We start from the raw sequence: 57,671 nt of genomic DNA, 5'->3' as shown, positions 1-57,671 counted from the left end.
CGAGCGGGTGCGGGTGATCGAGTACACCCTCGGCCCGCGGGGTGGTGACGGCACCGTCTACCGGCTGATCACCACCCTCCTCGACGCCCAGCAGGCACCGGCCCAGGAGCTTGCCGCCCTCTATGCCCAGCGGTGGGAGATCGAGAACACCCTGGACGAGATCAGGAATCACCAGGGTGTCCCAGGCATGGTGCTGCGTTCCAGGCACCCATCGGGTGTCGAACAGGAGATCTTCGCGTTCTTGCTGGTCCACCACGCGCTGCGGGACCTGATGCACCAGGCCGCCCTCCACGCCGGGCACGATCCCGACCGGATCTCCTTCACACGCACCCTTCGCATCGTGCGCCGCCATGTCACCGGGCAGGCGGCGCTTTCCCCCCTCGCCGCTGGCCCGGTCCATCGCCCGGAGTCTGCGTGAGATCACCGAACGGCTACTGCCCGCACGGCGGTTGCGTTCCAACCCGCGTGTGATCAAACGCAAGATGTCCAACTGGGCCCTCAAACGATCCGAGCACCACAGCCCACCACGGCCACACACCCCGCCGATCCGCCTGGTCGGACCAACCAGAGCCACCCCGACAAGCCGGAAAACAACCTAAATCACCAGTATTGACCCTAGCCGGGGTCTCCGGCCACGCGCGCGTGCAGGTGCTGGTCGTGCCAGCCGTCGGCGTGCAGCAGGGCGCTGCGCTGGGTGCCCTCGTAGCCGAAGCCGGCCTTCTCGGCGACCCGGCAGGACGCCGGATTGGCGACGGAGTGGCACAGGACCAGGCGGTGCAGCCCGAGGTCGTCCAGGGCCCACCGGCTCAGCCGGCGCGCCGCCCGGACGGCGAGGCCCGTTCCGCGCGCCGGGGGCAGCACCCAGTAGAGGACTTCGGCGGTGCCGGCGGCGAGGTCGACGGCGTTGAGCCCGGCGAGGCCCACGGCCGCGCCGCCGTGGGGGGCGATGGCCCAGATGGCCCCTGTCTCGGCCCGTCGGCGCGCGTGCAGGCGCTCGATCCGCGCCCTGGCCTCCGCGCGGTCGGCGACGGAGAAGAGGTTCCACCTGCTGATGTCCGGGTCCTGCCCCGCGGTGAGCAGGGCGTCCGCGTCGGCGTCGGTCAGCTGCCAGGGCCGTAGTTCCAGGCCATCGGCCAACGGCAGGACGGGCTGGTCGGGCTCGGCGAGGCGGCCCGGGGGCACGACGGCGGGTATGCCGGAGCTGGAGATCACCGGCGCATCCTGCCACAGCTGGGGAGCGTCGGCTGGGGCTGACCGGCGCACCGCCCCGGCTACCGTCGCGGCAGCCGGTGCAGGGTCACCTCGGTGAGGGCTCCGTCGGCGACCGTGGCCGTGAGGTACGTGCAGTGGGGCTGGCGCCGGCGGTCCGTCGGGGAGCCGGGGTTGAGCAGGCGCAGGCCGCCGGGGGCGGTGGTGTCCCAGGGGATGTGGCTGTGCCCGAAGACCAGGACGTCCAGGTCGGGGAAGCGGGCGGCACAGCGGGCCTCGCGGCCCTGGGCGGGGCCGGTCTCGTGGACGACCCCGAAGCGCAGGCCGCCCAGGTCGGCGTGGGCCACTTCGGGGAGCCGGGCGCGCAGCTCGGGGCCGTCGTTGTTGCCGTACACGCCGACCAGCCGGCGGCTGCGGCTCTCCAGCAGGTCGAGGGTGGCGGTGTCGACCCAGTCCCCGGCGTGGAACACCACGTCCGCGCGCGGGAGTTCGGCGAGCAGCTGCTCCGGGAGCGCCTTGGCGCGCTTGGGCAGGTGCGTGTCGGACATGAGCAGCAGGCGCACCTCGTCGGCCTATGCGGAGGAGGAGGTCAGGCGGCGGATGCCGCGTACGGTGCCGAGCAGCGCGGCGCCCGCGCCGAGGGCGGTGGCGGCGGGGTGCCGGAGCAGGGTCTCCTGCCAGGAGCGGGCGTGGGCGGTGTCGTCGAAGGAGCCGTGGGCGCCCTGGTCGTCGGCGGGCCCGCGGTCGACCGGTTCGAAGAGGTTGTCCAGGCCGGCGGGCGGGATGCGGTCGGTCTGCTGGGAGTCGTAGCCGGTGCGGGCCAGGTAGCGGTCCAGCAGCGCGGGGACGAACCGGTTGGCCCAGACGGTGGCGACGGTGGACGCGCCGACGTAGTACTGCTTGCGGCCCGGATGGTCGGCGGCGTACAGCACGCCCCGCGCGGCCACCTCGGGCTGGTAGATCGGCGGGACCGGCATGGGGTGCTTGGCGAGGCGGGAGCGGACCCATTCGAACTGGGGGGTGTTGACGGCGGGCATCTGGGCGACGGTGACGCGGACGTTGCTGCCGCGGTGCAGCAGTTCCGTGCGCAGGGAGGAGGTGAAGCCGTTGATGGCGTGCTTGGCTCCGCAGTACGCCGACTGGAGCGGGATCGACCGTTCCCCGAGCGCTGAGCCGACCTGCACGATCGTGCCCTGGTCGCGGGGGAGCATGCGCTTGAGGGCGGAGCGGGTGCCGTTGACGAAGCCGAGGTAGGTCACCTCGGTGATCCGCCGGTACTCCTCGGGGGTGATCTCCTCGAACGGCGCGAAGACGCTGGCGAAGGCGCAGTTGATCCAGGTGTCGATGGGCCCGAACTCCTTCTCCGCGGCCTCGGCGACGGCCTCCGTCTGGGCCGGGTCGGCCACGTCGGCGGGCCGTACCAGGGGCCGTCCGCCGAGCGCCGCGACCTCGTCGGCCGCGGCCTCCAGGCCGCCCTCGCCGCGCGCGACCAGGACGACGTCGGCGCCGCGCCGGGCGTACAGGCGGGCGGTGGCACGGCCGATGCCGGCGCTGGCGCCGGTGATGACGACGGTGGGGGGCATGTTCCTCTCCTCCTGCGTACGCGGTGTGTGCACGGCCTCGGCGGCCGGCGGGTCCGTGGTCACCTCCTCAGTTGCCGCAGTCCGGCCACGGCGCCCAGGGAGAGGGCGGCCAGGGAGGCGGTGGTCGCCCAGCGGGCCGCGCGGGACGGTTCGGCGGGACGGTCGGCGAGCCGCTCCGGGTGGTCGCTGGGCAGGTTGCCGTCGAGGGCGAGCGCGAGGACCTCGGCGAGGTGCAGGGCGCGGCGGCCGGTGCCGCCCTGTTCGATCTGGGTGCGGCAGCTGAAGCCGTCGGCGAGGACGAGGCTGTCCGGGGCGGCCCCGCGCACGGCGGGCAGGACGCCCAGTTCCGCGACGGCCATGGACACCTCGTGGTGGCCGCGTTCGAAGCCGAAGTTGCCGGCGAGGCCGCAGCAGCCCTCGTCGAGCACCTCGGCATCGAGGTGGGCGCGGCGCATCAGTTCGCGGTCGGCGTCGAACTTCATGATGGCGTGCTGGTGGCAGTGGGTCTGCACGGTGGCCTGCCGGGCGAGCCGCGGGGGCCGCCAGCCGTCGGGGGCGTGGTGGACGAGCTGTTCGGCGAAGGTGCGGGTCTGGGCGGCGAGCCGTTCCACGTCCTGGTCGCCGGGCATCAGCTCGGGGGCGTCGGCGCGGAAGACGGCCGTGCAGGAGGGTTCCAGGCCGATCACCGGGGTGCCGGCGTCCAGATAGGGGCGCAGCACGTCGAGGGTGTGGCGCAGCACCCGCTTGGCGGTGGGCAGTTGGCCGGTGGAGATCCAGGTGAGGCCACAGCACACGGGCTTGGACGGGACGGCGATCCGGAAGCCGGCGTCCTCCAGGACCCGTACGGCCGAGATCGCGATGGAGGGGTGGAAGTAGGTGCTGAAGGTGTCGGGCCACAGCACGACGGTGCGCGGGTCGGCCGGGTCGGGCTCCTCCCGGTCGCCGGCCCGCCACCACTGGAGGAAGGACCGCGCGGCGAACACCGGTGCCGGGCGGGCCTCGTCGATCCCGGCGAGCCGTTTGCCCAGGGACGCGAGACCGGGCGCGTGCAGCGCGGAGTTGACCAGGGACGGAGCGGTCCGGGAGAGCCGGGCCCAGAGGGGCAGCCAGCCCATGGAGTAGTGCGCCATGGGGCGCGGCCGTCCCGCGTAGTGGTGGGACATGAACTCGGCCTTGAGGGTGGCCATGTCGACGCCGGTCGGGCAGTCGGACTTGCAGCCCTTGCAGGCCAGGCAGAGGTCGAGGGCATCGCGTACGGCGGTGGAGCGCCAGCCGTCCTTGACGGCGGAGTCGGCGTGCCCGTCGAGCATCTCGAACAGCAGCCGGGCTCGGCCGCGGGTGGAGTGCTCCTCCTCCATGGTGGCCCGGTAGGAGGGGCACATGACGCCGCCGGAGTGGCCGCGGCAGTTGCCGATGCCGACGCAGCGCATCACGGCGCGGTTGAAGGAGTGGTCGTCCTCGGGGTAGCCGAAGTGGGTCTCCGGGGTGGCGGGCCGCCAGGTGGGGCCGAGCCGCAGCTGTCCGTCGACGGGGTTGGGGTGCACGACCTTGCCGGGGTTCATCCGGTTGCCGGGGTCGAAGAGGGCCTTCAGTTCGCCGAACGCGGTGACCAGCCGTTCCCCGAACATCCGGGTGAGCAGTTCGCCCCGGGACTGGCCGTCGCCGTGCTCGCCGGAGAGCGAGCCGCCGTAGGAGGCGACGAGGTCGGCGGCCCGCTCCACGAACCGCCGGAAGCCGGCGACGCCCTCCGCGGTCTTCAGCCCGAAGGGGATGCGGGTGTGCACGCAGCCCTGCCCGAAGTGCCCGTACAGGGACGGGTGGTCGTAGCCGAACTCGGCGAACAGGTCCTTCAGGTCGCGCAGGTAGTCGCCGAGCCGTTCGGGGGGTACGGCGGAGTCCTCCCAGCCCTCCCAGGTCTCCCGGTCGTCCGGCGGGCGCGCGGTCACACCGAGGCCGGCCTCGCGGGCCTTGAGCATCTTCTGCTCGCGTTCGGGGTCGTCGGAGAAGGCGACGTTCGCGTCCTTCTCGCCGCGGCCGATGGCCCGCAGCAGCGCGTGCGCCTGGGCGTCGACGTCCTCCTGGCTGTCGCCGCTGTACAGCACCATCAGCCAGCTGTCGCCCTCGGGCAGGTTGTCGAGGGAGTCCAGGTAGGCGCCTTCCTCGCGCATCAGCTGGGCCATGCGCCCGTCCAGGGCCTCCAGTTGGCTGGGCGAGCAGTGCTCCAGCAGGTGGGGGACGTCGTCGGCGGCGGCGCAGATGTCGTCGTAGCCGAGGACGAGCAGCGACTGGTACGGCGGCACGGGCACGAGGTCGAGTTCGGCGCGCAGGACGGTCACCAGCGTGCCCTCGCTGCCGACGAGCGCCTTGGCGACGTCGAAACCGTTCTCGGGCAGCAAGGAGTCCAGGTTGTAGCCGGAGACGCGGCGGGGGATCTTGGGGTAGCCGCGGCGGATGTCGGCCAGGTACTCGGTGGCGATGCGGTCGAGGCCCGCGTAGATCTCGGCGAGCCGGCCGCCGCCGGCCGTGATCCGGGCGCGCTCGTCGGGCGGGGTGGGGCCGACCCAGGCGCGCTGTCCGTCGTAGGTGAGGATCTCCAGGCGCCGGACGTTGTCGACGGTCTTGCCGTAGGCCTGGGCGGAGGCGCCGCAGGAGTTATTGCCGATCATGCCGCCGAGCGCGCAGTGGGTGTGGGTGGACGGTTTGGGGCCGAACTGGAGCTTGTGGCGGGCGAGTTGCCGGTTGAGTTCGTCCAGGACGATGCCGGGCTCCACCACGCAGGTGCGCCGTTCCGGGTCGACGGAGAGCACCCCGGTGCAGTACTTGCTCCAGTCGATCACCACGGCGGTGTTGGTGGACTGTCCGGCCAGGCTGGTGCCGCCGCCCCGGGAGAGGACGGGGGCGCCGAAGCGCGCGCACACCGAGACCGCCCGGGCGCCCGCCTCGACGGTGCGGGGGACGACGACGCCCAGCGGGACCTGCCGGTAGTTCGAACCGTCCGTGGCGTAGGCGCCGCGGCTGCCCGCGTCGAAGCGGACTTCGCCGTCCACCTCGGCGCTCAGGGCCGCCTCCAGGCCGGACCTGTCCGGAGGGGTCATCTGCGCTCCTCGATTCGCTCCGTGGGGGCATCGACCTGTGGGGTCTGCCGCGCTGTCCGAGGTCCGGCGGGTACCCCGGCAAATAGACAGTCAAAACTGAACAGTTCCAACTGGACAGTCCGTGCTGTCGGACCTAGCCTGGCGGCATGGCTGACATCTCCGACTCCGCCGCCCGCGCCGCGCGCGATCTGCGCGTGGTGTTCAGCAGGCTGCGGCGCCGCATCCGCGAGGTGGCGCAGGACGCCGACCTCAGCCCCTCGCAGGAGTCGGCGCTCACCCTGGTCGGCAAGCACGGCGCGGCCACCGCGAGCGCGCTCGCCGCCGCGGAGGGGGTGCGCCCGCAGTCCATGGCCACCACGCTGGCCGCCCTGGAGCAGCACGGCCTGATCCGCCGTGCCCCCGACCCCGACGACGGCCGCCGCCAGCTGGTCACCCTGACCGACGGCGGCCGGGCCCGTGTCGAGGGGAACAGGCGGGTGCGCGAGGAGTGGCTGGCCCGCGCCTTCCAGGACCGCTACACCGAGGAGGAGCGGCAGACCGTCCTCTCGGCGCTGGAGCTGATGGAACGGCTCTCCCGGTCGTGATACCGAGGCTCGCCGCGCGCGCCCGGACCGCCCGCCCCTCCCCCGCCGGATTCGACCGCCGGCTCATCCCGCCGATGGTCCTCGGCTCGGTCCTGAACCCGGTCAATTCCTCGATGATCGCCGTGGCGCTCGTGCCGATCGGCGTGGCGTTCGGCGCCCCGCCCGCCGAGACGGTGTGGCTGGTCTCGGCGCTCTACGTGGCCACCGCCGTCGGCCAGCCCGTCATCGGCCGCCTGGTGGACATGTACGGCCCGCGCAGGCTCTACCTCGCCGGTACGGCCCTGGTCGGCGTCGCCGGTCTGCTCGGCGCGCTCGCCCCCTCGCTCGGCGCGCTGATCGCGGCCCGGGTGCTGCTGGGCCTCGGCACGTCGGCGGCGTACCCGGCGGCGATGCGGCTGACCCGCGCCGAGGCCGAACGCACCGGGCAGGACAGCCCCGCGGGCGTGCTGACCGCCCTCGCCGTCGCCAACCAGACGGTGGCCGTCGTCGGGCCCGCGCTCGGCGGGCTGCTGATCCAACTCGGCGGCTGGCGGGCCGTCTTCACCGTCAACGTGCCGCTGTCGGCGGCCTGTCTGGTGCTCGGCGCGCTGCGGCTGCCCCGGTCCGGGACCCGGCGGCGCGGCCTGGACGCGCCCGGCATGGCGCTGTTCGCCGTCCTGCTGGTCGCGCTGATGCTGTTCCTGATGGAGCCGCGGGCCGGCCGCTGGTACCTGCCGGTGCTGTCCGCCGTGGCCGCCGCGGGCTTCGCGCTGCGGGAGCTGAGGGTGCCGGACCCGTTCATCGACCTGCGCGTCCTCGGCGGCAACGGCCCGCTGCTCGCCACCTACCTGCGCCAGCTGCTCGGTTACACCACCGCCTACGCCTTCATGTACGGCTACACGCAGTGGCTGGAGCAGGGCCGCGGGCTCGGCGCCTCCACGGCCGGGCTCGCGCTGCTGCCGCTGTCGGCGGCGGCGCTCACCGCCTCCGCGCTGACGGGGCGCCGCGAGGCGGTGCGCGCCAAGCTGATCTGCGGTTCCGTCCTCCAGCTCGCGGGCTGCGCGGTGCTGCTCCTGATCGGCGACCGCAGCCCGTTCTGGCTGCTGCTCGGGGTCGGTGTGCTGCTCGGCATCCCGCAGGGGCTGATCGGCCTGGCCACGCAGACCGCGCTGTACCGGCAGGCCGAGCCGGAGCGGATCGCCTCCGCCGCCGGGCTGCTGCGGACCTTCATGTACCTCGGCGCGCTGGGCGCGTCCGCCGCCACCGCGGCGTTCTACCCGCACCGCGCCGACACGACCGGGCTGCACGGCCTGGCCCTGTTCATGCTCGCCGGCTCCGCACTGCTGCTGGCGGCGACCCTGCCCGACCGATCCCTCGGCCGGCTGACCCCCCGAGACACCCGAAAGGCCTGACCGACCCATGTCGCTCACCACGCTCGACCCCCGTACCGCCCTCGTCGCGATCGACCTCCAGAACGGCATCGTGGCCATGCCCACCCAGCCCAGCACGGGGGCCGAGGTCGTCTCCCGCACGGCCGCGCTCGCCGACGCCTTCCGCTCCCACGGGCTGCCCGTGGTCCTGGTCCGGGTCTCCTTCGCGCCGGACGGGGCGGACGCCGTTCCCGGCCGCACCGAACGCCAGCCGCGCGGGCTCGCCTTCCCGGAGGGCTGGGACGTCGTCGTCGACGACCTGTCCGGACACCCCGGCGACATCCGCGTCACCAAGCACAACTGGAGCGCCTTCCACGGCACCGACCTGGACGTCCAGCTGCGCCGCCGGGGCATCACGCAGATCGTGCTGACCGGCATCGCCACCAGCATCGGCGTCGAGTCCACCGCCCGTGATGCCTACGCCCACGGCTACCACGTCACCCTCGCCACGGACGCCATGGCCGACGCCGACGGCGAGGCGCACGCGAACAGCGTCGAGCGCGTCTTCCCACGGCTCGGCGAGACCGGCACGACGGCCGAGGTCCTGGAACTGCTGGCCAAGACCCACGCCTGACCGCCGGCTCAGCGCGCGGTGTGCGGCTTGAGCGGCTCCCACCAGGACCGGTGGGCGCGGTACCAGGCGACCGTCTCGGCGAGGCCCGTGGTGAAGTCACGGCGCGGCCGGTAGCCGAGCTCGTCGCGGGCCTTGCCCCAGTCGAGCGAGTAACGCAGGTCGTGGCCCTTGCGGTCGGGCACGTGCACCACGTGCTCCCAGCCCGCGCCGCACGCCTGAAGCAGCAGGCCGGTCAGTTCCTTGTTGGTCAGCTCCGTGCCGCCGCCGAGGTGGTACACCTCGCCGGGGCGGCCCTGGGTGCGGACCAGGTCGATGCCGTGGCAGTGGTCGTCGACGTGCAGCCAGTCGCGGACGTGGCGCCCGTCGCCGTACAGCGGCACGGGCAGACCGTCGAGCAGGTTGGTCACGAAGAGCGGGATCACCTTCTCGGGGAACTGGCGCGGGCCGTAGTTGTTGGAGCAGCGGGTGATCCGGACGTCCAGGCCGTGGGTGCGGTGGTGGGCGAGGGCGATGAGGTCGGCGGCGGCCTTCGACGCGGCGTACGGCGAATTGGGCGCGAGCGGATGCGTCTCGGACCAGGAGCCGGCCCGGATGGAGCCGTAGACCTCGTCGGTGGAGACGTGCACGAACGGGCCGGTGCCGTGCCGCAGGGCCGCGTCCAGCAGGGTCTGGGTGCCCAGCACGTTGGTGCGGACGAACTCCCCGGCCCCCTCGATCGACCGGTCGACGTGCGACTCGGCCGCGAAGTGCACCACCTGGTCGGCGTCCGCCATCAGTTCGTCGACCAGGCCGGCGTCACAGATGTCCCCGTGTACGAAGTCCAGCCGGGGGTGGCCGACGGGGAGGTTGGCGAGCGTGCCGGCGTAGGTGAGTTTGTCCAGCACGGTCACGTGGGGTGCGTCCGGCGCGTCGTCGGCGAGGAGCCCGCGGACGTAGTGGGAGCCGATGAAGCCGGCGGCGCCGGTGACGAGCAGGTTCATGACCGGAGTATGACCGCGGAGCGTGACGACGTCCGGCCCCGCCCCTGCGTTCAGTCCTCGCCGCGCACGATGTTGTCCTCAAGGTCCGGGCCCTGCCGCTGCGCGCAGGCGCGGTCCAGGACGGCGGGCACGCAGGTGCGCACTCCCCGGTTCCGCCGACGGCGGGCCTGGGCCCAGCCCGTCTCCGCGTGGGGTACGGCCGGTTTCTCGCTGGCATGCGCGGTCACGTCGCTCATCTTCCTTCTGCGTCCCGCTCACCGCGGGCGTCGTTCGCCAGGCCACTGGACCCGGGGTGTGCTGTGTGCCCGACCGGGTCCCCGGGCCGGGCGGCCCGCAAACGCGGCGGTGCCGCACCGGGTCAGGTGCGACCGCCGCCACCGCCGCCGAAGGACCCGCTCGACCCGGGCGACCAGCGGGGGCGGCGCTGGTCGTCGGCGCGCTTGGTGCCGACGTTGCCGAGCTGGTGGGGGGTGAGGCGCTCGCTCTCGTCGGTGGCCCGGGGCACCTCGTCGGGCTCACGGACCTCACGGGTCTCGTGGACCGGCCCCGACGGCGGCATCTTCGGCTGTTCGTCGGGCCGCGGCGGCGCCGGTTCCCGCTCGCGCACCTTGAAGCCCAGTCGGAAGGCCCAGATGAGTCCCGCGACGCAGGCCACACCGGCGATCAGGATCAGGGCGTAGCCGAAGACCTGGGCGCCCGTGGCCGCTTCGTACATGGCAGTGTCCATGACCGCCGGGTACCCGGCGCGGCGCGACGGATGCGCGGCCCCGCACGAACCGGCAGGCCGGCGGCCCGGCGGCCCCCTCGATCGGGCCCTGCGAGGCCCGGCCGCGGGCCCTGGTGAGGCGCGGGCGTGGATCTTGGCGAGTCCGGCCGTGGATCTTGGCCGGGTGCGGCCGGGGGTCGTGGCCAGTCCGGCCGCGGATCTCGGTGAATCCGCCGTGGATCTTGGCGTGTCCGGCCGGGGGTCATGGCCAAGCCCGCCAGGGACCACGACCAGGCCCGCCGGGGGTCACGACCGGGCCCGCCCGTGGGTCAGTCCGTCTCCTCCGCCGCCGCGCGTTCCACCTCGGCCTCGACCTCGGCCCGTGGCCGGCCGGTCTGCCGGGCGTACTCGCTCACCGCCGTCTGCACATCGCGGGCGAGGTCCCGCCAGGCGCGCAGGGCGGTCTCGTAGGTGCCCGACTGGGCGCCGGTCATCCGCCGCTCGGCCGGCGGGCCGTAGGCGTCCCGCAGTTCCTGCACCTGGGCGTGGGCGGCGGCGGCCGCGCGCTGCTTGGCGACCAGTTCTTCGAAGGTGTGCGACACGCCAACCGACCCTAGGCAGGTCCGGGACGCGGGCCCGCCGCGACCTGCCGGGATCGCCGCCACCCGCACCCGAGTGGCGGGTCAGCGGTCGGGTACGAGGTCCGCCCAGACCTGTTTGCCGCCGCTGACCGGGACCGTGCCCCAGGCCGCCGACACCGCCTCCACCAGCAGGATGCCCCGCCCGCCGGTGGCCTCCCAGCCGATGCTGGTGGGTTTGACGGGGCTGCGCGGGGAGGAGTCGGCGACGGCGAGCCGCAGCCGGTGGTTGACCAGGCTGAGGTCGAGCCGGACCTGGCCGCCGGTGTGCACCAGGGCGTTGGTGACGAGCTCGGAGACGACCAGCAGGGCCACGTCGATCGTGTCCGGGGACAGTCCCCAGGCGCGCAGCGTGCGCCGGGTGAAGCGGCGGGCGTGCCGGGCCGCCTCCGGCACCCGCCACACCGTCCAGCTCTCCCGGTGCGGGCGTACGGCCAGTCCGTCGTAGCGCATCAGCAGCAGCGCCACGTCGTCGCCGCGGTGCGCGCCGGTGAGCAGGGCGTCGGCGACCTGGCCGAGGTGGGCGGGGTCGGCGGCGGACAGTTCGCGGGCCAGCCGGTCCATGCCGGCGTCGAGGTCGGTGTCCGGGGACTCCACCAGGCCGTCGGTGGTCAGCGCGATCACGGTACCGGGCTGGAGCCGCAGCGGGGTCATCGGGAACTCGCCCTGGACGAGGACCCCGAGCGGTGGGCCGCCTTCCGCCCGCACGATCTCGGCGGTGCCGTCCGGGTGGCGCAGCACCGGTTGCACATGCCCGGCGCGGACGCACCAGGCGGTGCCCTGCTCCACGTCGACGTCGACGTAGGCGCAGGTGGCGAAGAGGTCGGTCTCCATGTCCAGCAGGAGCCGGTTGGCGTGTGCCACGACCACGTCCGGGGCGTGGCCCTCGGCCGCGTAGGCGCGCAGCGCGGTGCGCATCTGGCCCATCAGGGTGGCGGCGCCCGCGTTGTGACCCTGGACGTCGCCGATCACCAGGGCGACGTGGTTGTCGGCCAGCGGGATCACGTCGTACCAGTCGCCGCCGACCTCCAGGCCGGCCGTGGTGGGCAGGTAGCGGGCGACGGCGACCGCGCCGGGCAGCCGGGGCAGCCGGCGGGGCAGCAGGGTGCGCTGGAGCATGCCGACGAGTTCGTGCTCGGCGTCGAAGGCGTGGGCGCGCAACAGGGCCTGGCCGGTCAGGCCGGCGCAGGCGGTGAGCAGGGCGCGTTCGTCGGGGGCGAAGTCGTGCGGGCGGTCCCAGCCGACCAGGCAGGCGCCGGCCATGCGGCTGCCGGCGGGCAGCGGCAGCACGGCGAGGCCGCCCGGGCCGACCTCGGCGAGGGCGGGCTCCAGCGCCGAGCCGGCCGGCCAGATCCTGGCGCGGCCCTCGCGCAGCGCGGCGGCCAGGGTGGGCATGGCGCGCACCGGCGCGTCGGGCCATTCGGTGCGCCACTCGCTGCGCCACAGCTCGGGCCAGGCCTCGGGCTCGGGCGGGTCGAGGACGGTGACGACCAGCCGGTCGTTCTCCAGTTCGGCCAGGGCGATCCGGTCGGCCCGCAGCGGCTTGCGCAGGGCGGCCACGACGGCCTGTCCCACGTCCTTGACGGTGCCGGCGGTGGCGAGGGCGGCGGCCAGGCGCTGCACGCGGGCGACGTCGGTGACGTCGGAGCGCAGGCTGGAGGCGTCGGCGACGGTGCCGACGAGCCGGGCGGAGCGGCCCTCGCCGCCGGGCAGCAGCCGGCCGCGCAGCCGCAGCCACGTGGGCGCGCCGGCGGGCTGAAGGATGCGGAAGTCCAGCTCGCGGTCGCCGATGGACATGTGGTCGGCCTCGACCACCGACATCAGCGCGGGCACATCCTCCGGCACCGCGCGGCCGAGCAGGGTCTCCACGCGACCGTCGAAGCTCTCCCGGTCGATCCCGAACAGCCGCAGGATCGCCTCGCCGACCTCCACCCGGCCGGTGTCCATGGTCAGGTTGAAGGCGTCCTCGGGCAGCTCGCCGGTGTCCCCGGCGACGACCGGGGCGGGTACGGCCACGGCGCGGGCGATCAGCTCCAGGCTGGTCCGGTCGTCGGTACCGAAGCCGCCCGGGTGCTCGCCCACGGCCAGCAGACAGCCGCCGCCCGCCGGGCCGAGCGGCAGGACGGCCACGGAGAAGTCAGGGGACGGGGTACGGCGGGAGTCCGGGCCGGCGGCCAGTTCGGCGGGGCCGAGCCAGCGCGGGCGTCCGGTGCGGTGCGCCTCGGCGACCGGGGAGGCGCCGGCGGCCGGATAGCAGTCCCTAAGGCCGTACAGGGTGCGGGGCAGACCGGCCGACTCGGCGAGGCAGAGCTGCGTGGCGTCGTGGCCGGGCGTGTACACCCCGGCGAAGGACGCACCGGCGAACACGAGCGCCTGTTCGAGCACCCGGCGGAGCCGGTCGGGGGTGGCCGGGGACGCCATCAGCGACGCGAGGGCGGCTTCGGCACGCTCCGGCGCCGTTCTCGTCCCGCTGATCGCAGCGCCCTCACTCACCACGTCGCCATTACAGCGCGTATCAGCCGCCTGCGCAGCCCCTGTGAAGCGCGCTGAACGGACGCCGTCCGGATGCCCTGGCCGAGGGTGCCCACCGGCGGGCGGAGCTGAGCGGGATCGGCGACGGGCGGGTGAGGCGGGCGTCGCGAGGGACGGGGCGGGGCGGACACGACGACGGGTGGGACGGGCGACGCGAGGGGCGAGGCGGACACCGCGACGCGCCGGGCCGGACACCCGCGACGGACGCGCCGGACACCACGACGGGCGGGGCCACCCGCGGCCGGCTTGCCGGGGGACACCGTCGGCCCCCGGCCGAACCCGCCGAACAGGCACCGGCTGCGACGTGCCCAGCGGGAACGCCCCCGCCGGGCCCGCCGGACAGGGTGTCGGCTACGGCGGGCGGCCGGGCGGGGCCGCCTATCGCCGCCGGTCCTGTTGAACGGACGTCGGCTGAGGTGGAAAGCCGCGCGGGGCCGCCTCCCGGACGCGGTTCGTCGGAAGCGGCGTCGGCCGTGTCAGGTGGCCCCGGGGATCACACGGGATCCTCGACGGCCGGCGCCGCGCCCGCGCCCTCGGTGTCCGCCGGTTCCCCGGGCTTTCCGGGGTTCCCGGGCTCCCCGGGCTTGCCGGTGGAGACGACCACCAGCTTGGTCACCGAGCCGTCGTCCGCGACGACGTCCCGGACGTGGCGGAAGCCCAGGCGGCGGCACATGGTCAGGCTGGCGGTGTTGTCGGCGCCGACCATGCCGTACGCCTCGGTGAGTCCGAGATTGTCGGCGGCGTGGCGGAGGAGGCCGCGCACCGCCTCGCCGCCCAGTCCGCGCCCCCAGTGTCCGGGGGCGAGCGCGGTGACGAGTTCGTGGCCGTCGACGTTGCCGGTCGGCTTCACCTCCGCGTGACCGACGTAGACGCCCTCGTGCCACAGGCCCCACACGTCGAAGCGGCGCTGGGGATAGACGTCGGTGAGGATGGCGCGGAACAACTCGCGGATCTGCGGTTCGGGCACGCGTTCCTGGCCCATCCAGCGGCACACCTCCTCGTCGCGCAGCAGGGCGACGAAGGCGTCCTCGTGTTCGGGACGGTAGGGGAGGAACTCCAGGCGCTCGGTGCGCAGGACGGGGGTCATGACGGACGTCAAGGCGGACTCCTCGGGAGTGATGCGGTGCGGCGGGTGCCGGGTGACCGGCGACGCGTGGGGGGGAGGAGTGGGGGGAGGCGCCGGGCCGGCCCGGTACGGGCGGCCCGGCGTGTCGGTCGTGGTGGACGCGCGGGGCGTCAGGCGCCTGCGTTCTCCATGCGCTCGCGGAGGCTCTTGGGCCGCATGTCGGTCCAGACCTCGTCGACGTACGCGGAGCACTCGGCCTCGGTGCCCTCCTTGCCGACGGGCTGCCAGCCGGCGGGCACCTCGATGTCGACGGGCCAGAGGGAGTACTGCTCCTCGTCGTTGCGCAGCACCTGGTAGCGGGTGTTCTCGTCCATGGCGGTCTTCTCCTCGGGGGTTCGGTTCGGGTGAGCTGGGGTGGGGCGGGGGCGGGCGGTCGGGGCGCGGGGTGCGCGCGGCCCGTACCGGGTGGCACGCCGGCACGGGGCCTCGCGGGGCCGGGGGTTCGTCACCGGCCTCCCCTGGCGTGTCGGGCCAGGTGGCGCAGGGCCTCGGCGAACTCCTCGGCCACCCGGCGGACGGTCGCGGTGTCGTGGACGCCGGGCCGGTGGTGCCAGGTGAAGGCGAGCCGGCCCCGCTGCACCGCGCCCACCACCTCCAGCAGGTGCGAGCCGGGGTCCCGGGGGTCGTGGTCCTGTCCGAGGGAGCCGTGTTCGGCCCGGACCAGGCCGCCCGACACGGTCTCGGGGCGGGCGTCCCACTGGCCGAGGTAGTTGAACACCACCTGACTGTGCGCGCTGCCGCCGAGGCGTTCACGGACCTCGGACGGGCCGAAGGTGCGCAGCGCGCCGAAGCCGATGCCGTTGCCGGGTACGGCGCGCAGCTGGCGGCGCACCGACTTCACCAGGGACCGCCAGTCGCGGTCGGGGCCGAGGTCGCCGGGTTCGGGCACCTGGACGGCGACCGGGTAGACGGTGGTGAACCAGCCGACGGTGCGGGACAGGTCGACACCGTCGAGCAGGTCCTCGCGGCCGTGGCCCTCCAGGTCCAGGCGGACCCGGTCGTGTCCGGTCCAGCGGGCCAGCGCCAGGGTGAGGGCGGCGAGCAGCACGTCGTTGACCCGGGTGCGGTAGGCGGTGGGTGCCGAGCGCAGCAGGGCCGTGGTGTCCTCCTCGCCGAGCTCCACGCTCACCGTGGCGGCCGGTCCGGCGGCGGTGGGCGCGGGTGGCGCGGGTTCGGTGTCCACCGCCTTTTCCCAGTACGGCAGTTCGTGATCGAGGCCGCCCTCGGCGACGTACCCGGCGAGTCCCCGCGACCACGCGCGGAAGCTGGTGCCGCGCTCCCCCAGCGTGACCGGTCGGCCCTCAAGGGCCTGCTGGTAGGCGGTTTCCAGGTCGTCGCGCAGGATGCGCCAGGAGACGGCGTCCACGACCAGGTGGTGGGCGACGAGGAGGAGGAACGCGGGCCGCTCCGGCTCCCCGGTGAACAGGGCCGCGCGCAGTTGCGGGCCCCGGGCCAGGTCGAAGCTCGCGTGCAGTTCGTCGGCGGCCTTCCCCATGGCCGCGTCGGCCTCCTCGGCGGACAGCGCGGTCAGGTCGTGCCGGACGAGGATGTCGGGGCCGGCGGCGGGCGGCGGGTTGAACTGGTGCCAGCCGTCCGCCTCCCGGGTGAACCGCATGCGCAGCGCGTCGTGGTGTTCCAGCAGCGCGTCCAGGGCGGCGCGCAGCGCCCGCGGGTCGGGGGTGCCGTCGAGTTCCAGCAGCGCCGACTGGTTGAAGTGGTGGTGGGCGGCGCGCGGGGTGGTCAGGAACCAGTCCTGGATCGGGGTGAGCGGCACGTCGCCGGTGACCGGGCCGTCCCCGGACCGCCGGGGCGCGGCGCGGACCGCGGTGGCGAGTTCGGCGACGGTCTGGTGCGTGAACAGGTCGCGCGTGGCCAGGTGCAGGCCGTCGCGGCGCAGCCGGGAGACGACCTGCATGCTCAGGATGGAGTCGCCGCCGAGCGCGAAGAAGTTGTCGTCGGCGCCGACCTCCTCGATGCCCAGCACATCGGCCCAGATCCGGGCGATCCGGCGTTCGGTGTCGGTGCGCGGCGCGGTCTTCGGGCCGTCCGCGTACTGCGCGGGCCCGGGTGCGGGCAGGGCCCGCCGGTCCGTCTTGCCGTTCGGGGTGAGCGGCAGCCGGTCGAGCGGTACGAAGACGGACGGCACCATGTGCGGGGGCAGCAGCCCGGCCAGGTGCAGCCGCAACTCCCCGGCGGGCAGCCGCACCTCACCACCGGCCCGCCCGGCGGTGGAAGGATCGGCGGCTGACCGACCGGCAACGGACGCATCGGCGGCGGACCGATCGGCTGCCGACGAATCGGCGGCGGACGGATCAGCGGCCGACGCGTCCACAGCGGGCTGCCCCTCCGCCGGAACCACGTAGGCGACCAGCCGGGCCGGCGCGTCCGGCGTCTCCCCCGCGCGTACGACGACGACCGCGTCCCGCACCAGCGGGCTGCGCCGCAGCGCGCTCTCGATCTCGCCGGGCTCGATGCGGAAGCCGCGCAGCTTGACCTGGTCGTCGGCGCGTCCGGCGAACCGGAGCCGGCCGTCGGCGGTCCAGCGGACCAGGTCCCCGGTGCGGTACATCCGCTCCCCCGGCGCACCGAACGGGTCGGCCACGAACCGCCGGGCGGTGAGTCCCGGCCGGCCCAGGTAGCCCCGGGCGAGTCCGGGCCCGGCGAGGTACAGCTCCCCGGTCACGCCGGGCGGTACGGGACGCAGGGCGGCGTCGAGCACGCGGACACGGATGCCGCCGGCGGGGCGGCCGATGGACGGGGCGCCGGTGCCGGGGGTGAGCGGGCCGGTCCAGGTGGCGACGACGGTGGCCTCGGTCGGCCCGTAGGAGTTGATCATCCGGCGGCCGGGGGCCCAGGTGTCGACCAGATCGGCCGGGCAGGCCTCGGCGCCCACGATGAGCGTGCGCAGGTGGGGCAGGGCGGCGGCGGTCTCCGGCGGGACGGTGGCCAGCGCGGCCGGGGGGATCAGGGTGTGGCTGACGCGCCGTTCGGCGAGCACCTCCGCCAGCCGCTCGCCGACCAGCGGCCCCTCCTCGCCGGTGACCAGCGCGGCCCCGCCGAGCAGGGAGACGCACAGCTCCAGCACGGAGGCGTCGAAGCTGGGCGAGGCGAACTGGAGGACCCGGTCGCCGGGGCCCGCCGCGTACTGTTCGGTGGCCGCCGCGGCGAAGGAGGCGAGGCCGCGGTGGGTGACCACCACGCCCTTGGGGGTGCCGGTGGAGCCGGAGGTGTAGATGACGTAGGCGGGGTGGGCGGGGGTGAGCGGCGCGGTGCGGTCGGTGTCCGTGGGTGCCGCGTCCGGCCCGTCGGCGGCCCACACCTCGGCCGGGTCGCCGAGGACCAGGTGGGCGCCGGCGTCCCGGATCATGAACTCCCTGCGCTGCGGCGGGTAGTCGGGGTCCACGGGCAGGAAGGCGCCCCCGGCCTTGGTGACGGCGAGCTGGGCCACGACCGTCGCCGCCGAGCGGGGCAGCGCCAGGGCGACCACGCGCTCCGGTCCGACGCCGTCCCGGACGAGCCGGTGGGCCAGCCGGTTGGCCGCCCGGTCCACCTCCGCGTAGGTCAGCTCCCGGTCGCCGTCGACCAGCGCGACCGCGTCCGGGGTACGCGCCGCCTGCCGCTCGAACAGGGCGGGCAGGGTCGTCTCGGGCACCGGGCGGAAGCTGCCGAGGCCCTGGTCCAGCAGCGTCTTCAGCTCGTCGTCGGAGGTGAGCGGCAGGGCGCCGAGCGGACGGTCGGGGTCCTCGGCGACGGCGTGCAGCAGGGTGCCGAGCTGTCCGGCCATCCGGTCGGCGGTGGCCGGGTCGAACAGGTCGGTGTTGTAGGTGAGCAGGCCGTGCAGGGCTCCGTCGTCGGTCTCGGCGAACTCCAGGGTGAGGTCGAACGCGGCCTGTTCGGACTCCGGTTCGACGTCGGTGACGTCCAGGCCGGGCAGGTCGAGACCGGCGGCCGGGGTGTTCTGGAGGACGACCATGACCTGGAAGAGGGGGCTGCGGCTGGTGTCGCGGACCGGGTCCACCTCGTCCACGATCCGTTCGAACGGCACGTCCTGGTGGGCGAAGGCGTCGAGGACGGTCTGCCGTACGGCGGTGAGGAATCCGCTGAAGGGCTCCTCGGCCCCGGCCCGGGAGCGCAGCACGAGGGTGTTGACGAAGAACCCGACGAGTCCTTGCGTCTCGGGCCGGTCGCGACCGGAGGTGACGGTGCCGACGGCGACGTCCTCGGCGCCGGAGAGCCGGGCGAGGTAGGTCTGGGCGGCGGCGACGAGCGTGGTGAACAGGGTGGTGCCGTGGTCGCGGGCGAGCCGGGTCAGCCGCCGGACGGTCCGGGCGGGCACCACCAGCCGGGTGGTGGCGCCGGCGCTGGTCCGCACCGGCGGCCGGGGCCGGTCGGTGGGCAGTTCCAGCGGTGCCGTGTCGGCCAACTGACGCTTCCAGTAGGCGAGGTGCTCGCCGGAGTCGGTGTCCCCGGTGTCGCGCTGCCAGCGCGCGTAGTCGGCGTACTGCACCGGCAGAGGCGGCAACTCCGCTTGTACACAGCCGAGTTCGGCGCGGTAGAGGTGGGCGAGGTCGCCGAGCAGGACGGAGGTGGACCAGCCGTCGGTGACGATGTGGTGCAGGGTGACCGTGAGGACGTGGTCGTTCCCGGCCAGCCGGATCAGGCCGGTGCGCAGCAGCGGGCCCTCACGCAGGTCGAAGGGGCGGGACCGCTCCTCGGCGAGCAGTCCGCGCAGGGCGGCGGCGGGGTCGGCGGTCTGTGACAGGTCGCGCACGGGCAGCGGCACGGCGTGGGGCGGGTGGACGCGCTGGACGCCGTGCCCGTCGACGCTGTCGAAGGTGGTGCGCAGCGACTCGTGCCGGGCCACCAGGGCGGTCAGGGCCGCGCGGAGAGCACCGGTGTCCAGGGTGCCGCGCAGCCGGAGGGCGAGCGCGGTCACGTACTCGGCGCCGCCGGGCGCGAACTCCTCCAGGAACCACAGGCGTTGCTGGGCGTACGACATCGGGGCGGCCCCGTCCCGGCCGGCCGGGGCGATCGCCGACCGGCCGGTGCCCCGCCGGGCGTCGAGCAGCCGGGCCAGTCCCGCCGGGGTGGGGTGGGTGAACACCGCGCGCGGGGTGACGTCGGTGTCGAAAGTCTCGGCGAGGCGGGAGGCGAGCCGGATGCTGAGGATCGAGTCGCCGCCGAGCTGGAAGAAGTCGTCCTCCGCACCGGGCGGTTCGCTGCCCAGCACCTCGCCGAAGACGGCCGTCGTGCGGCGCTCGGCCTCGGTGCGGGGCTCGACGCGGGCGCGCCCCGGCAGGGCTTCCGGCACGGGCAGGGCCGCGCGGTCGACCTTGCCGTTGCGGCTGAGCGGGAGGGCGGTGAGCGGGACGACGGCACCGGGGACGAGGTAGTCGGGCAGGGTGCGGGCGGCGAAGTCCCGCAGCTCCTCGCCGTCCTGTCCGGCCGGTCCGACGACGTAGGCGACGAGCCGTTTGGCGCCGGGCCGGTCCTCGCGGGCCAGCACGGCCACGTCCACGACGCCCGGGTGGCCGGCGAGGGCGGCCTCGACCTCGCCGGGCTCCACCCGGAAGCCCCGGATCTTCACCTGGTCGTCGGCGCGGCCCAGGAACTCGACGGTGCCGTCCGGCCGCCGCCGGGCCAGGTCGCCGGTGCGGTACATCCGGGCGCCGGGCGGGCCGTAGGGGTCGGCGAGGAAGCGGGCCGCGGTGTCGCCGGGGCGGCCCAGATAGCCGCGGGCGACGCCCTCGCCGGCGACGTACAGCTCACCGGGGCAGCCCGGCGGTACGGGGCGCAGCCGGGCGTCGAGGACGTGCACCCGCACGTCGTCGAGCGGGCGGCCGATGGGGACGGTGCCGGGCACGGCCGCCGGGTCGGTCAGGGCGCAGGAGGTCGCGAAGGTGGTGGTCTCGGTGGGGCCGTAACCGTCCACGACGGTCAGGCCGGGGCAGGCGGCCAGCACCCGGCGCACGGCCTGGGCGGGGACGACGTCACCGCCGGTCCACACCTGCTTCAGGCCCCGGAAGCAGTCGGGGGCGTCCTGGGCCAGCAGCCGGAACAGTCCGGCGGTCAGCCACAGCGCCGTCAGCTCGCCGTCGGCGGCCAGCCGGCGCACCAGGGCCGCGTCCACGCCGCCGGCCGGGGCCACGACCACGCAGCCGCCGTTCAGGAGCGGTGCCCACACCTCGAAGGTGGACGCGTCGAACGCCACCGGCGAGTGCAGCAGCACCCGCGCGCACACCCCGTCGGCGAACCGGCTGTCGGTGGCGAGCGCCGCCACGTCCCGGTGCCGTACGGCGACCGCCTTGGGCAGGCCGGTGGAGCCGGAGGTGAACATCACGTACGCCAGCCGGTCGGGGTCGGCGGCCGGTGTGCGCCCGTGCCCGGCGCCTGCGCCGGTGCGGGCGGCGGTCACCTCGGCCGGGGTGAGCCGGACGGTCGCACCCGCCTGGGCGAGCAGGGTGCGGCGGCGCTCCTCGGGCGCCCGGGTGTCGACGGGGACGTAGGCGCCGCCGGCCATGAGCACCGCGAGCTGGGCGACGACGAGTTCGGCGGAGCGGTCCATCAGCAGCGCCACCCGGTCCTCGGCCGCCAGCCCGCCGGTCACCAGCCGAGCCGCCAACGCGTCGGCCCAGTCCGTCAGTTGCCGGTACGTCAGCTCGCGCTCACCGTCGCGGACCGCGATCACGTCCGGGGTGCGGCGGGCCTGCTCGGCGAACAGGTCCACGGGGCTGCGCGGCGCGGCCCGGCGGGCGGTGGTGTTCCAGACGGCCAGCAGGTCGCGGTCGGCCGGGGTGAGCAGGTCCAGGCCGGCCAGGTCGGTGTCGAACCCGTCGGCGAGGGAGGTGAGCAGGGCGGCCAGCCGGTCGGCGGCGCGCTCGGCGGTCGCGGGGTCGAACAGGGCGGGGTCGTAGGCCAGGTCGAAGGCGAGCCGTTCGGCCAGGTGGGCGCGGAGGCACCAGGGGAAGGTGGTGGCGTCGTCGGCGCGCACCTCCTCGACGCGGACGCCGGTGCGGGCCGTGGCCGACTCGTCCACGGGGTAGTTCTCGAACACCACCATGCTGTCGAACAGCGGCTCGCCGGGGGGGACTTCGCCGGCGGCCTGGATGCGGGGCAGGGCGAGGAAGTCGAAACGGCGGGCGTCGCTCTGCCGTTCCTGGAGCCCGCGCAGCCACGGCAGGACCGGTCCGGCCGGGACGCGGACGCGGGTCGGCACGGTGTTGATGAACATGCCGATCATGCCCTCGACGCCGGGCAGTTCGGCCGGACGGCCGGACACCGTGGTGCCGAACACCACGTCGTCCCGTCCGCTGGAGCGGGCCAGCAGCAGTGCCCAGGCGCCCTCCACGACGGTGTTGACGGTGAGCCCGGCGCGGGCGGCGCCCTCCCGCAGCCGGTGCGAGACCCGCGCGTCCAGTTCGTGGTGGACGGCGGCGGCGGAGCGGGCGCGGTGGGCCTCGGCGGGCGTGCGGTCGTACGGCAGCGGGGTGCGGACGGTGAACCCGGCCAGGGCGTCGGCCCAGTACCGTTCGGCGGCCTGCTCGTCCTGCTCGCGCAGCCAGTGCAGGAAGTCCGCGAAGGGCCGCCGTACCGGGGGTGCCGGGTCCGGGCCGCCGGTGAGGGCGGCGTAGCGTTCGCACACCTCGGTGAGCAGCTGCCCGGTGCTCCAGCCGTCGAGGACGATGTGGTGGGTCGACCAGAGCAGCAGCACCTCGTCGCCGGGCAGGGCGGCCAGGGTGAGGCGGGTCAGCGGCGCGGTGGCGAGGTCCATGCCCGCCGCTCGGTCCTCGGCGAGCAGCCGCTCGGTGGCCTGCGCGCGCCGCTGCGGTGTCAGCGCGCGCCAGTCGAGGTGGGTGACCGGCAGCTCGGCGCGCCGGTGGACCACCTGGACCGGGTGGGGCAGCCCCTGCCAGTGCACGCTGCTGCGCAGGGCCGGGGTGCGGTCGGCGACCTGCTGCCAGGCGGCGGCGAACACGTGCGGGTCCGCCACGCCGGACAGGCGTACGGCCGTACGGTCGAAGTAGGCGTGCTCGGTGTCCACCAGGCCGTGGAAGAGCATGCCGGACTGGAGCGGGGAGAGCGGCAGGACGTCCTCGACCTGCCGGCCGGTGCCGACGAGCCGGTCCAGCCGGTCCTGGCGGAGACCGGCGAGCGGGAAGTCGGAGGGGGTACGGCCGCCCGCTCCGGGACGGGCGCAGTGCGCCACGATGTCCCGCAGGGCTCCGAGCGTCTCGTCGGCGAGCCGGCGGACGGTGGCCTCGTCGTAGACCGCCGACGGGTAGGTCCAGCCGAGTTCGAGGCGGCCCCGCTGGACCACTCCGGTGACGTCCAGCAGGTAGGGGCGGGGTTCGTCCGGGTCGGTGTCCCGGCCGGCCGGGGGCAGGGAGCCGCGCAGCAGCCCGTCCGTGCCGTCCGCGTCCCACTGGCCGTGGTAGTTGAAGCCGATGCGCGGGGCGGGGGCGCCGGCGAGGGGGCTGTCGGGCAGGAGGTGGCGCAGGGCGCCGTGGCTCAGGCCGCGCAGCGGCACCGCGCGCAGCTGTTCCTTGACCGAGCGGAGGGTGTCGTGCCAGCCGGCGTCCGGGTCGACGCGCAGGGCGAGCGGGAACTCGGCGGTGAACCAGCCGACGGTCCGCGCCAGGTCGAGGTCCGCGAACAGGTCCTCCCGGCCGTGTCCCTCCACGCCGAGCAGGACGGTGTCGCGCCCGCACCAGCGGGCCAGGGTGCGGCCGAGGGCGCTGAGCAGGACGTCGTTGACCTGGGTGCGGTAGACCTCCGGGACCTGCCGCAGCAGGGCGTCGGTCGTCGCCGCGTCCAGCGTGACGCTGAGGGTGTCCGCGGTGCCGTGGGTGTTGGGTCCGGGCCGTCCGGCGGGCAGCTCGGCCGGGACCTCGCCCGTACGGGTCCAGTACGGCAGGTCCGCGTCCAGGGCGCCGGAGCGGGTGCGCCGGTCGAGCCGGACGGCCCAGGTGCCGTAGGAGGTGCCCGTGGCGGGCAGCTCGACGGGCCGGCCGGCCGCCGCCGCCCCGTGGGCGGTCTCCAGGTCGGCGAGCAGGATGCGCCACGACACACCGTCGATCACCAAGTGGTGGGCGGTGATCACGAGTTGGCCGTCCCGCCGTGGACCCCGGTCGAAGAGGAGGACGCGGACGACCCGGCCCGCGACGGGGTCGAGCGCGCACTGCGCCTCCTCCGTGATCCGCTGGACCTCGCCCTCCAGCGCGGCGTCGTCCAGCCCGGCGACGTCGTGCCGGGTGAAGACGGCGTCCGGGGCCTCGGGCAGCACCTCCTGGCGCCAGCCGTCGGCGGTGCGACGGAAGCGGGTGCGCAGGGCGGCGTGGTGGTGGACGAGGGCGTCGACGGCGGCCCGGAGCGCCGGGCCGTCCGTGCCGGCGGCGATTTCCAGACGCTGGGTCATGGTGAACCGCAGCCGCTGTCCGGGGTCGCGGCCGTCCAGGTACCAGTGCTGGATCGGCGTCAGCGGCGCCTCGCCGGTCTCCTCCGCGGGGGCGGGACTCGGAGCGGACTCCCCTACGCGCAGGGCGAGTTCGGCGACCGTCTGGTGGCGGAAGACGTCCTTGGTGGTGAGGGCGAGTCCGGCCTGCCGGGCGCGGGAGACGATCTGGATGCTCAGGATGGAGTCGCCGCCGAGCGCGAAGAAGTTGTCGCGGGCGCCGACCCGTTCGACGCCGAGCACGTCCGCCCAGATCGCGGCCAGGCGCTCCTCCGTGCCGGGCCGGGGGGTGACGTACGGGGTGGTGCCGTCGGGCCGCGCGGGCGGGGCGGGCAGTGCGCGCCGGTCGGTCTTGCCGCTGGTGGTGCGGGGGATGCGGGCCAGCGGGACGAACGCGGCGGGCACCATGTGGTCGGGCAGGGTACGGCGCAGGGCGAGCCGCAGGCCGTCGGCGGACGGCATCCGGCCGGCGGTCGGCACCACATAGCCGACGAGCATGGGGCGGCCGGCGTGTTCGCGTGCGGCGACCGCGGCGTCGGCGACGTCCGGGTGGTCCAGGAGGGCGGCCTCCACCTCGCCGGGCTCGATGCGGAACCCGCGGATCTTGACCTGTTCGTCCACCCGGCCCAGGAACTCCAGCAGCCCGTCCCGGTCCCAGCGGACCCGGTCCCCGGTGCGGTACATCCGTTCCCCCGGCGCCCCGAACGGGTCGGCGAGGAAGCGGGCGGCGGTGAGGCCGGGCCGGTTCAGATAGCCGCGGGCCACCTGGGCCCCGGCCAGGTACAGCTCGCCGGGCACGCCGGGCGGCACCGGGCGCAGGGCGCCGTCGAGGACGTGGGCGCGGAGGTTGCCGCCGGGGCGGCCGATGACCGGGCGGTCGGGCCGGTCGGCGAAGCGGCCGTAGACGGCGTCGACGGTGCACTCGGTGGGGCCGTACATGTTGTACACGGTCACGCCCGACCGTCGTTCGGCCTGGACGAGTTCGCGCCAGTCGGCCGGGGTGACGGCCTCGCCGCCGACGAGCAGCAGGCGGGGGTGGTGGCGGCCGGGGGCGAGCAGCCCGGCGGCGGTCAGTTCGCGCAGGAAGGACGGGGTGACGTTCACCAGGTCGAGGCGGTGTCCGGCGACCTGGGCGCAGAAGGCCTGCGGGTCCAGGCGTACGTCCTCGTCGACGAGGTGCACCTCGTGGCCGAGGGCGAGGAGCAGCGGCCCTTCCCAGGAGGTGTCGAAGGAGAAGGAGGCGCTGAGCGCGGCCCGCAGCCGCCGCCCGCCGTCGGTGTGCGGGGCGAGCAGGCCCGCCCGGTGGTCGTGGCAGAGGTTGACGAGCTGCCGGTGCTCGACGGCGACGCCCTTGGGGCGGCCGGTGGAGCCGGAGGTGTAGACGATGTACGCGGTGTGCTCGGGCAGCAGGGGCCGGACCCGGTCGGCGTCGGTCGGGTCGTGGGCGGGGAGCCGGTCCCAGGGCACGTCGTCGAGGCCGGTCAGCAGGGTGTGCGGCCGGGCGTCGCAGAGGAGGAGGTCCGTTCGCTCCTCGGGGAGCCCGGGGTCCAGGCAGAGCAGGGTCGCGCCCGCCTTGAGGACCGCGAGCACCGCCACCACCAGGTCGGAGGTGCGCGGGAGCCGTACGGCGACCACGTCCTCGGGGCCTGCGCCCCGGGCGGTGAGGTGGTGGGCCAGCCGGTTGGCGCGCTCGTTCAGCGCGGCGAAGTCCAGGGTGGTGTCGCGGGCCACCAGCGCGGTGTGGTGCGGGGTGCGGGCGGCCCGGTCCTCGAACAGGGCGGGGAAGGTGGTGTCCGGCTCGGGCAGCCGGGCGCCCTGCCCGTACCGCAGCACCTGCCGCCGTTCGCCGTCGGTCATCAGCGGCAGGCGGCCCACGGCCCGCTCCGGGTCCTCGGCGGCGGCCTCCAGCAGGACGCGGAGCCGGGCGGCCAGGCGTTCGGCGGTGCCGGCGTCGAAGAGCCCGGTGTCGTACTCCAGGTAGCCGGTGAGCCCGCCGTCGGTCTCCGTGAAGTCGAAGGCGAGGTCGAAGGTGGCGTTGCGGACCGGCGGGGTCACCGGCTCCACCGCCAGGCCGGGGAGCCGGGGCGGTGCGGCGCCGAGGTTGTGCAGGGCGACCATGACCTGGAACAGCGGGGTGCGGCTGGTGTCCCGCTCGGGCTGGAGGGCGTCCACCACGCGCTCGAAGGGCACCTCCTGGTGGCCGAACGCCTCCAGGACGGTGTCGCGCACCTCGGCCAGCAGGTCCCGGAAGGGCAGTTCGGGGCGGACCCGGGCGCGCAGCACCAGCGTGTTGACGAACATGCCGACCAGGTCGTGCAGTTCGGGCCGTTCCCGGCCCGCGGTGACTGTGCCGACGGTGACGTCCTCCTGGCCGGCCCAGCGGGCGAGCAGGACCTGGCAGGCGGCCACGAGTGTCATGTAGAGGGTGGCGTCGGCCTCCCGGCCCCGCTCGCGCAGCCGCTCGGTCAGCGCGGCGGGCAGGGTGAAGGTCACCAGGGCGCCGTCGCGGGTGCGGACGGCCGGGCGCGGCCGGTCGGTGGGCAGCTCCAGCGGGGTCACCCCGTCCAGCGCGCCGCGCCAGAAGTCCAGTTCGGCTTCGGTCCGCTCGGCGCGGGCGCGCTGCCAGCAGGCGTAGTCGGCGTAACGGACCGGCAGGGCGGGCAGGTCGGGACGGCGGTCCTCCAGGGCCGCCGCGTACAGCTCGCCCAGGTCCCGGGCCAGCACACCGGCGGACCAGCCGTCCGTGACGATGTGGTGCAGGGCGAGGACGAGGACGTGCTCGTCGGCGGCGCACCGGACCAGGCGGACCCGGAACAGCGGGCCGGTGGCCAGGTCGAAGGGTGCGGCGGCCTCGCCCTCCAGGAGGGCTTCCAGGGCGCTTTCGGTACCGGGGCCCACGGCGGCGGTCTCCGCGAGGTCGTCCACCCGCAGGTCCACGGGGCGCGCCGGGCTGACCGACTGCCGGGCCTGGCCGTCCTGTTCGGAGAAGGTGGTGCGCAGGGCGTCGTGCCGGGCGACCAGGCCGTCCAGGGCGGTGCGCAGGGCGGCGGTGTCGAGCCGGCCGCGCAGCCGCAGCACGGACAGGGTCGTGTACTCGGTGCTGCCCGGCTCGAACCGGTCGAGGAACCACAGGCGTTGCTGGGCGTACGACAGAGGCGCCGGGGTGTCCGGGTCGGTGTTCGGGATGCTGTCGGCGGTGCCGCCGTACCGGGGCTCGCCCAGCGCCGCCGCGAGGGCGGACAGCGTGGAGTGGGTGAACAGCAGCCGGGGCGAGACGTCCGTGCCGAAGGCGGCGCGCAGCCGGGAGGTGACGCGGACGGCGAGGATGGAGTCGCCGCCGAGGGCGAAGAAGTCGTCGTCGGCGCCGACCTCCCCGGTGTCCAGGACGTCCGCCCACGCGGCGGCGACCAACCGCTCGGCCGGGGTGCGCGGCGGGGTCCGCGTGCCGTCGGCGGCGAAGCCGTCGGGGCCGGGCGCGGGCAGGGCGCGCCGGTCGAGCTTGCCGTTGACGGTGAGCGGCAGCGCGGCCATCGGCACGTACGCGGCCGGGACCATGTGCGCGGGCAGCACCCCCTCCAGGTACCGGCGGAGTTCGGCGGCGGGCGGCGGCAGGGCGCGGTCGCCGCTGCCGGTGCCGACGACGTGGGCGACGAGCCTGCGGGTCCCGGCGGAGTCCTCGTACACGCCGACGGTGGCGGCGCCCACGCCCGGGTGGCGGTGCAGGGCGGCCTCGATCTCCCCCGGCTCGATGCGGTAGCCGCGGATCTTCACCTGCTGGTCGGCGCGGCCCAGGTACTCCAGGGTGCCGTCGGCCCGCCGGCGGGCCCGGTCGCCGGTGCGGTACATGCGCGTGCCGGGCCGGCCGAACGGGTCGGCGGGGAAACGGGTCGCGGTGAGGCCGGGCCGGCCGAGGTAGCCGCGTGCCAGGCCCTCGCCGGCGACGAACAGCTCGCCGACGGCGCCCGGCGGAACCGGCTGGAGGGTGTCGTCGAGGACGTAGAGCCGCAGGTCGGGGATGCCGGTTCCGATGGGGCTCGCGGTGCCGGCGCGGACCGCCCGGTGGTCCAGCGCGGCGTAGGTGACGTGCACGGTGGTCTCGGTGATGCCGTACATGTTCACCAGGCGGGGCGCGGTGTCCGGGTGGCGGGCGTACCAGTCGCCGAGCCGGGCCACGTCCAGCGCCTCGCCGCCGAAGATCACCGTGCGCAGCGCCAGCCGGGCACTGACGTCGGGCAGTTCGGCGTCGGCGCGGATCACCGGGTAGAAGGCGGAGGGGGTCTGGTTGAGGACGGTGACCTGTTCGTCGGCGAGCAGGCGCAGGAAGTCCTCCGGGGAGCGGGCGGTGTCCTCGGGGACGATGACGAGCCGGCCGCCGTGCAGCAGCGGGCCCCACAGCTCCCACACCGAGAAGTCGAAGGCGTAGGAGTGGAACAGGGTCCACACGTCGTCGGGGCCGAAGCCGAACCAGGGCCGGGTGCGGGTGAACAGCCGGACGACGTTGGCGTGCGGGACGACGACACCCTTGGGCCGGCCGGTGGAGCCGGAGGTGTAGATGGCGTACGCGGGGCTCTCCGGCAGCGCGCGGCGGCCCTGGCGGGCGGCCGGGCGGCGGGCCAGGTCGGCCCGGACGCCGGGGTCGTCCAGCCGCAGGACCGGTACGGGCGTCTCGACGGCGGTCCCCGTGGTGGTCACCAGCGTCACGGGCGCGGCGTCGGCGAGCAGGTCCCGGACGCGTTCGGCGGGCAGCGCGGGGTCGATGGGCAGGTAGGCGGCGCCGGTCCTGAGGACGGCGAGGACGGCCACGACGAGGTCGGTGGAGCGGGGCAGCGCGAGCGCCACGAACGTCTCGGGTCCGGCGCCGAGTTCGGCGAGCCGGTGGGCGAGCCGGCCGGAGCGCTCGTCCAGGGTGGCGTAGTCGAGCCGGTCGGCGCCGCAGGTGACGGCCTCGGCGTGGGGGGTGCGGGCGGCCTGGGCGGCGAAGAGGGCGTCCAGGGTGTCGGCGGGCCGGCCCTCCTCGGTGCCGTTCCAGTCGGCCAGCATCCGGTGCCGCTCCTCGGCGGTCGTCCAGGCGAGCGCGCGCACGGGCCGGCCGGGGTCGTCGGCGAGTTCGGTGAGCAGCAGGCACAGCCGGTCGGCGAGGGCGCGCACGGTCGTGGCGTCGAACAGACCGGGGTCGTAGGCGAGGTCGAAACCGAACCGCTCGCCCTGGTAGGCGCGCAGCACGAGGGCGTAGTTGGTGGCGTCGCGGGCGGAGACGTCCGCCAGGCGTATCCCGGAGGCGGCCGAACGGGCCTGGTCGAAGGGGTAGTTCTCGAAGGCCACCATGCTGTCGAACAGGGGGCTGCCGGCGGGCACGTCGCTCAGCGAGGTCAGCTCGGCGAGGGACACCGCCGCGTACCGCCGTGCCTCGGCCTGCGCCTCCTGGAGTTCCCGGAGCCAGGCGGCGGCGCCGCGGGCGCCGTCCACGCGGACGCGGGTGGGCAGGGTGTTGATGAACATGCCGACCATCGACTCGACGCCGGGCAGGTCGTCGGGGCGTCCGGAGACGGTGGTCCCGAACAGCACGTCCCGCTCGGCGCTGTAGCGGGACAGCAGCAGCGCCCAGGCGCCCTGCACCACCGTGCCGAGGGTGAGTCCGGCCGCGCGGGCGGCGCGCGCCAGCCGGGCCGAGACCTCGTCGGAGAGCCCGGCCGTGTGCACGCCCGCGGAGCGGGTCTCGTGGCCCGGGGGGCGGACGCGGTCGACGGGCAGCGGGGTGGGGGTGGCGAACCCGGCGAGGACGGTCCGCCAGTGCGTGTGCGCGGCCTCGGTGTCCTGGCCGGCCAGCCAGCGCACGTAGTCGGCGAACGGCCGCCGTACCGGGGGCCGGGGCCCGGCGCCGGTGGTGAGCGCCGTGTACTCCTCGAAGACGTCGGTGAGCACCTGGGCCAGGCTCCAGCCGTCCAGGATCAGGTGGTGGGAGGTCCACAGCAACTGGAGCCGGGCCTCGGGCAGCCGGACGAGGGTGAGCCGCATCAGCGGGGCCGTGCCGAGGTCCAGGCCGCGCGCGAGGTCGTCGGCGCGCAGCCGGTCCAGCCGTTCGGCCCGCTCCCCCGCGGCCACGTCCCGCCAGTCCACCTGCTCCACGGGCACGGTGACCTGGCGGTGCACGACCTGGAGCGGCACCGGCACGTCCTCCCACACCACCGAGGTGCGCAGGGCGGGGGTGCGGTCGCTCACGCGCTGCCAGGCCAGGGCGAGGGCGTCGGGGTCGGTCACCCCGTCGAGCAGCAGCGCGGCCTGGTCGACGTACACGTCGTCCGGTCCGCCGACCAGCCGGTGGAAGAGCATGCCCTCCTGGAGCGGGGTGAGCGGCAGCAGGTCCTCCACGTCCCGGCCGTCCCCGGCCAGGCGGTCCACGCCGGCCTGGTCCAGGCGGGCCAGCGGGAAGTCGGAGGGGGTACGGCCGCCCGCGCCGGGCCGGGCGCAGTGCTCGGCTACGGCGGCGAGCGCGCGCACCATGCCGTCGGCCAACCGCCGCACGGTGTCCGCCCGGTGCACCTGCTCGCTGTAGTGCCAGGTGATCTCCAGCTCACCGTCGGCCACCAGGGCGGAGACGTCCAGGAGGTGGTCCAGCGGCGCGCCGGGGTCCATGTCCCGGCCGGGCACGTCGGCGACGGGCGCGAAGTCCCCTCCGGCGGGCGCCTCCCACTGGCCGTGGTAGGTGAAGCACACCTGGGGAAGGGGGAGTTCGCCGAGGGTTCTCGCTTCGGGCCGGGGCGAGCCGAGGTGGCCCAGGGCCTGGTAGCCCAGACCGCGCCGGGGCACGGCGCGCAGCCGCTCCTTGACGGCCTTGAGCGTGGCCCCCCAGTCGCCGGGTCCGGCCGGGGTGAGGGTGACCGGGTACTGGGTGGTGAACCAGCCGACCGTACGGGACAGATCGGCGCCCTCGGCCAGCTCTTCCTCCCGGCCGTGGCCCTCCAGGGCGACCGTCACCCGGTCCTCGCCCGTCCAGTCGGCCAGCACCCGGGCCAGCGCGCTCAGCAGCACGTCGTTGACCTGGGTGCGGTAGACGCCCGGCACCCGCCGCAGCAGTGCCTCGGTGGTGGCCCGGTCCACCCGGGTGCGCACGGTGCGCACGGACCCGGCGAGCGGGGTGCCGGGGAGGTCGACGGGGAGCGGGGTGCGCGGCTGCGCGGTCTCCCGCGTCCAGTGCGGCAGGTCGTCGTCCAGGTCGCCGGCCCGCACCCGCTCGGCCAGCTCGCGTGCCCAGTCGGCGAACGGGGTGTGCTCGGGCTCGGGCCGGGGTTCCTCCCCGGCCGCGGCCTGCCGGTAGGCCTGTGCCAGGTCGGCGAGCAGCACCCGCCAGGAGACGCTGTCGACGGCCAGGTGGTGGGCGGTGAGGAACAGTCGCGGACGTTCCCCGCCGGTGAGCAGGGCCGCGCGCAGCAGGGTTCCGCCGGCCGGGTCCAGGGCGGCGCGGGCGGCGTCGGCGGCCTCGTCGGGCGGGGTGCCGGGGCCGTACCGGGTCATCGGTCCGGTGGCCGGGCCGGTGGCGGGATGCTGCCGCCAGCCCTCCGCGGTGCGGGTGAACCGGGTGCGCAGTGCCGGGTGCCGGTCCACCACGGCGTCCAGGGCCCGTTCCAGTGCCCGCTCGTCGAGGTCCTGGGGCAGGTCGAGCAGCATCGACATGCTGAAGTGCCGCAGCGGGCCGTGCGTGGCGAAGAACCACTCCTGGACCGGGGTGAGCGGGGCGGGCCCGTCCTCGTGCGGGCGCCGGGGCGCGGTCAGGTCGGCGGTGCGGCGGGCCGCGGCGGCGGCCAGGTCGGCGACCGTCTGGTGCCGGAAGACGTCCTGCGAGCCGATCTTGAGACCCGCCGCGCGGGCCCGGGAGACGGCCTGGATGCTCAGGATCGAGTCGCCGCCCAGTTCGAAGAAGTTGTCCGTGACGCCGACCCGGTCCACGCCGAGCACCTCGGCCCAGATGGCGGACAGGGTCTCCTCGTCGGGGGTGCGGGGAGCGACGAACTCCCGCTCGCCGGTGGTGATGTCGGGCGCGGGCAGGGCGCGGCGGTCCAGTTTGCCGCTGGTGGTCAGCGGCAGCGCGTCCAGCGGGGTGAAGGAGGACGGCACCAGCGCGTCGGGCAGCACCCGGCGCAGGGCCGCGCGCAGGTCGGCGGGGGCGGGCCGGGGCGCGCCGGGCGCGGGGACGACGTAGGCGGCGAGGCGGGGGTGGCCGTGCGCGTCGGGTACGGCGACGACCGCGGCGGCGGCGAGGCCGGGCAGCGCGAGCAGGGCGGCCTCGATCTCGCCGGGCTCGATGCGGTGGCCGCGCACCTTGACCTGGTCGTCGGCGCGTCCGAGGTAGTCCAGGCGGCCGTCGGGGGTCCAGCGGGCCAGGTCGCCGGTGCGGTACATGCGGGTGCCGGGCGGCCCGTAGGGATCGGCGAGGAAGCGGGCGGCGGTCAGGCCCGGTCGGCCGGTGTAGCCCCGGGCCAGCTGGGCGCCCGCGAGGTACAGTTCGCCGCCGACACCGGGCGGCACGGGCTGGAGCCGGTCGTCCAGCACATAGGCCCGCACCCCGGGCAGGGGGCGGCCGACCAGCGGGCGGTCGCCGCCGTCGATGCGGCAGGACAGCGCGTCGACCGTGCACTCGGTGGGGCCGTAGAAGTTGTGGGCGGTCACGCCGGGGTGGGCGGCCAGCTCACGCCAGAGCGCGGGCCCGACCGCCTCGCCGCCGAGCATGAGCACCCGGGGGCGGTGCCGGGGGTCGGTGAGCAGCCCGGCGGGCAGCAGCTGGCGCAGGTAGGACGGGGTGACGTCGAGGAAGTCGACGCGGTGTTCGACGACGTACGCGACCAGGGCGGCCGGGTCCATCCGGGTCGTCTCGTCGACCAGGTGCAGCGGGTGGCCGTCGGCCATCAGCAGCACGCCTTCGAGGGAGGTGTCGAAGGAGAAGGACGCGGTGAGCGCGACCCGCAGCGGGCCGCCGCCCGCCTCGGCGACGAACCCGGCCCGGTGCGCGGCCAGCAGGTGCGCCGCCGAGCGGTGCGACACGGCGACGCCCTTGGGGCGGCCGGTGGAGCCGGAGGTGTGGATGACGTACGCGAGGTGACCGGGGTCCAGCGGGGCGCGCCGGTCGCCGTCGGTGGGGTCGGTGTCGGGGAGGCCCGCGGGTACGGCGCGCAGGGCGGTCTCGTCCAGGACCAGGGCCGGGTGGGTGTCGTCCAGCAGGTACCGGACGCGCTCCTCGGGCAGGGCCGGGTCCAGCGGCAGGTAGCCGGCGCCGGACTTCCAGACGGCGAGGATCGCGGTGATCATGTCGGCGGTGCGCGGCAGGCGCAGCGCGACCAGCCGTTCGGGGCCGGCGCCGAGCGCGATGAGGTGGTGGGCGAGCCGGTTGGCGCGGGCGTTGAGGGTGGCGTAGTCCAGCCGTTCGCCGCCCGCGACGAGGGCGAGGGCGTCGGGGGTGCGGGCCGCGCGGCGCTCGAAGAGCTCCGGGTGGGTGAGGTCGTCCACGGGGTGGTGCGGGCCGGCGCTCCAGTCGTGGACGACACGCCGTATCTCGTCCCCGGACATCAGGGGCAGGCTGCCCAGCGGGCGGTCCGGTGCCTCGGCCGCGCCCTCCAGCAGGCGCAGCAGCTGGCCGGCGAGCCGTTCGGCCGTGGCCGGGTCGAACAGGTCGGTGCGGTACTCCAGCAGACCGGTCAGGCCCGCGCCGTCCGGCACGAACTCGATGCTCAGGTCGAAGGTGGCCGCCTGCCGGGGCACGGTGACCGGGGTGGTGGCGAGGCCGTGCGGGGCGGTCGCGGCGGGCGGGTCGGGGTGCAGCAGGACCATCACGTCGAACAGCGGGTTGCGGCCCGCCTCACGGGGTGCGCCGACCGCCTCCACGATCCGCTCGAACGGCGTGTCGCCGTGCGCGAAGGCGTCGTTGACCGTGCCGGCCGTCGTGGCGAGCAGGTCGCGGAAGGAGCCGGACGCGTCCACCGGGGTGCGCAGGACGACGGTGTTCACGAAGAAGCCGACGGTCCGTTCGAGGTCGGTGCGGGACCGGCCGGGGGTGAGGGAGCCGACCGTGATGTCGTCCTGGCCGGACCAGCGGGCCAGCAGGGCCTGGGTGGCGGCGACCAGGGCGGTGTGGAGGGTGCTGTGCTGTTCTCTGCCGAGGTCGCGCAGCCGCGCGGTGAGGGGGGCGGGGACGGTGAACGTGTGGACGGCGCCCGCGCCCGCCTCCTCGCCCCGCCGGGGCCGGTCCAGGGGCAGCTCGGGTGCCGCCGCACCCGCCAACCGCTGCTTCCAGTGGGCGAGATGGCGTTCGAGGCGGGGCCCGGAGAGCTGTTCGCGCTGCCACACCGCGAAGTCCGGGTACTGCGTGGCCACCGGGGGCAGGTCCGGTCGGGCACCCCGCGCGAGGGCGTCGTAGGCGGTGCACAGCTCGTCCAGGACCACGCCCATCGACCAGCCGTCCGTGACGATGTGATGGGCCGTCAGCAGCAGGACGTGCGAGGTCGCCGCCTCGCGCAGCAGCAGGGCGCGCAGCAGCGGCCCGTGCCGCAGGTCGAAGGGGCGGGAGTATTCCGCGAGCAGGTCCGCGTCCAGGTCGCCGGCGTCCTGGACCGGCAGCGGCACCGGCCCCGCCGGACGGACGCGCTGCGCCGGCCGGCCGTCGGTCTCCTCGAACGTGGTGCGCAGGGCCTCGTGCCGGGCGACGACGACGGCGAGCGCCTCGCCGAGCGCCGTGTGGTCCAGCGCGCCGGTGAGCCGGACGGCGACCGCGCTGTTGTAGCGGGCGTCGCCGGGGCGCAGCCGGTCCAGGAACCACAGCCGCTGCTGCGCGGACGACAGCGGCAGCGGGCGGTCCCGGTCGGCGCGCGGGATGCCCTGCCGGGCGGCCGGGGCCGCGCCGCCGGCCCGTCCGGCGAGCCGCCGCCGCAGCGCCTCCCGCAGCTCCTCGGGCAGCGCCTCGGCACGGTCCCGCCTGGAGGGCCGCGCGGAGCCGGAGGGGTTCGAAGGGGTCGAAGACGTCATGGTCGTCGGATCCTCACCGTTCGTGGTCGTGGCCGCCGGCAGCGGCGTCTTCGGCGTCGGCTTCGTAGGAGCGGTTCGCGGGGTCGTCGCCGTACGCGGCGCCCTCCAGCTCACTCAGCACCTGTTCCTCCACGAGGTCCGCCAGGGCGGCGACGGTGCGGGAGACCAGGACGTCGCGGGGCGTGAGCGTGACGCCGAACGTGTCGTTGGCGCGGGAGGCGATGAGCAGGGCGCGCAGGGAGTCGCCGCCGAGCAGGAACCAGTCGTCCTCGGCGCCCACAGTCGTCCCCAGGGTCTCCTCCCAGAGGGCCGCGAGCGCCTCCTCGGTGGGTGTGCGGGGCGCGACGTACTCGGACCGTGCCCGCTCCTCGGCCGGTGCCGGGGCGGGCAGGGCGGCCCGGTCGGTCTTGCCGTTCTCGGTGAGCGGGAAGCGGTCCAGCACCACGAACGCCGAGGGCACCATGTGGGCGGGCAGGGAGCGGGCGGCCAGCTCACGCAGCGCCCCGGCGGTGGGCGGTTCGGCGCCCGGGGCCTTGAGCAGGTGGGCGACCAGCCGGGGCAGGCCCGGTTCGTCCTCGCGTACGGTCACCACGGCGTCCAGTACGCCCGGATGGCGCACCAGGGTCGCCTCGACCTCGCCCGCCTCGATGCGGTGGCCGCGCAGCTTCACTTGGTGGTCGGTGCGGCCCAGGTAGTGCAGTTCGCCCGCGCTGTCACGGCGCACGAGGTCGCCGGTGCGGTACATACGGGTGCCGGGCGGCCCGAACGGGTCGGCGCGGAACCGGTCGGCGGTCAGCCCGGGGCGGCCGAGGTAGCCGCGGGCCAGCCCGGGGCCGGACAGCCAGAGTTCACCGGTGACGCCGTCGGGGACGGGCCGCAGCCGGGCGTCGAGGACGTGGGCGCGGGTGGCGGGCAGCGGGCGGCCGATGGGCGGTGCCGCTCCGTCCGCTTCCAGCGGCGCGGACCAGGTGGCGACGACGGTGGCCTCGGTGGGGCCGTAGGAGTTGACCATGCGGTGGTGCGGGGCCCAGCGGGCGACGAGTTCGGCCCCGCACGCGTCGGCGCCGACGATCAGCGTCTTCAGGTCGGGCAGGGTGCCGGGCGTCTCGGCGGGCAGGGTGGCGAGCGCGGCCGGCGGCAGCAGGGTGTGTGTGACGCGCCCGGCCCGCAGGACGTCGGCCAGCTGGGCGCCGAGCAGCGGCCCGGGCGGGGGTACGACGAGCCGGGCGCCGTGCGGCAGGGACATGCACAGCTCCAGCACGGAGGCGTCGAAGCTGGGCGTGGCGAAGGCCAGGACCCGGTCCCCCGCCGTGACCTGGTAGTGGGCGGCCTCGGCGGCGGAGAACGCGGCGAGCCCGCGGTGGGTGACGACGACGCCCTTGGGGGTGCCGGTGGAACCGGAGGTGTAGATGACGTAGGCCGGGTCGTCCAGGTCGAGCGGGCGGGTCCGGTCGGCGTCGCCGGGCCGGTGTCCGGGCACGTCGTCCGGCGGGGCGGCGAGCAGGTCCTCGACCTCCTTGGCGTCGAGGGTGAGGGCGGGTGCCGCGTCGCGCAGCATCAGGGCGATCCGCTCCTCGGGGTAGGCGGGGTCGACGGGCAGGAACGCGGCGCCCGCCTTGGCCACCGCGAGCTGTGCCAGCACCATGTCCGCCGAGCGGGGCAGCAGCAGCGCGACGAGGTCGCCGGGGCCGGCGCCCCGGGCGATGAGCCGGTGGGCGAGCCGGTTGGCCCGCGCCTCGGCCTCCGCGAACGTCAGGAGCGTGCCCGGCGCGTCGAGCGCGGGCGCGGTGGGCCACCGGTCGACGGCGGCTTCCACGAGCGCGGGCAGGGTGGCGGCGGGCACCGGGGCGAGCGCCGGGCGGGCCGGGCCGCGCAGCAGCCGGTCGCGCTGCTCGGGCGGCAGTACGTCGATGTCGTCCAGGTGGGCGGCGCCGTCCGAGGTGGCCAGGGCGCGCAGGGTGTGCAGCAGCTGTCCGGCCAGGGACTCGGCGGTGGCGGTGTCGAAGTACCGGGGGTCGTAGCCGAGTTCGACGGCGAGCCGGTCGCCGGGCGAGACGACCACGGTGAGCGGGTAGTTGGTGGCCTCCCGGGCGTCCAGGTCCCGCAGGGCGAGCCCGTGCGCGCCGGCGGTCGCGTCGCCGACCGGGTAGTTCTCGAAGACCACCAGGCTGTCGAAGAGCGCGGTCCCGGGCGGCAGTTCGCTGAAGGGGTGCAGCGCGTTCAGGGGCAGGTGGTCGTGGCGGCGGTCCTCGGCCCGCGCCTCCTGCACCGCGCGCAGCCAGCCGGCGCCGTCGGCGGCGCCGTCGACGGCGGTCCGGGCGGGCAGCGTGGTGATGAACAGGCCGGTGATGCCGTCGGCGCCCGGCAGATCGGCGGGCCGTCCGGAGACGGTCGTGCCGAAGCACACCTCCCGTTCCCCGCTCCACCGGGCCAGCAGCAGCGCCCAGGCGCCCTGCACCACGGTGTTGAGGGTGAGCCGCTGCCGGCGGGCGAACTCCTGGAGCAGCCCCGTCCGTTCGGCGTCGAGCCGCCGCGACAGCCAGGTGCCGGAGCGGGCCGTGGTGCCCGGCGCGGGCCTGCGGTCGTAGGGCAGCGGGGTCGGCGTGCCGAAGCCGGCCAGGACGGCGCGCCAGTGGTCCTCCGCCGCCGCGGTGTCGCGGGCGGCCAGCCAGCCGGCGTAGTCCGCGAACGGCCTGCGCTCGGGCAGCCGGGGCGGCTCGCCCCGGGTGAGGGCGGCGTGCGCGTTCATGACGTCGGACAGGACGTGGAAGACGCTCCAGCCGTCCAGCAGGACGTGGTGGAAGGTCCACACCACGCGCACCGCGTCGGGGCCGAGGCGGACCAGGGCGAGCCGCAGCAGCGGGGCCCGGTCCAGGGCGACGCCCCGGGCCCGCTCGTCGGCGAGCAGGCGCTCCAGCTCCGCGTCCCACCGGTCCGCCGGCACTCCGCTCCAGTCGAGTTCGGTGACCGGCGGGTGCGCGCTGCGGTGGACGACCTGGAGCGGCACGGGGACGCCGTGCAGGGCGACGGACGTACGCAGTACGGGGGTGCGGTCGACGACGTGCCGCCAGGCCGCGGCCAGGGTGCCCGGGTCGCGCGCGCCGTCCGCCACGAAGGTGATCTGCTCGACGTACAGGCCGTGTTCGGCGTCGTCGAGGCCGTGCATCACCATCCCGGTCTGGGTGGGCGTGAGCGGATACACGTCCGTGACGTCCGCTCCGCTGCCGACGAGCCGGTCGACGGCCGTCTGGTCCAGCGGTGCGAGCGGGAAGTCGGAGGGGGTACGGCCGCCGGCACCGCCTTCGGCGCAGTGGCGGACGATCGCGCGGAGTTCTTCGGCCAGTTCGGCCGCCAGCCGGGCGACGGTCTCCCGGCGGTGCACCTCGCGGGAGTACGACCAGGTGAACTCCAGCCTGTCGTCGGCGACCCGGCCGAGGACGTCGAGGAGGTACGGCCGGTCCGCCGAGCGGTCCATGCCGCCGGTGAGGCCGCCGTGGGGCGCGTGCAGCAGACCGCCGGGGGCGGGCGTGCCGTCCTGCCGGCCCAGGTAGTTGAAGCAGACCGGCGGCAGGGCGGGCAGCCCGGGGCCGGCCGTGGGGTGGAGGAAGCGCAGGGCGCCGTAGCCGAGTCCGCCGTGCGGTACGGCCCGCAGGTTCTCCTTGACGGTCTTCAGCGCGGTGCCGGTGCCGGCGTCCCGGGGCACGTCCAGGGCGACCGGGTACATCGCGGTGAACCAGCCGACGGTGCGCGCGAGGTCGACGTCCTCGAACAGTTCCTCGCGGCCGTGGCCCTCCAGGGTCACCGCCACCCGGTCCCGGCCGGTCCAGCGGGCCAGGACCCGGCCCAGCGCGCACAGCAGGACGTCGTTGACGCGGGTGCGGTACACGTCCGGCACGTCCTGGAGCAGCCGTCGTGTCTCCTCGGCGTCCAGTCCGGCGGTCACGCTCTCCTCGTCGGCGACGGTGTTCGCGCCGCCGGGGTGGTCGGCGGGCAGCACGGTGCCGGTGTCCAGGCCCTGCCAGTGGGCGAGTTCGGCGTCGAAGCCGCCCGCCTCGGTGTGCGCGGCGAGCCGGCGGGCCCAGTCCCGGAACGAGGTGCTCTTGGCACCGAGAGCGGGCCGCTCGCCGGCCCGCAGGGCGCGGTGGGCGAGGTCCAGGTCCTCCAGGATCAGCCGCCAGGACACGGCGTCCACGACCAGGTGGTGGGCGGCCAGCAGCAGCACCGGCCGGCCGCCGCCGTCCGGCCGGCACAGCGCGGCCCGCAGCAGCGGCCCGCCGGCCAGGTCGAACCCGGCGCCGAGCGCGTCGGCCACCTCGTGCGGCGGGGTCCCCCGGTGCACCTCCAGGTGCGGGGCCTGATCCCCCGGCGCGCTGCCGTACTGCCGCCACCGCCCGTCCCCGCCCGGCTCGAAGCGCAGCCGCAGGGCGTCGTGGTGGGCCAGTACGGCGGCCAGGGCGGCCCGCAGCAGATCCTCGTCCGGGTCCGTGGCCAGCTCGTAGGCGACCGTCTGGCCGAAGTGGGCCGGGTCGCCGGTGAGGGTGTCGAGGAGCCAGTGCTGTACGGGGGTGAGCGGGGCGTCGCCGGTCACCGGGCCCTGCTCGGCGACGGGGGTCGCGGCACCGGGTCCCTCGCCGTGCGGCGACCGCTCGGCGACGGCGGCCAGTTCGGCGAGGGTCTGGTGGCTGAACAGGTGCCGGGGGGTCAGGGCCAGCCCGGCCCGGCGGGCGGCCGAGACGATCCGGATACCGAGGACGGAATCGCCGCCGAGCGTGAAGTAGTTGTCGTCGGCGCCGACTTCGGGCACGCCGAGCACCTCCGACCAGATGCCCGCGAGGACGCGCTCGGCCTCGGTACGCGGCGGCCGGCCCGCCTCACCGGTGGCCGTGGCGGCCCACCGCGGCGCGGGCAACGCCCGCCGGTCGAGCTTCCCGGTGGCCCCGAGCGGCAGCCGTTCCAAGGGGACGACGAGGGCGGGCACCAGGTGGTCGGGGAGGCCGCGGGCGAGGAAGGCGCGCAGCTCGGCGGGGTCCGGCAGGACCGCCTCGCGGGGCACCGCGTAACCGACCAGGCGGCGGTGGCCCGCGTCCTCGACCACCCGGGCCGCTGCCGCCGCCACGGCCGGGTGGCGGGCCAGCGCCGCCTCCACCTCGCCGAGTTCGATGCGGAAGCCGCGCACCTTGACCTGGTCGTCGCCGCGGCCGAGGTAGACGAGGTCGCCGTCGGCCGTCCAGCGGACCAGGTCGCCGGTGCGGTACATACGGCTGCCTGGCGGCCCGAACGGGTCGGGCAGGAAGCGGCTCGCGGTCAGGCCCGGCCGGCGCAAGTATCCGCGGGCGACGCCGGTTCCGGCCAGGAACAGTTCGCCGGGCGCCCCGATGGGCACCGGGCGCATCCGCCCGTCCAGGACGTAGGCGCGGGCGCCGCCGAGCGGCCGGCCGATCGGCGGGTCGCGGTCGGGGTCGGCCGGGTCGCAGGTGAAGGCCGTGGCGTAGACGGTGGCCTCGGTGGGTCCGTAGATGTTGCGCACCCGGCTGCCGGGGACGGCGTCGCGGACCCGGCGTACGGTCCGGGCGGGCAGTCCCTCCCCCGCGAGGACGACGGTGTCCGCGCTGATCCGTACGGCGTCCTCCGCGAGCAGCCGGTCCAGGGCCGACGGCACCGCGCTGAGCAGTCCGGCCCGCCAGGGTCCGGGGCGCTCGGCGAGGGCCAGCAGGTCGCGGACGACCTCCACGCAGCCCCCGGACAGCAGGGGCGAGAAGATCTCGAACACCGACACGTCGAAGTTGAGCGAGGTCGAGGCCACCACGTGCGCCAGGCCCCGGCCGGTGAACTCGGCCGCCGCCCAGTCGGTCAGGGCCAGCACGGACCCGTGGCTGACGAGCACGCCCTTGGGGCGGCCGGTCGAGCCGGAGGTGTGGATGACGTAGGCGGGGTGTCCGGGCAGCAGCGGGCCGCGCCGTTCGCCGTCGGCGACCGGCGTGTCCGGCACGCCGGCGTCCGGGTCCTCGTCCAGCAGGATCCGGGTGAACCGTCCCTCGGGCAGCCGTCCGGCGGTCTGCGTGGCCGTGATCACGGCGTCGGGGCGTACGTCCTCGAAGAGGAACGCGACGCGCTCGGCGGGGTACTGGGGGTCGACCGGGAGGTAGGCCGCGCCGCTCTTCAGTACCGCGAGGAGTGCCACGACCAGGTCGGCGGTGCGGGGCAGGCACAGGGCGACGAAGCGCTCGGGCCCGGCACCGGCGGCGATGAGCAGCCGCGCCAACCGGTTGGAGAGCGCGTCGAGTTCCCGATAGGTCAGGCACGTGTCGCCGTGGCGGACGGCCGGGGCGTCCGGGGTGCGCTCGGCCTGGCGCCGGAACGCCTCGGGCAGCGTGTCGCGCGGTGCCTCGGCGACCCGTCCGCCGAACCGGTCGACCAGCGCCCGCCCCGCGACCGGGTCCAGCAGCGGCAGGTCGGCCAGGCGGCGGTCGGGGTCGGTGGCCATGCCGGTCAGCAGGGTGCGCAGGCTCTCGCCGAGCCCTTCCACCGTCGCGGCGTCGAACACGGCCGGGTCGTAGTCCAGGTGCACGGCCAGGGTGTCCCCGGGCGCGACGACCACGCTGAGCGGGTAGTTGGTCGGCTCCAGGTCCCGCTCCTGCTCCATGGTCAGGCCGTGCCGGGCCAGGGCGCCCTCGTCGAAGGGGTAGTTCTCGAAGACGACGATGGAGTCGAACAGGCCGGTGCCGCCGGGAACCTCGCTCCACGACTGCACCTGGGCCAGCGAGACGGAGTCGTGGCGCCTGGCCTCGGACTGGGCGGCCTGGAGGTCGCGCAGCCAGTCCAGCAGCGGGCGCCGCCCGTCGACGCGGGCCCGGGTGGGCAGGGTGTTGATGAACAGGCCGACCATCGTGGTGACGCCCGGCAGGTCGGCGGGCCGCCCGGAGACGGTCGTACCGAACACCACGTCCTCGCCGCCGCCGTAGCGGGACAGCAGCAGCGCCCAGGCGCCCTGGAGGACCGTGTTGAGGGTCAGCCCGGCCCGCTGGGCGGTGTCCCGCAGGCGTGCCGACACGTCCGGGGCGAGGGTCGTCCGCACCGACCCGGAGGAGGAGGCGCGGTGTGCCTCGGCGGGCCGCCGGTCGCGGGGCAGCTCGGTGGGGGCCTGGAAACCGGCGAGGGCCTCGCGCCAGTACCGTTCGGCCTGGTCGGTGTCGCGTCCGGCCAGCCGGCGCAGGTGGTCGGCGAAGGGCCGGCGCTCGGGCACCCGCGGGCGTCGTCCGGAGGTGAGGGCCGCGTACCGCTCGCACACCTCGTCGAAGACCTGGGCCGCGCTCCAGCCGTCGAGCAGGACGTGGTGGAACGTCCACAGCAGGCGGACCCGGTCCGGTGCCAGCCGGATCAGCGTCAGCCGCATCAGGGGGGCGGTGCCCAGGTCGATGCCGGCCCGCCGGTCCTCGGCGAGCAGCCGGTCCAGCTCGCGCGCCTCGCGGTCGGCGGACCGTCCGGACCAGTCGAGGTGGGTGACGGGCACGGTGGCCCGGTGCCGGACGACCTGGAGCGGTTCCGGGGTCTCCTGCCACACCAGGCGGGTGCGCAGCACCGGGTTGGCGTCCGCGGTGTGCTGCCACGCCTCGGCGAGCGCGTACGGGTCGGTGACGCCGGACAGCACCAGCTGCACCTGGTTGACGTAGGTGCGGCCGGCGGGGTCCAGCAGGCTGTGGAAGAGCATGCCCGCCTGCATCGGCGTCAGCGGGTAGATGTCGGCGACGTCCCGGCCGTCCCCGGCGATCCGGTCCACGGCGGCCTGGTCGAGGCGGGCCAGCGGGAAGTCCGACGGGGTACGGCCGCCCGCGTCCGGGCGGGCGCAGTGGGCGACGATGCCGGTGAGGGCCCGCAGCATGCCCTCGGCGAGCGCGGTGACGGTCTCCTCGCGGTGCCGTCCGGCGCTGTAGTGCCAGGCGATCTCCAGCCGGTCGTCCTCCACCCGGGCCACGACGTCCAGCAGGTGCGGGCGCTCGGTGCCGGGCGCCTCCGCGCCGCCGAGGCCGCCGGGCACGGCCCCGATCAGGGTACCGCCCTCGGCGGACCAGTCGAAGCGGCCCAGGTAGTTGAAGCTGACGCCGGGCGCGGGCGTGCCGGTGAGCGATGCGTCGCGGGCCAGGTGGCGCAGGACGCCGTAGCCGAGTCCCCGGTCGGGTACGGCCCGCAGCTGCTCCTTCACCGACTTCAGGGCGGTGCCCCAGTCCCCGGCGGGGACGGTGAGGGCGACCGGGTGAAGCGAGGTGAACCAGCCGACCGTGCGGGACAGGTCGACGTCCTCGAAGAGCTGGTCCTCGCGGCCGTGCCCCTCCAGGCCGACGGCGACGGTGTCGCGGCCGGTCCAGTCGGCGAGGACCCGGCCCAGCGCGGTGAGCAGGACGTCGTCGACGCGGGTGCGGTAGACGCCGGGGACGCGGCGCAGGAGGCCGTCGGTGCTGTCGCGGTCCAGCCGTACGGTCACCTCCCGGGTGCCGGCCGTGGTGGTGCCTCCGTCGCCGTCCACGGGCAGCGGATCGGCGCAGGCCCGGGCGGCCTTTGCCCAGTGGGCGCGGCCGGCGGCGAACGTGTCGGCGTGGTCGCGCAGCCGGCGGGCCCACTCCCGCGCGGAGGTGGTGCGGGCGGGCAGCCGTACGGGCTGTCCGGACACGGCCTGCCGGTAGGCGGTCTCCAGGTCCTCCAGCAGGATCCGCCAGGAGACCCCGTCGACCACCAGGTGGTGGGCGATCAGCAGCAGCCGGGCGGGCCGGGGGCCGTCGGCGGTGAAGAGGCGGGCGGTGAACAGCGGGCCGGTGTCCAGGCGGAGTCCGGCGTGGGCCGCGGCCGTGACGAGCTCCTCGGCGCGGGCGTCGTGGACCTGGAGCAGGTCGGGGACCGGGCCGTCGGCGGCGGCGACGTCCTGGCGCCAGGCGTCACCGTCGCGGGCGAGCCCGGCGTCGCCGTCGGGGACGAACCGGGCGCGCAGGGCGTCGTGGTGGGTCCACAGCGCGGTCAGGGCGCGGCGCAGGGCGTCCTCGTCCACCGGGCCGGCCGTCTCGATGACGACGGACTGGTTGAAGAAGTCGGGGTGGGCGGGGCGCGGGTCCAGGAACCAGTGCTGGATCGGGGTGAGGTCCACCGGTCCGGCGACCGGTCCGGTGCCGGCGACGGCGGGCCCGGCACCGCCGCCCACGGCGGCCAGTTCGGCCACCGTGGGGTGCCGGAAGAGATCGCGCGGGGTGAGCGTGAGCCCCGCGGCGCGGGCCCGGGAGACCACCTGGATGCTGAGGATGGAGTCGCCGCCCAGCATGAAGAAGTTGTCGTCGACGCCGACCTGTTCCAGGCCGAGCAACTCGGCCCAGATCGCGGCGAGGACGCGCTCGGTCTCGGTGCGCGCGGCGCGGTGGGCCCGCTCGCCGCCAGCCGACCAGTCGGGGGCGGGCAGCCGCCGCCGGTCGACCTTGCCGTTCGCCGTCAGCGGCAGCTCCGCGACGGTGACGAACGCGGCGGGCAGCATGTAGTCGGGCAGCCCGCCCGCGAGGTGGGCGCGCAGTTCGGCGGCGGTCGGCACCTCGGCGCCCTCGGCCGGCACGAGGTGGGCGGCCAGCCGCTTGCGCCCGGCGTCCTCGTACAGGGAGACGACGGCCTCGGCGACGCCGGGGTGGGTGGTGAGCCGGGCCTCGATCTCGGCGGGTTCGACACGGAAGCCGCGGATCTTGATCTGGTCGTCCGCGCGTCCGACGAAGTGCAGCTCGCCGTCGGCGCTCCAGCGGACGATGTCGCCGGTGCGGTACATCCGCGTGCCGGGCGGGCCGAAGGGGTCGGCGACATAGCGGGCGGCGGTCGCGCCGGGCCGGCCCGCGTAGCCCCGCGCCAGGCCGGCCCCCGCGACGTACAACTCGCCGGGTACGCCTGGCGGTTGGGGCTGGAGGGCGGCGTCCAGGACGTACACGCGGGTGTTGTCCAGCGGGCGTCCGATGGGCAGGACGGCGGACAGCGGGTCGCCGGAGCGGAAGGCGCGGCGGGTGGCGAAGGTGGTGGTCTCGGTGGGGCCGTAGCCGTCCACGACGGTCAGTCCGGGGCAGGCGTCCAGCACCCGGCGCACGACCGCGCCCGGCACGGCCTCGCCGCCCGTCCAGACCTCACGGGCGCCGCGCAGGCAGCCGGGGTCCTCCTGGGCCAGCAGCCGGAACAGTCCCGCCGTCAGCCACAGGCAGGTCACGCCCTGCTCCGTGACGGCTCGGCGGACCAGGGCGGTGTCCAGGTCGGCGGGCGGGGCGAGCACGGCCGTACCGCCGCGCAGCAGCGGCACCCACACCTCGTAGGTCGCGGCGTCGAAGGCGTGCGGGGAGTGCACGAGGACCCGGTCGTGCCCGGCGAACGCCCGGTCCAGGGCGAACGCGACGACGTCCCGCTGGCGCACCGCGACCCCCTTGGGGGTGCCGGTGGAGCCCGAGGTGAACATCAGGTACTGGACGTTGTCGGGGTGGACGGCGGGGGCCGCGGGGCCGTCGGTGCCGGATCGGCCGGGGGCCGCGAAACCGTCCGTGCCGGAACGGGCCGGACCCGTGGGAGCGTCCCCGTCGGCGGTGTCGTCCACGCGCACGACATCGTCGCCGGGCAGCACCTCCCGGGCCGTCCGCTCCCACCCGGCGTCGGTGAGCAGCAGGTCGGCCCCGGCCTCGGTGAGTGTCCGGCGCAGCCGCTCGACGGGCGCCCGGCCGTCCAGCGGCACGTACACCCCGCCGCTGCGGACGAGCGCCAGCTGTGTGACGATCAGCTCCACGCAGCGGTCCAAGAGCACCCCGACCGGACGTTCCGGCCGTACCCCGAGCCCCGCCAGCCGCGCCGCCAACCGCTCTGCCCGCGCGTCGAGTTCGCGGTACGTCACGCGCTCGGCACCGGCCTCCAGGGCGACCGCGTCGGGCGTACGGCGCACCTGCGCGGCGAAGAGGTCCGCGACGGTGGTGTCGGGCAGCTCGGTGGCGGTGTCGTTCCAGGCGCGCAGCACCTGTTCGCGGCCCTCGGGGGTGAGCAGCGGCAGCCGGGCGGGCGGGCGCGCGGAGTGGGCGGGCATCCCGGCGAGCAGGACGGTCAGGTACTCGGCCATCCGCTCGGCGGTCCCCGCGTCGAAGAGCTCGGGGTCGTAGCCGAGGCGCAGGGTCAGCCCGGTGCCCGGGTAGGCGGTGAGGCTCAGCGGGTAGTTGGTGGTCTCGATGCCCTCCAGACCGCTCAGGCGCAGTCCGTGGGCGGCGGCGAGGTCGTCGTCCACCGGGTAGTTCTCGAAGACGACGATGCTGTCGAACAGGCCGACCCGCTCGGGGAGTCCGGTGAACGCCCGCATCCGGGTGAGCGGCAGGTGGTCGAAGCGCCGGTCCTCGCTCTGGTCGTACTGGAGCGCGCGCAGCCAGTCGAGCAGGGTGCCGTGGTCCGGGACGGTGACGCGGGTGGGCAGGGTGGTGATGAACAGACCGGTCATGGCCTCGGCGCCGGGCAGCTCGGGCGGCCGTCCGGACACGGTGGTGCCGAACACCACCTCGTTCCGGCCCGCCTGCCGGGCCAGCAGCAGCGCCCAGGCGCCCTGCACCAGGGTGTTCAGGGTCAGGCCGGAGGTCCGGGCCAGTTCCTCCAGCGCCCGGCCGGCGGCCGGGGACAGCGTCGCCCGGACGGCGTGCGTGGACTCGGCGCGGTGGGCCTCGCGCGGCTCACGGTCGTACGGCAGCGGGGTCGGCTCGGTCAGGCCGGACAGGCGGCGCTGCCAGTGCCGTTCGGCGGCGTCCGGGTCGCGCCGGCGCAGCCAGTCGACGTAGTCGCGGTGGGGCGGGCGGTCCGGGAGGCTGCCGGGGTCGCCGCCGGCGTGGTCGGCGAAGACGTCCGAGAGCACCTGGAACAGGCTCCAGCCGTCCAGGAGCAGATGGTGGAAGGACCACACCACGCGCACCTCGGTGGCGGAGAGGCGGGCGAGGAGCAGCCGCTGGAGCGGGGCGCGGCCGAGGTCGATGCCGTCCGCGCGGTCGCGGGCCAGTACGTCGTCCAGCCGGGCGCGGCGCTCGCCGTCGGTCAGGTCGCGCCAGTCCAGGTGGGTGACCGGTACGGTCGCGTGGCGCCGCACCACCAGCAGCGGCTCGGGCACGTCCTGCCAGACGACCCCGGCCCGCAGCACCTCGGTGCGGTCGGTGACGTGCTGCCAGGCGGCGGCGAGGGCCCGCGGGTCGGGTACGCCGTCCAGGACGAAGGTCAGCTGCTGGAAGTAGACGCCGCGGTCGTCCTGGGACAGGCCGTGGAAGAGCATGCCCGCCTGGGTGGGCGTGAGCGGGTACACGTCCGTGACCGCGGCCGGGTCCGGGCCGGTGATCCGGTCCACGGCGGCCTGGTCGAGCCGGGCCAGCGGGAAGTCGGACGGGGTGCGCCCGGCGGCTCCCGGCCGGGCGGCGTGCCGGGCCAGGTCGGCGAGTGCGTCGGCGAAGCGGCCCGCCAGGTCGGCGACCGTGTCCTCGCGGTGCAGCCGGTCGGTGTAGAACCAGGTGAACTCCAGGCTGTCGCCGTCGAGTTGACCGACGACCTCCAGGGCGTGGGGGCGCTCGGCCGCCGGGTCGGCGTCCAGCTCCAGCGGCCGGACGGTGCCCTGGTAGAGGCCGTCGGGGTTCTCCGGCAGTCCCATGCGGCCCAGGTAGTTGAAGCTGACCTGCGCCTCGGGCGTGTGCGGCGCCGCTCCGGGGTCCGCCAGGTGGCGCAGCGCGTCATGGCCCAGACCGTGCCGGGGTACGGCGCGCAGCTGCTCCTTGACCCGCTTGAGCACGGTGTCCCAGCCGGCGTCCTCGGGGACGGCGAGCGCGACGGGGTACCGGGTGGTGAACCAGCCGACCGTGCGGCTGATGTCCAGCTCGGGGAAGAGCTCCTCGCGGCCGTGCCCCTCGACGTCGACCACCACCCGGTCCCGGCCGCTCCAGGCGCACAGCGCCCGGCCGAGGGCGCTGAGCAGGACGTCGTTGGCCTGGGTGCGGTAGGTGTCGGGCAGGGTGCGCAGCAGGGCGGAGGTGTCCTCCGGGCTCAGGCGCACGGTGACGGCGCGCTGTGCGGCGTAGGTGTCGGCGCGCTGTGCGGCGTCCCCGTCGCGGTCTGTCGCCGGCACCACGGGGTCGGTTGCCGGAACGGCCCGGGTCCAGTACTCCCGTTCGTCGTCGAAGCCGCCGTCCGCCGCGTGCGCGGCCAGTCGGCGGGCCCACTCCCGCAGGGCCGAGGACTTCGCGGGCAGCGCCGCCGCGCCGTCGTCGCCGGCCCGGCGGGCCCGGTAGGCGCGGTCCAGGTCCTCCAGCAGCACCCGCCAGGACACCCCGTCGACCACCAGGTGGTGGACGGCGAGGTGCAGGACGCGGGGGCGGCCGGTTCCGTCGGCGTGCAGCACGGCCCGCAGCAGCGGGCCCCGGGCGAGGTCGAAGGGGCCGAAGTGGGGGGTGTCCGTGTCGGGGCCGGTGTGGTGGGCGAGGCGGAGGCGGGGCGCCCGCTCCTCGATGTGCCAGCGGACACCCGGGGCGCTGTCGTCGGTGACGAAGCGGGAGCGCAGGGCGTCGTGGTGGGCGACCAGGTCGTTCAGCGCCTCTTCCAGCGCCGCCGGGTCCAGGTCGTCCGGCACGCGGACGGACAGCGCCTGGGCGTAGTGGCCGGCGCGCTCGGCGACGGCGTCGAACAGCCAGTGCTGGATGGGTGTCAGGGGGGCCGGGCCGGTGGCCGCCTCGGGGGCGGGGGCGGCCTCGCGGGGGCCCCGGGCGGCGTCGGCGCAGCGGGCGAGGGCGGCGACCGTCTGGTGCCGGTAGACGTCCCGGGAGGTCAGCGACAGCCCCTCCTGCCGGGCGCGGGCCACCACCTGGATGCTGAGGATCGAGTCGCCGCCGAGTTCGAAGAAGTTGTCGTCGACGCCGACGCGTTCCACGCGCAGGACCCCGGCCCAGATCGCGGCGAGCGCGCGCTCGGTGGGCGTGCGGGGCTCGACGTGCCGCACCGCGCGCACGGCGGGGCCCGGGTCGGGGAGCCGGGCGCGGTCGAGCTTGCCGTTCGGGTTGAGCGGCAGGGCGTCGAGCACGACGACGGCCGACGGCACCATGGAGGCGGGCAGGGTACGGCCGAGTTCCCGGCGTACGGCCTCGGGCTCCACCCGCTGTCCGGCGGCCGGGACGACGTATCCGGCCAGCCGCCGGTGGCCGTCGGCGTCGGTGGTGACGGTGGCCGCCGCCTCGGCGACGCCCGCGCAGCGGCGCAGCGCCTCCTCCACCTCGCCCAGTTCGATCCGGAAGCCACGCACCTTGACCTGCTGGTCGATCCGGCCGACGTACTCCAGGGCGCCGTCGGCACGGCGGCGCACCAGGTCGCCGGTGCGGTACATGCGCTCCCCCGGCGCGCCGAAGGGGTCGGCGACGAACCGGGCGGCGGTCAGTCCGGGCCGGTGCAGGTAGCCGCGGGCCAGACCGCCGCCTCCGAGGTACAACTCGCCGGTGACACCGACCGGTTGGGGCCGCAGGGAGCCGTCGAGGACGTAGGCCCGGGTGAGCGCCACCGGTCCGCCGATGGGCGGGGCCTGCTCGGGCAGCCGGTCGCCGGCGAACCAGGCGGTGGCGTACACGGTGGCCTCGGTGGGCCCGTAGACGTTGGCGACACGGCACCCGGGAAGGGCGGCGCGCAGGTCTCGCAGCGTCTGCTCGGGCAGGGCCTCACCGGCCAGGACGACGGTGCCGGCGGCGACGGGTGCCGTACCGCCCGCGATCAGGCGGGAGACGACGGACGGCACTCCGCTGAGCAGCCCGGCGCGCCGGGGGCCGGTGCCGTCGGCGAGGGCCGGCAGGTCGGGGACCACCTCGACGCTGCCGCCGGCCGTCAGCGGGCACAGCAGCTCGAAGACGGAGACGTCGAAGTTGAGGGAGGTGGAGGCGATCACATGGTCCAGGCCGGCGGCGCCGAACCGCTCCTTCGTCCAGGCGGCCAACGCGGCGACCGTGCGGTGGGTGACCACGACCCCCTTGGGGCGCCCGGTGGAACCGGAGGTGTAGATGACGTACGCGGGATGGTCCGGCAGCAGTGGCCGGGGCCGGTCGGCGTCGGTGACGTCCGTGTCGGGCACGGCCGGGTCGGCGCAGTCCTCCAGGAGCAGGGGAGCGCGGTCGGCGGGCAGGGCGGCGGCGGTCTCGCGGGTGGCGAGGACGAGGGCGGGCCGGGCGTCGTCGAGCATGAGGCGGACGCGCTCGGCCGGATACCCGGGGTCGACGGGGAGGTAGCCCGCGCCCGAGGCGAGCACCGCCCACAGCACGGGCACGAGGTCGGCGGTGCGCGGCAGGCACAGCGCGACCAGGGTCTCCGGGCCCGCGCCGCGCGCGAGGAGTTGCCGGGCCAGCCGGTTGGCGCGCCGGGCGACCTCGGCGTAGTCCAGCCGGTCCGGGCCGCAGATGACGGCGGTACGGCCGGGGGTCCGGGCCGCCTGGGCGCGGAACAGGTCGGGCAGCGTGCCGTGGCGGGTGTCCCGGGAGCGGCGGGCGGGCGGGTTCCAGCTGTCGACCAGGGTGCGCTGTTCCCCGGCCGAGAGCATGGGCAGCTCGGCGAGCGTGCGGCCCGGTCCGTCCGCCATGCCTTCCAGCAGGCGGTGCAGATGGGTGGTCAGCCGGGCCACGGTGGTGGCGTCGAACAGGTCCGTGTTGAACTCGGCGGTCAGCACGCAGCCGCCGTCCTGCTCCGGTGAGAACTCCAGGACCAGGTCGAAGCGGGCGGCGGGGCGGGGCAGCGGGTGCTCGGCGAGCCGCAGCCCGCCGGACCGGGGCGGCACCGACAGGGCGGTCTGCTGCACGACGAGGGCCTGCACCAGCGGGGTGCGGCTCGGGTCGCGGGGCGGGGCCAGCTCCTCGACCACCCGGTCGAACGGCACCCCGTCGTGGGCGAAGGCGTCCAGTACGGTCGTCCGCACGCTCTCCACGAACCGGTCCACGGTGGCCCGTTCGTCGACCTCGCCCCGCAGCACCACCGTGTTGGCGAAGAAGCCCGGCACGTCCTCCAGGTCGCGTCGGCCGCGCCCGGTGGTGACGGTGCCGAACGCGACGTCCCGCTGCCCCGAGCAGCGGGAGAACAGCAGCGCGCAGGCCCCCGCGAAGAGCGTGAACAGCGTGGTGCCGCGTCCTGCGGCGAGCTGCCGCAGCCGGGTCACCAACTCCTCGGGGAGCGGGTGCCGGTGGGCCGCTCCGGCGGTGGTGCGCACGGCGGGACGCGGCCGGTCCGTGGGCAGCTCCAGCTGCTGCGTGCCCGCCAGGTGCCGTCTCCAGTAGGCCAGATCCGCCGCGTCGGCCTCGGTGGCCCGCTGCCGCCGCTCCCACACGGCGAAGTCCGGGTACTGCACGGCGGATCGGGCGAGACCGTCGGGTTCGCCGGTGGTCTCCGCGTGGTACAGGGCGGCGAGTTCGCGAGTGAGGATGCCCACCGACCAGCCGTCGGTGACGATGTGGTGCTGGGCCAGGAGCAGCAGGTGGTCCTCGGCGCCGAGCCGGACGAGCAGCGCCCGGGTGAGCGGGCCGGCCGCCAGGTCGAAGGGGCGGCCCAGTTCCTCGGTGAGCAGCGCCTCCGCCGCGTCCGGGCGGCGCGCGTCGGGGACGCCGGTGAGGTCGGCCGTGCGCAGGGGCAGGTCCGGCTCCGGCGCGACACGCTGGGCGCCCTGCCCGTCGGCCGTGGTGAACGTGGTGCGCAGGGAGGCGTGGCGGGCGGCGAGGCGGTGCAGGGAGCGGCGCAGCGCGTCCGGGTCCAGGGGGCCGCGCAGCCGCAGGGACACTCCGGTGTTGTACTCGGTGCCGCCCTCGGTGAGGTCGTCGAGGTACCAGAGCCGCCGCTGCGCGCTGGACAGCGGCAGGGCGCCGTCGCGGGGCGCCGGCGGTATCGGCTCCGGCGGTGCGGCGGCCGACGGATCGCCCAGCAGGGGGGCCAGGGCGGCGACCGTGCGCGCGGTGAACACGTCCCGGACGGTCAGCCGGACACCCAGCTCGTCCCGGATCCGGGCCAGCGCACGGGCGGCGAGGATCGATTCACCGCCCAGGTCGAAGAAGTCGTCCGTCACACCGACCGTGTCGACGCCCAGCACCTCGGCCCAGATCCGGGCGAGGGCCCGCTCGTCCGCCGAACGCGGCGCGACATGGCCCTGCGCGACGGTCCGCTCCGGCGCGGGCAGGGCCCGCCGGTCGATCTTGTGCTGCGGGGTGAGCGGCATCCGGTCGAGCACCACGACGGCGGACGGCACCATGTGGGCGGGCAGTGCCGCGGCCACGGCCGAGCGGAGGGCCGCCGGGTCGAGGGGGTGCGGGGGGTCGGCGGGGGCGGTGGGGTCGCCGGAACCCTGCCCGGCCGGGGTGACGTAGCCGACGAGGCGTTGGTGGCCCGGCTCGTCCTCCCGGACCACGACCACCGCCTCGCCGACGCTCCCGGCGCCGGCGTGGCGCAACGCCGCCTCGATCTCGCCCGGTTCGACGCGGAAGCCGCGGATCTTCACCTGCCGGTCCAGCCGGCCCAGGAACTCCAGTTCCCCGTCGGCGGTCCAGCGCGCCCGGTCCCCGGTGCGGTACAGACGGGCGCCGGGCGGGCCGAAGGGGTCGGCGACGAACCGGGCGGCGGTCAGTCCGGGGCGGCCCAGGTAACCGCGGGCCACCGCGTCGCCGCCGATGAACAACTCGCCGTCCGCGCCGGCCGGTACGGGGCGCCGCGCGGCGTCGAGGACGTACACCCGGGTGTGCGGCAGGGCGCCGCCGATCGTCGGTGTGCCCCGACCGGCGGTGAGCGGTCCGGTCCAGGTGGCGACGATGGTGGCCTCGGTCGGACCATACGAGTTGATCATGCGGCGGCCGGGTGCCCAGAGGTCGACCAGGGAGGCGGGGCATGCCTCGGCGCCGACGATCAGCGTGCGCAGCCGGCGGGCGGTGCCCTGCGCGGGGTCCGGCAGGGTGGCCAGCGCGGCCGGCGGGATGAGGGCATGGGTGATGCGGTGCTCGTCGAGGACCGCGGCGAGTTCGTCGCCGAGCCAGGGACCGTGCGGCGGTACGACGAGGGTGGCGCCGGACAGGACGGAGGCGCACAGCTCCAGCACGGAGGCGTCGAAGCTCGGCGAGGAGAACTGGAGCACGCGGTCGCCGGGGCCCACCGCGTACCGTTCGGCGGCGGCGGCGGTGAAGCCGCCGATGCCGCGGTGGGTGACGGTCACGCCCTTGGGGGTACCGGTGGAACCGGAGGTGTAGATGACGTAGGCGGCGTGCTCGGCGTCGACAGGGGCGTCCGCGTCGGCCGTGTGTCCTGGGCCGTCGTCGGTGTCCAGCAACGCGCGGACCTGGCGCGGATCGTCGAGGGTGACGGCGGGCGCGGCGTCGGCGAGCATCAGCGCGCGGCGCTCGGCGGGATAGGCCGGGTCCACGGGCAGGAAGGCGGCACCTGCCCGGGTGACGGCCAGTTCCGCCGCGATCAGCTCCATGGAGCGCGGCAGGACCAGGGCGACGATCTGGTCGGGCCCGGCTCCTCGCCGGGTCAGGTGTACGGCCAACCGGTCGGCGCGGGCCGCGAGTTCACGGTAGCTCCAGGTCCGCCGGCCGTCGGTGAGCGCCGGTGCGTCCGGGGTGCGGGCCACCCACGCGGTGAACAGCTCGCCGAGCGTCGGACGCGCCGGCACCGCCGCGCTCCGCGACGCGCCGGCGGCGGGGCCGGCCTGGGGCGGCAGGGAGGACGCCGGTGCGGGCTTGTCGTGCAGGTCCGTCATGGGTGAAGTCCTTTGGAGAGCGGGACGATGCGGCGCGGACGATCCCGGGCCACCGACGGGGCGGTGCGCGGGCTCGGGGTGACACACCGGGTGTGCGGTACGGGGTGCGGGGGGCGACTGGGTGCCCGGTACGGGGGGACCGGAGGGCACGCTCAGGGGTGCCACCCGGCCGGTGACGACTGCCGGTCCCGGCGACCGGCGCCGTAGCCACGCGGGTCGACCCGAACGGGCCGCCGGATCAGCGGCTGGACCGGCACCGTCGCGTCACGGCCCGAGGCGTGAGTCGGCCAGGACACCGGCGCGATGCACCGGAACCGGCAGCGCGGCCCCGGACCAGCGGGCACCCGTGTTCAGTCAGGGTCGGTGCGGCGGGCCGTGCGGCCGGAGATCTGCACCCGGTCGAGCCGCCCGGTGGCCGGATCGCGGTGGAAGCGGCCCCCCGGTTCGAGGCGCCCGGTGCCCGGATCGAGCAGGTCGCAGGAGAGGTCGGCGTAGCAGACCAGCGGCAGGGGCAGGTCGCCGTCCACCGACAGGGCCGGCGAGCCGTCCGGTCCGGGCGCGATGCGGTAGGCCGTGGTGCCGTTGCGGTAGGTGCCCACGCACTCGGGCAGGGCGACGGGACGTCCCCGGTCCACGGCCGGCACGCCGGCGGGCACCCGTATGCCGGTCAGCCGGTCCAGTTCCTCCGCGAGGTCGCGCCACAGCGCGGTGGCACCCCCGGCGTTGCCCGTGAAGGCGACCACCACGCCGCTCTCCGGGTCGGCCCGCAGATGGCAGGACGTGCCCTGGGCGTTGCCGTCGTGCCCGCACCACACGCGTTCGTCCCGTTCGTAGAGGGCGAGCCCGGGACCCCAGCCGTCGGCCAGGGTGCCCGGCCGGGCGGCGGTCTCGGGGCGGCGCATCTCCTTGGCGACGGCGGGCGGCAGCAGGTCCGCGCGGCCGATCAGCGCGTCGCCGAACGCGGCGAGGTCCCGGGCGCTCGCGAGCAGCGCTCCGGCCGGCGCCTCCAGCGGTGCCAGGTTCTGCCGGGCCGGACGGGCCTGTCCGGTCGCGGAGTTGACGGCGTGTCCGGTGGCGGTGGGACGAGCGGGCGCGGGGTCACCGATGAACGCGGGGGTGACACCGAGGGGTTCGAGGAGCAGCGCCCGCACCGCCTCGTGCCACGACATGCCGGTGACCGTCTCCACCAGCCGTCCGGCGGCGACGTAGCCGGCGTTGGAGTAGGAGAAGTCGGTGCCGGGCGGGAACAGCGCGTCGCGGGCGGTGCACACGGCGGCGAGGTAGCGGGGGGCGGTGGTCGTGGCAGCGGCGTCCGAGTCCGGTCCGGTCGGCAACCCGCCGGTGTGGCTCAGCAGATGACGGATGGTCACCTCGGGGACGGCGCCGAGTTCGGGGAGGTGCGCGGCGGCGGGTTCGTCCAGGTCCAGGTCGCCGTCGTCGGCCAGGAGCATGACGAGCGCGGCGGTGCAGGGCTTCGTCAGCGAGCCCAGCGGGACCGCCGTGTCCTCGGTGAAGGGGCTGCCGGTCGTGACGTCGGCCGTACCGGTGTGCACGGCGATGAGATCCGTGCCGGTGTCCAGGGCCAGTTGGGCGCCGGGCACCCGGTGGGTCCGGGCGAGGGCGTCGAGACGGTCCTGTATCTCCCGGCGTAACAGGGACGGCGTCCGGGAGGCGGCCGGAGCGGTGGGGATGGTGTACGGCATGAGAAGGGGACTCCCGTTGGGTGGGTCTCATGTGCGGGTGTTCCGGTCCGGCCCGTGTGCGAGCGGTGTCGGGGCCGGCCGGTGCGCTGGGCGCGCTCGGGCTACGGTCTGCGGACCTCGACGGGCAGGTGCCGGACGCCGATGAGCACGGCCGGATTCTGGTAGGCGATGTCCTCGTAGGAGGGGATCGCCAGCATGCGGAATCGTTCATGCAGCATCCGCAGGGCGATCCGTGCCTCCAGCCGGGCCAGGGGCGCGCCGAAACAGAAGTGGATGCCGTGCCCGAAGGTCAGGTGCGGGTTGGGGTGCCGGGTCACATCGAACACGTCGGGCGCCGCGAAGCGGGCGGGGTCCCGGTTGGCGGCGCCCAGATGTGCCATGAGCAGGGTGTCGGCCGCGATCTCATGGCCACCGAGGACCACGGGCCGGGTGACGCGGCGGCCCAGTTCCGGGAACGGGGGCAGCCAGCGCAGCACCTCCTCGACGGCGGCCGGGATGCGCGCGGGATCGGCGCGCAGCGCGGCGTTCGTGCCGGGGTGCCGGTCGAAGGTGACGACGGCGTTGCCCAGCAGCGCGGTGGTGGTGATGTGCCCGGCGACCAGCAGCAGGGCCACGAATCCGACCATCTCCTGGTCCGCGAGACGGACGCCGTCCACCTCGGCGGCGACGAGTCTGCTGGTGAGGTCGTCGCCGGGGTCGGCGCGGCGGGCGCGGATGTGGTCGAGCATGTAGCCGTTCATCTCGCGCACCGTGGGCGCGATGGCCTCCAGGGCGCGTTCCAGGTCGGCCATGTCGGGCGCCTCGCCGAGCTGGTCGCCGCCGAACAGGACGCTCGCCCACTCCTGGAAGAGGCGGTGTTCCTCCCCCGGGATGCCGAGCAACTCGGCGATGACGATGATCGGCAGCGGATAGGCCAGCGCGTCGACCAGGTCGAACCGGTCGCGGTCGGCGACGGCGTCCAGCAGCCGGGCGCAGACGGCCTCGATGCGGGGGCCGAGCCCCTGGACCACCCGGGGGGTGAACGCCTGGCTGACCAGGGTGCGGAGCTTGCGGTGCTCCGGCGGGTCCATGCCGACGAAGTTGCCCTGCCGGAAGGTCTCGAAGTCGGACTGGGTGGGCGCGAGGGCGGACATGTCGGAGGAGTACGTCGCCGGGTCGGCGAGCACGGCGGCGACGGTCTCGTGGTCCAGCACCTGCCAGACGCCCTGCGTCTCGTCGTACCGCACCGGCCCGGCCTCGCGTAAGCCGCGCCAGCGGTCGGGTAACTCCTCCAGGAGGAGCTGTTCGCCCGTCGGTTGCTTGCTGATCACCTTGTCTCCTTGCTGGCGCGTGCGGGCATGGAGGAGTCATGCGCGCGGGGGAAGGCCATGGACCGGCGCCGACCAGGAGGCCGGGCGGTTCCGGGCACGGCTGCGCCCCCGCTGCCGGGACATCCGGACGGGAAGAACGTGACCCCCGTGTCCTCCTCGGGCGCGGCGACGTCGGCCGCCGCCGGACTGGTGTCCGGGTGGGCCGGAGACCCTCCGCACATGCGATGAGGTCTCAGCCCATGAGTGGGACTCAGCCCCTGCGATGCGTGTGGGGGGAATCAGCCCCTGCGATGCGCGCGGCGGGACTCAGACCCTGCGATGAAGGCCGTGGCCGCTGCGCGGCCGGCCACGGCCCCGTAGCGATCCCCGTCGTGCGGCGCGCCGATCCGACATAACCCATCCCCCTCGGCGATAGCTCCCGCGCACGGCTCACGCAGGACCCTCCCGGCTCGTGAGGTGTGAGAATACGCAGTCGCAGCGCGTGCCGCCCCACGATTGGCACGATGCGTACCCCGAGACACCTTCGTTTCGATGGAACTCGGCCACAGTCTTCACGGCGAGTCACACACAAGCAACCCCCTGAAGTTGAACGGAGAGTACTCTGCCGGTGCTTTTGCGTCACTGTCCGGCCACTCGCCGGGCCTGCGCGCGCACGAGACCCCCGGCCGGATCGTCGCCCCCGCGTGTGCCCCGGCAGCTGAGCCGCAAACCGAGCGCGTGGGGAAAACCCGTCGCCGTTTTCCGGACGGCAGTCGTCCGCGCCGCGACCGCACGCGGGCCGGTGCGCCGCGCCGCCGTGCGGCCCGATGGCCGGACTGCCCCTGATCAGGGGTGATGATTCGGCCAGCGGAGAGCCCGGACCCACTGCCCGGGCCGGTGGCGACACGCGCGGCGCGCCGCACCGGCCCACCGCCGACACGCCCGGCGGCCACGCGTACTCCAGGCCCGCGCTCGCCCGCTTCGGCTGCGCGCGGGGCCGAGAACGTCGGCCGATGCGGGTGGATTCG

At 75.6% G+C, this 57,671-nt stretch carries 18 protein-coding genes and 1 pseudogene (1 of these 19 cut by a window edge); 4 read left to right on the top strand and 15 right to left on the bottom strand.

All coding sequences use genetic code 11. From position 1 onward, the window contains the following. Positions 1–418 (top strand): annotated as a pseudogene (locus tag IE273_RS21200) (IS4 family transposase) (it extends 807 nt beyond the left edge of the window). Between the two features lie 197 nt (positions 419–615). On the opposite strand, the gene IE273_RS21195 reads toward IE273_RS21200, so the two are convergent. From IE273_RS21195 to IE273_RS21180, 4 genes are read right to left on the bottom strand one after another with little or no spacing between them, the layout of a single operon-like run. Further along, a complete protein-coding gene (locus IE273_RS21195; protein ID WP_189816746.1) occupies positions 616–1,212 on the bottom strand; it encodes a GNAT family N-acetyltransferase in 597 nt (198 codons plus the stop codon). A 59-nt stretch (positions 1,213–1,271) separates the two neighbouring features. Beyond that, positions 1,272–1,772: a metallophosphoesterase family protein gene (locus IE273_RS21190; RefSeq protein WP_189816745.1), complete on the bottom strand. Its 501-nt coding sequence runs from the start codon at positions 1,770–1,772 to the stop codon at positions 1,272–1,274. A gap of 9 nt (positions 1,773–1,781) precedes the next feature. Beyond that, positions 1,782–2,792 carry an SDR family oxidoreductase gene (locus tag IE273_RS21185; RefSeq protein ID WP_189816744.1) on the bottom strand — a complete coding sequence of 337 codons (1,011 nt, stop codon included), beginning with the start codon at positions 2,790–2,792 and terminating at the stop codon, positions 1,782–1,784. Positions 2,793–2,851: 59 nt separating this feature from the next. Beyond that, positions 2,852–5,887 carry an FAD-binding and (Fe-S)-binding domain-containing protein gene (locus IE273_RS21180; RefSeq protein ID WP_189816743.1) on the bottom strand — a complete coding sequence of 1,012 codons (3,036 nt, stop codon included), beginning with the start codon at positions 5,885–5,887 and terminating at the stop codon, positions 2,852–2,854. 146 nt (positions 5,888–6,033) lie between these two features. Here IE273_RS21180 and IE273_RS21175 point away from each other — a divergent pair, with 146 nt between their 5' ends. The 3 genes from IE273_RS21175 to IE273_RS21165 are packed head-to-tail and all read left to right on the top strand — an operon-like array spanning position 6,034 to position 8,454. Continuing rightward, the gene (locus IE273_RS21175) at positions 6,034–6,471 is read left to right on the top strand and encodes a MarR family winged helix-turn-helix transcriptional regulator (RefSeq protein WP_189816742.1); all 438 of its coding nucleotides are present in this window, start codon (positions 6,034–6,036) and stop codon (positions 6,469–6,471) included. After that, complete coding sequence (locus IE273_RS21170) at positions 6,468–7,862, top strand: MFS transporter (RefSeq protein ID WP_189816741.1); 1,395 nt, start codon at positions 6,468–6,470, stop codon at positions 7,860–7,862. The genes IE273_RS21175 and IE273_RS21170 overlap by 4 nt, the downstream gene beginning before the upstream one ends. Positions 7,863–7,869: 7 nt before the next feature. Further along, the gene (locus tag IE273_RS21165; protein WP_189816740.1) at positions 7,870–8,454 is read left to right on the top strand and encodes an isochorismatase family protein; all 585 of its coding nucleotides are present in this window, start codon (positions 7,870–7,872) and stop codon (positions 8,452–8,454) included. Positions 8,455–8,462: 8 nt separating this feature from the next. Here IE273_RS21165 and rfbB read toward each other — a convergent pair whose 3' ends face one another. The 11 genes from rfbB to IE273_RS21110 all read right to left on the bottom strand — a co-directional run bounded on the left by rfbB (position 8,463) and on the right by IE273_RS21110 (position 56,664). Next, positions 8,463–9,434: a dTDP-glucose 4,6-dehydratase gene (gene rfbB, locus IE273_RS21160; protein ID WP_189816739.1), complete on the bottom strand. Its 972-nt coding sequence runs from the start codon at positions 9,432–9,434 to the stop codon at positions 8,463–8,465. Positions 9,435–9,484: 50 nt separating this feature from the next. Next, positions 9,485–9,670, bottom strand: a complete 186-nt coding sequence (locus IE273_RS21155; RefSeq protein ID WP_189816738.1) for a hypothetical protein — start codon at positions 9,668–9,670, stop codon at positions 9,485–9,487. Positions 9,671–9,792: 122 nt separating this feature from the next. After that, positions 9,793–10,161 carry a DUF6479 family protein gene (locus IE273_RS21150; protein WP_229887314.1) on the bottom strand — a complete coding sequence of 123 codons (369 nt, stop codon included), beginning with the start codon at positions 10,159–10,161 and terminating at the stop codon, positions 9,793–9,795. A gap of 308 nt (positions 10,162–10,469) precedes the next feature. Continuing rightward, positions 10,470–10,742, bottom strand: a complete 273-nt coding sequence (locus tag IE273_RS21145) for a hypothetical protein (protein WP_030639470.1) — start codon at positions 10,740–10,742, stop codon at positions 10,470–10,472. A gap of 81 nt (positions 10,743–10,823) precedes the next feature. Next, positions 10,824–13,271 (bottom strand): SpoIIE family protein phosphatase, encoded by a 2,448-nt coding sequence (locus tag IE273_RS21140; RefSeq protein WP_189816737.1) that lies wholly within the window; start codon positions 13,269–13,271, stop codon positions 10,824–10,826. A gap of 532 nt (positions 13,272–13,803) precedes the next feature. Further along, positions 13,804–14,409 (bottom strand): GNAT family N-acetyltransferase, encoded by a 606-nt coding sequence (locus IE273_RS21135; RefSeq protein WP_189816736.1) that lies wholly within the window; start codon positions 14,407–14,409, stop codon positions 13,804–13,806. A gap of 137 nt (positions 14,410–14,546) precedes the next feature. Continuing rightward, entirely contained in the window at positions 14,547–14,750 is a 204-nt protein-coding gene (locus IE273_RS21130) for an MbtH family protein (RefSeq protein ID WP_014676677.1), read from the bottom strand. Positions 14,751–14,881: 131 nt separating this feature from the next. Next, a complete protein-coding gene (locus tag IE273_RS21125; protein ID WP_189816735.1) occupies positions 14,882–34,897 on the bottom strand; it encodes a non-ribosomal peptide synthase/polyketide synthase in 20,016 nt (6,671 codons plus the stop codon). 13 nt (positions 34,898–34,910) lie between these two features. After that, on the bottom strand, positions 34,911–53,651 hold the full coding sequence (locus IE273_RS21120) for a non-ribosomal peptide synthetase (protein ID WP_189816734.1): 18,741 nt from the start codon (positions 53,649–53,651) through the stop codon (positions 34,911–34,913). Positions 53,652–54,001: 350 nt separating this feature from the next. Then, a complete protein-coding gene (locus IE273_RS21115) occupies positions 54,002–55,354 on the bottom strand; it encodes a serine hydrolase domain-containing protein (RefSeq protein ID WP_189816733.1) in 1,353 nt (450 codons plus the stop codon). A gap of 101 nt (positions 55,355–55,455) precedes the next feature. Continuing rightward, positions 55,456–56,664, bottom strand: a complete 1,209-nt coding sequence (locus tag IE273_RS21110) for a cytochrome P450 (RefSeq protein WP_189816732.1) — start codon at positions 56,662–56,664, stop codon at positions 55,456–55,458. Between the last annotated feature and the right edge of the window lie 1,007 nt (positions 56,665–57,671).

It is taken from the genome of Streptomyces olivaceoviridis (assembly GCF_014650115.1).
Taxonomy (GTDB): Bacteria; Actinomycetota; Actinomycetes; order Streptomycetales; family Streptomycetaceae; genus Streptomyces; species Streptomyces olivaceoviridis.
This window is presented reverse-complemented; position numbering and strand designations above follow the sequence as displayed.

Coding starts and splice junctions, on each gene's coding strand:
- IE273_RS21115 (WP_189816733.1), bottom strand. CDS start 55,354: ATGCCGTACACCATCCCCACCGCTCCGGCCGCCTCCCGGACGCCGTCC.
- rfbB (WP_189816739.1), bottom strand. CDS start 9,434: ATGAACCTGCTCGTCACCGGCGCCGCCGGCTTCATCGGCTCCCACTAC.
- IE273_RS21155 (WP_189816738.1), bottom strand. CDS start 9,670: ATGAGCGACGTGACCGCGCATGCCAGCGAGAAACCGGCCGTACCCCAC.
- IE273_RS21120 (WP_189816734.1), bottom strand. CDS start 53,651: ATGACGGACCTGCACGACAAGCCCGCACCGGCGTCCTCCCTGCCGCCC.
- IE273_RS21180 (WP_189816743.1), bottom strand. CDS start 5,887: ATGACCCCTCCGGACAGGTCCGGCCTGGAGGCGGCCCTGAGCGCCGAG.
- IE273_RS21175 (WP_189816742.1), top strand. CDS start 6,034: ATGGCTGACATCTCCGACTCCGCCGCCCGCGCCGCGCGCGATCTGCGC.
- IE273_RS21185 (WP_189816744.1), bottom strand. CDS start 2,792: ATGCCCCCCACCGTCGTCATCACCGGCGCCAGCGCCGGCATCGGCCGT.
- IE273_RS21165 (WP_189816740.1), top strand. CDS start 7,870: ATGTCGCTCACCACGCTCGACCCCCGTACCGCCCTCGTCGCGATCGAC.
- IE273_RS21125 (WP_189816735.1), bottom strand. CDS start 34,897: ATGACGTCTTCGACCCCTTCGAACCCCTCCGGCTCCGCGCGGCCCTCC.
- IE273_RS21150 (WP_229887314.1), bottom strand. CDS start 10,161: ATGGACACTGCCATGTACGAAGCGGCCACGGGCGCCCAGGTCTTCGGC.
- IE273_RS21130 (WP_014676677.1), bottom strand. CDS start 14,750: ATGGACGAGAACACCCGCTACCAGGTGCTGCGCAACGACGAGGAGCAG.